The sequence below is a fragment of the Nonomuraea marmarensis genome, from assembly GCF_043197025.1.
Taxonomy (GTDB): Bacteria; Actinomycetota; Actinomycetes; order Streptosporangiales; family Streptosporangiaceae; genus Nonomuraea; species Nonomuraea marmarensis.
Genome location: NZ_JBICRM010000027.1, coordinates 56,435 through 109,744 on the forward strand (window position 1 = coordinate 56,435; position 53,310 = coordinate 109,744).

Consider the following 53,310-nt stretch of genomic DNA (forward strand, 5'->3'; position numbering starts at 1 on the left):
GATGTCGTGCTCGCTGACCAGCTCCTTGATCAGGGTCAGGACCTGGGCCTGCACCATCACGTCGAGCGCGGTCGTCGGCTCGTCGGCGATGATCAGCCGCGGTGAGCAGGCCAGCGCCATCGCGATCATCACCCGCTGCCGCTGCCCGCCGGACAGCTCGTGCGGGTAGCTGCGGGCCCGCCAGGTGGGCAGGCCGACCTGATCGAGCAGCTCGGCCACGCGCTTGCGGGCGGCCTCGGGTTTGGCCAGGCCGTGTACGAGCAGCGGCTCGGCGATCTGGTCCCCGATCCTGCGCACCGGGTTGAGCCCGTGCTGGGCCCCCTGGAACACGATCGAGGCCTCGGCCCACCGTACGGCCCGCATGCGACCCCACTTCATGGCGAGCACGTCCTCACCGTCGAGCAGGATCCGGCCGCCGACACGCGCGTCGCGGGGCAGGAGCCGCAACAGCGCCATGGCCAGCGTCGACTTGCCGGATCCCGACTCGCCGGCGACTCCGAGTGCCGCTCCGGAGTCCAACGTCAGCGACACACCGCGCACCGCGGGCACCTCGCCCGCGGCGATGCGGTACGTCACCGACAGGTCATCGAGTTCGAGAAGACTCATGCCGCCCTCCTGAGCCGTGGGTTGAGCACGGCTTCCAGTGCCCGCCCTACCAGGGTGAACGCCATGACGACGGTGAGGATGGCCAGGCCGGGGATGAGGATGTACCACCACGCGCCCTCAGTGGCCGCGCCGAAGTCGTACGAGCCGCGCAGCATGGTGCCCCACGAGGTCTTGTTGGCGCTGGCACCGAGGAAGGCCAGCGTGGACTCGGTCACGATCGCGCTGGCCACCTCCAGCGTGGTGCTGGCCAGCAGCAACGGCGCCACGTTGGGCAGCACGTGCCTGGTGGTGATGTGCCAGTGCCCGGCGCCCAGGGCCTTGGAGCGCTCGATGTACGGCCTGGCCTCGACGGCCAGCGTCTGAGCCCTGATCAGCCGGGCGGTCGACGGCCACGTGGTCACGCCGATCGCCATGATGATCGTGAACGTGGTCCCGCCCAGGATGGCCGCCAGCACCAGCGCCGTGACCAGCGAGGGCAACACCAGGAACCAGTCGGTGACCCGCATGAGCACGGCGCCGATCCAGCCGCGGAAGTGGCCGGCCGCGATGCCGACGACCATGCCGATGACGATGCTGAGCAGCGCGGCGAGGAAGCCGATGAGCAGCGACGTGCGCGAGCCCCACCAGATCATCAGCAGGAGCGAGCGGCCCGACTCGTCGGTGCCGAAGGGAAAGGCCAGGCTCGGCGAGTCCCATTTCTCCCCTGGCGCGTCGACGACGCTGGTCACGTTCTCGTCGATGAACAACGGCGCGATCAGTGCGAGCACCACAGCGGCGAGGAGGATGACCATTCCGGCGACTCCGGCCCGATGGGTGCGGAAGTCGGCCCAGAAGCGGCTCAACGCGAGCCGCCTGCGGGCTGTCGCGACACTCGTCATGCCGACCTCACCCTCGGGTCGAGCACGTGGTAGACCACGTCCGCCAGCGTGTTCATGACGATCACCGCCACGGTGATCAGCAGGAACGTGCCCTGCATGAGCGTGAAGTCGGGCACGGCGATCGCCTCGTAGAACAGTTGGCCGAGCCCCGGCCAGGTGTAGATCGTCTCGACCGTCACCGCGCCGCCGACCACGAAGCCGACGCGCATGAAGACCAGGGTCACCGTGGGCAGCAGGGCGTTGGGCACCGCGTGGCGGCGGCGTACCTCGTCGTCGCGCAGGCCCTTGGCGCGGGCCACCGTGACGTAGTCCTGGCTGACCTCCTCCAGCAGCGACGAGCGCATGACCAGGAGGTATTGCGCGTAGACCACGGCCACCAGCGTCAGACACGGCAGCACCATGTGCGAGGCCACGTCGAGCACGTAGGCGAAGCCGTCGGGCGCGTCCACGCTCTCGCTGCCCCTGAACGGGAAGATGCCGGGGATCGGGCCGATGCCGACGCCGAACACCATCATCAGCAGCAGTCCCAGCCAGAACGTCGGCACCGACCACAGCACCAGCGACGTGCCCGTGGAGAAGCGGTCGAACCGGCTGCCGCGCCGCCATCCGGCCCTGGTGCCCTGCCAGATCCCGAGACTGACCGCGATGACCAGGCCTGTCCCCACGAGCAGCAGCGTCGGGCCGATGCGCTCGCCGATCAGGTCCAGGACGGGCCTCTTGTACTCGTACGACGTGCCGAGGTCGAGCCGCAGCGTCCTGCCGACGAAGTCGAGGAACTGGTCGGGCAGCGGCATGTCCAGGCCGAGCCGGTGACGTTCGAGGTCGAGCTGGGCCGGGGTCATGTTGCGGCCCTGGGCCAGGTTGCGTACCGGGTCGCCGGGCAGCAGCCGGAACACGAAGAACGTGCCGACGATCACCATGGCGATGCTGAACAACGCCCCACCGGCCTTCGACAGCGCGTACTGCAGCGTGCCGCGGCTGGTGGGGCGCTCGTCACCAGGGCCCGCCGCCTGGACGGCGGGCTCTGCTGCTTCTAGCGGAGTGGTCATTCGCGCTCGTCTGCGACGCTCTTGCGCCGCCTGCTCAGGAGGAAGGCCGCCAGTCCGATGACCACCACGGCGCCGACGATGCCGGCGATGAGGCCGGTGTTGGAGCCGCCGTCGCCGCTCGCCCCGCTCGCCGCCGTGGCCTTGGCGTCCACGGTGTAGAACGGCCAGTAGCCGCTGCCGCCGTACAGGAGGCCCTTCTCCTCGGGGATCGGGGTGATGCTGGTGATCCGGTCCTTGCGGTAACCCTCGAGGTCGTTGGTGTAGTAGATCGCGATGATCGGGGCGTCGGTGTAGAGCCGCTCCTGCATCTGCTTGATGATCTCGGCGCGCTTGGGCCGGTCGAGTTCCTTGAGCTGCTCCTGGTAGAGCTTCTCGAAGGTCGGGTCGCAGTAGAACGACTCGGTGCCGCCGCCCTCGCCGCCCGGAGCCGGCCTGCGGCTGCACAGGTGCGTGGCCAGGACCTCTTCGGGGTCGGGGTTGACCGACCAGCCGCTGATCGCGATGTCGAACAGGCCCGTGACGCCCGTCTCCTCCGTGAACTTGCTGGAGTCGAGCTTCTTGGTGGTCAGCGTGATGCCGATCTCCTTGAAGAAGCCCGTCAGGTATTCGGCGAGCTTGTCCTCGATCGGGGTGTCGGTGTGGATGCTGAAGCGGAACTCCAGCTTGCGCTTGCCGTCCGGCATCGTACGGACGCCGTCGGCGCCCTTCTTGTAGCCGGCGTCATCGAGGATCTTGTTGGCCTTGGCCGGGTCGTAGGTGACCTTCTCGTCGCCGGTGGCCTCCCAGAAGAAGTCCTTGTACATCGGCGGCACGATCGAGCCGTCGGCGGGCTTGGCCAGGCCGTTCTGGACCTCGGCGACCAGCCGCTGCTTGTCGATGGCGTAGTGCAGCGCCTGGCGCACCTTGACGTCCTTCAGCGCCGGGTGGCCGTCGCCGAGGGGCTTGTCGTCGGTGGTGGTGGCGCCGTGGTTGATCTGCAGGTACGCCGAGCGCCGGCCCTGGGTGTTCCAGGAGACGATGTTCGGGTCGTTCTGGATGGCCTCGTACTCAGGCGGGTTCAGCCGGCCGATCAGGTCGATGTCACCCTTCTTCAGACCCGCGATGGCGGCCTGCGGGTTGTCGTAGAAGATGACCTGGAGCTCGTCGATCTTGGGCTTGCCCCGCCAGTAGTTGGGGTTGGCCTGCAGCTTGACGTACTGGTCCTTCTTGTGCTCGACCGCGATGTACGGGCCGCTGCTCACCGACGGGTACTTCTCGGCGTCGTAGTTGGCCATGTCGGTGACCGACTCCCAGACATGCTTGGGCATGATCGGGACCGGGTTCTCCAGCATGGACGCCTGCGGGGACTTGAGCTTGATCGTCAGGTCCTGGCCGCTGGCCGTGACGCTCTCGAAGTTCTCCACCGCCGGGCCGTTGGCCGTCTTGGCGGCCTCGTCCGTCATCATCTTGTTGAACGTCCACGCGGCGTCGTCGGCCGTGACGGGCTGGCCGTCCGACCACTTGGCCGCCCGGATCTTGAACGTCCACGTGAGCCCGTCCTCCGACGTGGTCCACGACTCGGCCAGGTCGGGGCTGGGCTGGAGCGTCTTGGAGTCGGGCACCGTGAGGTAGCCGTACATCCAGCGGTGGATCGACGTCGAGACCAGCCGGACCGCCAGGAACGGGTTCATCGAGTCCATCGACTGCGTCGCGCCGACGCGAACGATCTTCTTCCCCGCCGCCGGTTCCTGGGCAAGGGCCGCCGTAGCGCCCTGACCTGCTACTAATAGCACGACGCCCAGCGCAACCAGGCGTGCGAACCATTTCCTCATAAGTGCCTCACCTTCAGGCGGGGGTGTCCTGTGTAGAGAAAGGCACACCATACGGAGACCGCGTGTCAACGCGTGACGGAAAATTGTTTCATTCTCGTTTCCTTTTCCGGTGTAAATTTTCAGCGCCCTTGGCACTACCGTGAGCTGGTGCCCCGTCTGCCCGTCGCCCTCGCCGCCGCCCTCACCGTGCTTGTGGGGCTCGGCGTGCGGATCTTGTGGGACGGCCCGGTGTCGAAGTACACGGGCGACGCGCTTTACACCGTGCTCGTCTACACCCTCGTCCTGCTCGCCTGGCCGAGACTGCGGCCATGGGTGGTGGCGCTGCTGGCGGCGGGGCTGAGCGGGGCGATCGAGTTCGCCCAGCTGGGGGACATCCCGGCGGCCCTGCGACCGGTGCTAGGCAGCACGTTCAACCCGCCCGACCTGTTCTGGTACGCCGTGGGCGCCGCCGCCGCGTGGGCCGCGCACGCCCGGTGGCTCAGGCGGCCTCCACCGGCCGCGGAACCGGCCACGGCCGATGGAGGCCCGAACCACGCGCCTTAGTGACAACCGCCGGAGCCGCAGCACGACGACGCGCCGACCTGCGGGAGCAGCTCGATCCGACCGGCCAGCTCGTAGCCGGCCTCGACCACGGCCGCGTCGATCACCGAGATGTCCAGCGGCGCCTCGCTCGTCACGGTCACGGCCTTGGCTGCCAGGTCCACCTCCACCCCGCGCACCCCGGTCACCTTGCCCACCTCGGCGCTCACCGAGCTGACACAGTGGCCGCAGGTCATGCCCTCAACCTGGTACGTCGTGACAGTCATACCTCACTCCTCACTCTCGTACTTCCGGAGTGACTATACCCCCCTAGGGTAAACACGCATACATCGCCCCCCACCGGAAAGAGGGGAGGAAACATGCAGCCCAAGGGGGAGTTCACATGATGAACGGCAAGACCATCGCGTTCCTGGTCGCTCCGGAAGGAGTGGAGCAGGTGGAGCTCACCGAGCCGTGGAAGGCGGTCAAGCAGGCAGGCGGCACACCCAAGCTCGTCTCGACCCGCTCCGGCCAGATCCAGGCGTTCCACCATCTGGACAAGGCCGACAAGTTCGCCGTGGACGAAACGGTGGACGGCGCCGACGCAGCCTCCTTCGACGGTCTCGTGCTCCCCGGCGGTGTCGCGAACCCCGACTTCCTGCGTACGGTGCCGCAGGCCGTACGGTTCGCCCGCGCCTTCTTCGACCTGGGCAAGCCGGTGGCCACCATCTGCCACGCGCCCTGGACCCTGATCGAGGCGGACGTGGTGCGCGGACGCACGCTCACCTCCTGGCCCAGCCTGCAGACGGACCTGCGCAACGCCGGCGCGACCTGGGTGGACAGGGAGATCGTGGTGTGCACGAACGGGCCGAACATGCTCGTCAGCAGCCGCAAGCCGGACGACCTCAAGGCCTTCTGCCAGGCCGCGACGGACGCGTTCGCGGGGTAGCCGCGAACGCTCAGGTGAGGAGGGCCTGAGCGAGACCTCTGACGGAGGACTTGAGTCGCGCCACCCCGCCGTCCGACATGACGTGCCGGGCCAGGTCGGCGTCGAAGGAGCCCAGCAGCGCATGGGCGGCGAACTCCGCGTCCAGGCCCGGCTTGGCCTGGGCGATCAGCGCCGTGACGTGGGCGTGCCAGCGAAGATAGGTCGGATCGCGATACTTGTCCGCAGCGCAGGCCCGCTCGTGCGCGGCGAAGAGCGCCAGATTGCGCTCGGCGAGCTCGGCCAGCTCGTCCAGAAACGAGAGCAGCCGATCGTGCGGCGGCGCACCCGGCCCGAGCGCCGAGTCCGGAGACTCGATGGCGTGCGCCAGGGCGGCGGCCCGTCCGGCGAGCAGTTCCTGGAACAGCCCGGTCCGATTGCCGAAGCGCCGGAACAGCGTGCCCTTGCCGACTCCCGCCGCGGCGGCCACCCGGTCCAGAGAGATGTGCTCGGCACCGTGGGCGGCCAGGAGCTCCTCCGTGGCGCGCAGAATCGCCTCCCGGTTGCGAGTCGCGTCCGACCGCACACCACCCTCCCTTGCTTGCAAGCGGACTGTCGGTCCCCATACTATCCCTGACATCAATCGGACCGCCGGTCCGATTCGTTGCGAGGGAGTGTGATCATGCGCGCATTGGTCGTGGGAGCAGGAGCCGAGGGACGTTTCGCGGAGGTCCCCGAGCCGGTTCCCGGTCCTGGGCAGGCGCTCGTCGAGGTCCACCACGTGTCCGTCAACTTCAGCGAACTCCGGCACATGGGCCGCCTGCCGCAGGGCATGGTGCTCGGCTACGACGCCGCCGGGATCGTGATTCGCGCCGCCGAGGACGGCACGGGTCCCGCCGAGGGGGCCAGGGTGGCGGCGTTCGGGCCGGGGGCGTGGGCGGAGCGGGTGGCGTTCGGCACCGACGCGATGGCGGTCGTGCCCGATCGGGTGGAACTGGTGGAGGCGGCCGCCCTGCCGATGGCCGGCCTGACGGCACTGCGCTCGCTCCGGGCCGCCGGTCCGACGCCGGGCTCACGCGTACTGGTGACGGGCGCGTCGGGGTCGGTGGGGCGGCTGGCCGTACAACTGGCCAGGCGGGAAGGCGCGCACGTCATCGCCTCCGTCAGCAGCCCTGGACGCGCCGAACGCCTGGCGGCGGCGCTGGCCACCGACCGCGCGGTCGAGGTGGTGGTCGGGCTGGACCGGGTCGAACCCGTCGATGTCGTCATCGAGGTCGTCGGCGGCCCGGCCCTGGTGACGGCATGGGGATTGCTGAAGCCGGGCGGCAACCTTCAGAGCATCGGCTGGGCGGCCGGCCAACCGGCGGTCTTCCCCCCGAACTCCACGTTCGCCCTGGGTGAGGCCAGATCGCTGAGCTCGTTCGGCGATATGGCGGCCCCGGCCACCGACCTGGCCCACCTGCTCACCCTCCTGGCCACCGCCGAGCTCTCCATCGAACTGGGCTGGCACGCCTCATGGGATCGACTCGAGGAGGCCCGGGCGGCCCAGCTGGACGCCGCCACCACCGGCAAGATCACAATGCAAATCGCGACATAAGGCCACCAGCACCCCTGACGACATCGAAACTCATCTGTAACGCCTTGTCCCCTGGAAAGAAATGGTCTAGATGTAGACCAAATGGAGCGTCCTCCGCGCCCCCCAGGGAGACCTCAATGACGACCACTGAAGAGGATTCCAGGCGACTGGCCGAGCTCGGCTACAAGCAGGAGCTGGCCCGTACCTGGAGCGGTTTCTCGAACTTCGCCATCTCCTTCTCGATCATCTCCATCCTCGCCGGTTGCTTCACCACCTTCGGACAAGCCTGGAACAACGGCGGCCCCGTCGCCATCTCCTGGGGCTGGCCGCTGATCTCCCTGTTCATCCTGATCATCGGCTTCTGCATGTCGGAGCTGGTGTCGGCGTACCCGACGGCGGGCGGCATCTACTGGTGGGCCGCCAAGCTGGGCAAGCCGATCCACGGGTGGTTCACCGGCTGGCTCAACCTGATCGGCCTCATCGCCGTCACCGCGTCGGTCGACTACGGCTGCGCCACGTTCCTCAACATCACCCTCACGAGGCTGACCGACGGCGGGTGGGAAGGCACGCTTTCGCAGGCGTTCCTCCTGTTCGTGATCATCCTCGCGCTGCACGCACTGATCAACATCTACAGCCACAGGCTCATCTCGCTGCTGCAGAACATCTCGGTCTGGTGGCACGTCGCGGGCGCCGCGATCGTGGTCGCCATCCTGATCTTCGCGCCGGACAACCACCAGTCGCTCGGCTTCGTCTTCGGCGGCACGAACAACAACTCCGGCTTCGGCGACGGCTCCGACGGGCTGCCCTTCTGGCTGTACGTGCTGCCGCTCGGCTTCCTGCTCACCCAGTACACGATCACCGGCTTCGACGCCTGCGCGCACGTGTCGGAGGAGACCCAGGGCGCGGCGAAGAGCGCGGCGCGCGGACTCTGGCAGTCGATCTTCTACTCGGCGATCGGCGGCTGGATCCTGCTGCTGTCGTTCCTGTTCGCGGCGACGAACGTGGACGAGCTCAACAAACAAGCCGGTTTCGTCGGGGCAATCTTCGAGACCGCGCTCTCGTCCCCGCTGGCCACCGCGATCTTCGCGATCTCCACGATCGGCCAGTTCTTCTGCGGGATGAGCTGCGTGACGTCGATGTCGCGGATGACGTACGCGTTCTCGCGCGACGGCGCGGTCCCCGGCTGGCGGCTGTGGTCCAAGATCGACCGCAACCGGACCCCGGTCAACGCGATCATCGCAGGCTGCGTCGTGGCCGCCCTGATCACGCTGCCCGCCCTCTACGCCCCGGCGGGCCTGACCACCCCGGTCGCCTTCTACGCCGTCGTGTCGATCGCGGTCATCGGGCTCTACCTGGCGTTCCTCATCCCGATCTGGCTCCGGCTGCGCATGGGCGACGCCTTCCAGCCCGGCCCGTGGACGCTCGGCAGGAAGTACAAGGCCCTGTGCTGGATCGCCTGCGTCGAGATCGTGATCGTCTCGATCTACTTCATCATGCCGTTCTCACCGGCCGGCGTACCGGGCAACGCGGACTTCACCTGGACCTCGGTCAACTACGCGCCGATCGCGGTGGGCGTGGTGCTGATCGGCATCGCCCTGTGGTGGGCCCTGTCGGCCCGCCACTGGTTCACGGGCCCCCGCCGCACCGTCGACGAGGTCCCGGCGGCCTGAGGCTTTCTGGCATGTGGGTACGGCTCCCGGCGAGCCGTACCCATGTGCTTGCAGCCTGCTAGCATGCTGTCATGGCAACACTCTATATTCGCGATGTCCCCGAGTCCGTCGCCGAGTCGCTGAAGGAGCGTGCAGCCGAAGCAGGCCTATCCCTTTCGGCCTACGTCGCCAGGGAACTAGCCGATATCACCGCCAGGCCGACCAATGCTGAGATAGTCAAGCGGCTGAAGGCGCGGGATCGCTCCCAAGGACCCTCGACCGCGGACATCCTCGAGGCGGTCGCGGAGGGCAGGCGGTGATCGTCATTGACTCGTCGGCAATGGTCGAGGCACTGGCGGGCCGAGAGGCAGATGCAGAACTCGTCGATGCCCTCCAAGCAAGCGTCCATGCCCCGCACCTGCTCGACGTCGAGGTCCTCTCGACCCTGCGCGGGCTCGCGCTTGGCGGCAAGCTGACCGTGGCCGCAGCCGAGCAGGCACGGAACGACTATCTCGCGCTCAAGATCACCCGCTACGAGATCAAGGGCATCGCGGATCGGATTTGGGAGTTGCGTCACAACTACCCCGCCTACGACGCCAGCTATCTGACACTCGCCGAGGCGCTGGAAGCACCCTTGTACACATGCGACCGCAAGCTGGTCGGTAACGGGCACGACGCCGACGTACAGGTATTTCCTCGCAGCTAGCTCTGGCCCGCGAAAGAGGCCGTCAGGACGCCTCGAAGGCGGCGGCCACGGCCGTGCGGACCTCGTCCATGGAAGTGGATCCCAGCTCCCGCTTGAGCGAGGTCATGTCCACGTCGGGCATCCCGCAGGCGATCGCCCAGTTCCAGGGCTCCAGATCACCGTCCACGTTGAGCGCGAACCCGTGACTCGTGACCCCCCGGCTCTGCCGCATCCCGATCGAGATGACCTTGCGCCCGGTCTCGCTGGTCCACACGCCGGTGAGCAACTCGGAGCCGGGCGGCGTGTCGCGCCGCTCGGCAGGCAGCCCGAGCTTGCCCAACGCCTCCACCAGCCGCAACTCCACCTCACGCACGTAGTCGACGATCCCCTCACCCTCTGCCAGCTTGACGATGAGGTAGCCGACGAGCTGCCCGGGCCCGTGGTAGGTGAGCTGACCGCCACGCCCGGTCTCGAGCACGGGGATGCCGCGCGTGGGGTCGGGCAGGTGGGAGAGCGGGGTGCGGCGCCCGACCGTGTAGACGGACGGGTGGCTGAGCAGCCAGAGCGTGTCCGGCCGTTCGTCCCGCTGGCGCTGCCCGACGAGGTCGGTCATGCGCTCCATCGCCTTGTCGTAGTCGACGAGATCGTCCTGAACGAGTGTCAGCGGCCTTGCCCTCATCCTTCGAGGATAAGCCGCGTCCCGGATGGGATCGCACGCGGTATGAACGCGACGCGAGCCGGGTTCCCGGTTATGAGACGATCCCGAGAACCTCGAGGATCAGGTAGATGTCGGTGGACGGGTCGCGCAGGAGAATATCGCAGTTGCGGGCGTGACCAGACACGCCCGGCTCTGATGCCGGGGCACAGCGCCCGCTCGGGCAGTCGGCCACGAGACCTTGGGCCAGCTTGACTGCTTTCGCCTGCTGGCCGTCCCTAACCAGCTCCTCGAAGTGATGAGGCTCGACGAGCTTTTCGAAGTCTCCGAACTCCTTTGTTCTCCGGAGTTTCGCTGGGATCAGCGTGCGGTCTCCACCGAGCCGACCGGGCGCGCCGGCGGCGAAGTGGAGCCAGAGCCAGAGTTCGAAGTGCGGATGGGAGAAGGCAACGTTGATCCCGTTCTCACGGGCAAGGCGAAACGCCTGGTAAATGTCCTCGTGCTCATCACGGTCGAAGACCGCCCAGAACTCGGCGTTCTTGATCCCCTTCGTGACCTTCTTGAGCCGGATCGCCTCTCGGACCGCACGGGCGGGTTTGTAGCCGTTGAACTGCTGCCCCTCAGTGACCTTGCGCGGGGTGAGTTGGATCTGAAAGTTGTGCTCCGCGCCGTAACCATGGTTCAGATGATGAAAGTAGCTCCGCTCGGTCTGCCCCTCGCAGACGACGAACAGGACTTTGTTCTTCCTGGGGCCGCCCAGCCCTGGATGCGGAGCCGAGTCTCCACCGGGCACCCCGCGTTTGGCCATCAGGCGGACACCTCCGTCTCAGGCTCCGCGAGCGGCCCGGTAAGCGTCTCGGCTATCTCGCCGACCGTCAGCGTTGGCACACCACCGTACGCACCCGCCAGGTAGTTACGATCGAGAGCCTCGGTCTTGCGAGGACGGGCATCGGTCAGCGGATAGATCTCAGATATGCCGTCAGGGTTCTTGACGGTGATGCGCACCTGGTCGCGTTCCAGAGGCTGGAAGATGTGCGTACGGCCCAGCAGGCTCACGTCGTGGACCGTGCACACCAGTTGCGCGTTGTTCGGGTTGGCCGCCGGATCCTGGAAGAGCCGGATGACGTCGGCGGCGAACAGGGGATGCAGGCTGGTGTCGAGTTCGTCAACGAGGAGGGCCGCCCCTCGGTCGAGGGCAGTGAGGAGGGGGCCGATGAAGGCGAACCACGATCGGGTCCCCATGGATTCCTGCCGTTCATAGCTCAACGCAACAGGACCGTTGGGCCCTTGGTGCAGCAGCCGGAGTTCGCCGGTCAAACTGTCGATCTCGGTTCCGATGACACCTAGGTCCGCGACTTTGAGAAGCCCGATGATCCGATCCCGCTGCCGAGGGTCGTCGAGCATCTCGCGGGTGAAACTCTGCCGCTCCTCGAAGTCGCGGCCAGGGCTGATCCACCAGAGGTTGTGCTTGAACCAGTCATGGATGGGCTTGAGATAGGGCTGGTTGAAGGCCGCCGCGACCGTCAGGAAGAGTGCGTTGGGACGCGTCTGAGAGACAAGACTTTCCTTCGACCCCTTCAGCCCCTCGCCAGGAAAGGCGAACAGATCGTCAGAGTCGGCGTCGCGCTCGAACCAGACCTGCCTGCGGGCCTGCCCGCCCGGGTAGGCGTGCAGCCACTCGGTCTCGATCCGCTGGTCGGAGACCTCGAAGCCGTAGACGTATCGGTCACCGTCGAGAACGATGTCGACCTCGAAGAGCGAGGTGTCCGCACGGGCCACCGGGGCGAGTTCGTACGGCTCACGAGGAACACCGTCGAGGGTGGACCAGCCATGGACGGAGTTGAGAACGGCCTGCCGCATCCAGCGGATGGCGTGCAGGACGTTCGACTTGCCCGAAGCGTTCGAGCCGTAGATCGCGGTCGTTGGCAGGTAAGCCAGCTCAGGGTCCTCGGCGAGACCAGCAGGACGCCGTGCCGCCTGGTTGAACTTGCTGGCGGCCAGCCAGACCTCGAACTCGTCCCGAAATGATCTATGATTGGCGCCTCTGAAGCGAAGCAACATCACAGGCCCCCTTATCCAGGTTCTTGATCCACCTTAAGGCTAATCATGCAAGTTATCTACACAGAGCCTTGGGTGCGGGGCGTCAGGCGGCGTAGTTGCGGACGATGCGAAGCGCGTCGGCGGCGTGCGGCCCTTCGGTGGTGAGGCCGGTCTGCTCGGGCGTGAGGCGGCGGGCGCCGACCCGGCAGAACTCCGCGGCCAACCCGGTGATCCGGGCCGGGGCGGCCGGATCGCCGAAGGTCCAGCGGGTTCCGTCCGGTGCGATGAGATCGCAGAAGACCGGCACAGCCTCGAGCCCGGCGACGGCGAAGGCATAGGGCAGCGTACGGTGGGCCAGCCAGGCCACATGGCGGAGCCGGGCCGTGTCGGGGTAGGGAATGCCCAACGCGACGGTGATGTCCTGGGCATGCGCCCAATGCTCGGCGAGCCTGGTCGTGGCCAGCGTCCGCGGCGACAGCGGAGTCCTCACCCAAGAAAGCCGCGTACCCGCAGGATAGGCGCGAAGTGCGTCGGGAGTGGCGAAGGCGGCTTTACGCCATCGCGCCAGCAGATCGGCCGGCGACATCCCGCGCTCAGCGGCGACCATCTCCTCGGCCAGCCCGTCCACGGTGGTCTCGGCAGAGGAAAGCAGGGCCTTCCCCTCCTTGAGAGACCCACCGATGATCGTTTCTTCGGACTGGGTGAGATGTAGAACGACATCGGAGACGCTCCACCCGGCGGCCTCGGAGGGCCGGGACCACTGATCCGGGGTCAGCGACTCCAATACCGCATCCAGTTGGCGATATTCCGCGGCCAGATCATCGAAGATATCCGTCACCACACCACCGTACCGAACAATATTCGGACGGTGCGGATCGTGGTGGCTCACCAATGAGATGTGCCCTTGAGGGAGATCGCCAGGGGAACCGAGCCGGCCAGGACCAAGCTCGCCAACATCCACGTCAGAAGGCGCGAGAGGTGCGCCGGAGGCGCCTGGATGAGAGCGGCTGAGCTCCCATTCGCGAGGCGCCCCATGCGAAGTCCTCTTGTGCCCGGGGCCCTACGCCGCCGTACGGTAGCCCTTCGGCTCCTCCGGGATGAGGATCCACATGACGACGTAGACGACCCAGAGCGGTCCGGGAATGAGCGACAGGAGCAGCCAGAGGATCCGTACGAGCGTAGGCGGCAGGCCCATCTTGTCGGCGAGACCGCCGCAGACGCCGGCCAGGATCCTGTGCTCTCGTGAGCGGTACATGCTGTTCCTCCGTGTGGTTACGACCTACCTGTAGAACGGGCGGCCAGGCCGCATGACTCCCGTCAGGAACCCTGAGAAAACCCTGTAAGGGTCAGCCATTCATGTGCCATGCCCAGATGTCGGCTGGTCAGTCCCTGTCTCGGGTCCACGTGGATGAGCAGGAAGTCATCCAGACCCTGACGCACCCTGAGATACTCCTCGTCCTCCGCCCACACCTGGTCGTCGAACCACACGAACGGCCGCCGCCCCGCGTAGGCAGCCACGTGCGGGGTCTTGAACATCTCCCCGTACTCGCTCGGCACGTCCGGGCTCATGGGGATCACCGGCAACGACGGCAGCCCGATCCTGGGTGCGATCCACTCGTTGGCGTGCTGCTCCCACGTGGTCGCCCACACCAGCTCGGACCCCGTGACCAGCGCGAGGTCGAGGAGCCTGCGGCCGTGCCGGGGGTTGAGGTGCACGGTGTAGAGCTCGTCACCGATCGTGCAGCGGTAGGGCCTGAAGTCCGGGGTAGGTCGTCCCATCGGGTTGAGCACGCCGTCCACGTCGATCAGCAGCAGCGGTTTCATCCGGTCCGGTGTTCCTGCGGGCTGATGCCGCGTACGCGTTTGAAGGCCGTGCTGAGCGCGAACGGGCTGCCGTACCCGACCTTTCTGGCCACCGAGCCGATCGTGGCGTCCGGCTCGCGCAGCAGGTCGGCGGCCAGCGCCAGCCGCCAGTCGGTGAGGAAGGCCATCGGCGGCTCCCCGACCCGTTCGGTGAAGCGCCTGGCCAGCGACGCCCTGGAGACGCCCACCTCAAGAGCCAGGGTGGCGACCGTCCACGGGTGAGCCGGGTTGTGCTGCATGAGACGCATGGCCTTGCCCACCACCGGGTCGCTCATGGCGCGGTACCACGAAGGCGCCTCGTGCGTCGCGAACCACGACCGCAGGACCGCGATGAGCAGCAGGTCGAGCAGCCGGTCGAGGACCGCCTCCTGCCCCGGCTCGTCCTTGACGATCTCGGCCCCGAGCAGCGAGATGAGCGGGTCGCCGGGCCGCACGATCATCGTGGGCAGCGCTTCGAGCAGCCGCCTGCTGATCTCGCCCTCGAAGTTGTAGGTGCCGGTGAGCAGCACCGTGCCGCCGTCCGGGTTGTTACCCCAGGTACGCACCCCCAGGTCCATGGCCTGGTAGAGGGATGCACCGTCGAGCGTGGTGCAGTGCTGGCCGGGGTGAATCACGATCTGCGGCTTCGTGCCGGGGTCGGAGGCCACCGTGTACGGCTCCGGCCCCCGGTTGATCGAGACCTCCCCCGGCGAAAGGCGTACGGGATCACCTTCGTCGAGCACCACCCACGCTTCGCCGCGCACCAGAGCCGTGACCGACAGCGGGGCCTCGTCCTGGATGCGCAGTGACCAGGGCGGATCCAGGATCGAGCGGAGCAGGAAGGCACCGCGAGCGCGCGGGCCGTCGAGTAGCGCCGCGAGCTGGTCCATGGGTTAGACGATCGCATATGGGAATGCGCTTCTCAACCATGGAGAGTCTTATGGGTATGGCGACTTACTAGATACATGATGATTCTGGTGTTGGGCGGCACGGGAAAGACCGGCCGTCGTATCGCTGACCGACTCACTGCGCTCAACCTGCCCGTACGAGTGGGATCGCGCCCCGCCTTCGACTGGCACGACCGATCCACGTGGCCGGAAGCCCTCGACGGCGTCACGGCCGTCTACCTCTCCTACTACCCCGACCTGGCCCTGCCCGGCGCGTACGACGACATCAAGGCGTTCACCGAACTCGCCGTCCGCAGCGGCGTGCGGCGGCTGGTCCTGCTGTCCGGCAGGGGCGAGCCGGAGGCGCAGGCGAGCGAGCGCACGGTCGAGGAGTCGGGTCTGGAGTGGACGGTCGTCCGCTGCAGCTGGTTCATGCAGAACTTCAGCGAGGGCTTCCTCCTGGACCAGGTGCTCGGCGGCGTCATCGCGATCCCCGCTGCCGACGTGCCCGAGCCGTTCGTGGACGTGGACGACATCGCCGACGTGGCCGTCGCCGCGCTCAGCAAGGAGGGCCACGCGGGCAAGCTGTACGAGCTGACCGGGCCGAGGCTGCTGACGTTCGCCGAAGCGGCGGAAGAGCTGTCCAAGGCCACCGGCAGGCAGATCACGAGCCTCACGGTGACCCCCGACGAATACGTGGCCGCGGCCGTCGCGCAGGGCATGCCCCAGGAGGAGGCGGAGGGCCTGGCGGCGATGTTCACCGAGATCCTCGACGGCCGCAACACCCACCTGAGCGACGGGGTGCGGCAGGCGCTCGGCCGGCCCGCCCGCGACTTCGCCGGCTTCGCCAGGGCCAACGCCAAGGTCTGGACCTCCTGACCAACGACCTTGGCGCGATCCAAGACCAGCGCTCGACTCGCACTCCATCAACTCAACGCCCTACGCGAACAACTGCTCGGCCCTCGTTTTCCGCTAGCCTCACCCTCGTCACTCCCGCGTTCTCGGAAGGTGTAGTCGTGATCGGCTGGCTAGAAGCGGTGGTTCTGGGGTTGATCCAGGGGCTCACGGAGTTCCTGCCGATCTCCTCCAGCGCCCACATCCGGGTGGTCTCCGCTTTCGCCGGTTGGCAGGATCCGGGGGCGGCGTTCACGGCGGTCATCCAGCTCGGCACGGAGACCGCCGTGGTGATCTACTTCCGCAAGGAGCTCTGGGAGATCGTCTCCACCTGGACCCGCTCCCTGTTCATCAAGGAGCTGCGCGGCAACTGGGCCGCCCGCATGGGGTGGTACATCATCGCCGGCTCCCTGCCCATCGGCGTGCTCGGCCTGGTGCTGAAGGACCAGATCGAGACCGTCTTCCGCGACCTGCGGCTGGTCGGCACCACGTTGATCGTCTTCGCCTGCATCCTGTGGTTCGCCGACCGCACCGCCCGCAACAAGCTCTCGCTGGAAAAGCACCTGAGCTTCACCCACGCCATCGTGTACGGCTTCGCCCAGGCGCTCGCCCTGATCCCCGGCGTGTCCCGCTCCGGCGGCACCGTGACCGCGGGCCTGCTGCTCGACTACCGCCGGGAGGACGCCGCCAAATACTCGTTCCTGCTGGCGATTCCCGCCGTGCTGGCGTCGGGCCTGCTGGAGCTGCGCCAGATCGGCGAGGGCCCGGCCCCCGCGTGGGGGCCCACGATCCTGGCCACGATCATCTCGTTCATCGTCGGCTACCTGGCTGTGGCCTGGTTCCTGCGATACATCAGCACCCACCGCTTCACCAGCTTCGTGATCTACCGGATCATCCTCGGGTTCTTCGTCATCCTCGCGGTCACCGCGGGCTGGATCCCGGCCCTAGGCTGACACGGGCTCCCTGTCGCGAGCCGGGTAATACGCGGCCCACGCCTCGTCGCCCATGCGCAGGACCTTCAGCCCGGTCCAGCCCAGGGCGACGGCGGGGACGCCCCAGAAGAGCACGGTCGCGGGGCCGTACTCGATCGCGAAGGACCCGAGGTAGCCACCGGCGACGAGCAGCGGCACCCACCAGCCCACGAACCCCGCCCGCCAGACGGCGACCGTGAGCAGGGGCAGCCCGAGCCACCCGAGGAAGATCCACGGCATCTGGAAGCCGAACACGACTCCCGGCAGGTTCAGGATCTCGTCGAGGAGCTTCTGTGCCTGCTCGGGCGGGTTGTGCTGGCCCAGCCACCACTCCACGGGGTCGATGAGCAGCAGGCCGGACATGGAGATGTACCCGATCATGGACATGCCGCCCGCCACGTGGCCGAGCCTCGTGGCCCGGCGCCTGGTCAGGTGCACGAGGCCGAGCACGGCGATGGCCATGAGCAGCCAGCTCCAGTGGTAGAGCGCGGACTGGGCCTGGGCGAGCGCGGGATTGTCGCCGAAGCTGACCGCCTCCCTGTCGTCACCCCAGGTTCCGGGGTCCACGACGACGGCGACGGCTTGGAGCAGCGGGGCCACGATCAGCAGGACGCCTGCCGTGACGCGGCGAAATTTCACCTGGTTGTTCAACATGCCGCCGACCGTATGAGCCGCGGGTGCCGCCCGTCGTCCGCCTGCGGGCCGATCGGGGATCACCTGCCAGGTTGAGAAGATCGGCAGGCGCGGCGAGCCCGTGAGCCCGGCCGCGCCAAGGGGTCACACCGCTACCGGCACCCGCGGCGCAGCGGGAGCGGGCTGCGCTCGGCGGCCCGGCAGGGCGAGCAGCACGAGACCAAGCAGCCCCCACAAAGCCAGGATCCCCAGCGGCGTCCACAGGGCCGCGCCGTCGAAGAAGACCGTGTTCCGCACCGCCTCGGCGGCCGGTCCGATCGGGAGGAACTGCCCGACGACGGCGTACCACTCGGGGATGTACCGGGCGCCGAGCGGCCCGCCGCTGGCGGGCAGCCCGATCGGGATGAACAACAGCACCGCCAACCCCACCCCCGGCGTGCCCACGACCTTGACCAGCCCGGCCACCACCAGCCCGACGGCCAGCGAGATGCCCGCCGACACCAGCACCAGCCAGCCGAACCGGCCCGGCAGCGCCCCGAAGACGGTGTCGGCCAGCCAGGCGTTCCCCGTGCCCGCGACCAGCGCCCCCGCCACCAGCACGCCGAGCCGTCCGGCCAGCCCGAGCCCGGGTGCGACCTGGAACAGCAGCACGGCCATCGCGATGCCCGGCAGGACCACGCTGAGCACATAGAACATGCCGGAAATGCCGCCCGAGTCGCCGGGCGGCAGCGGCACCGCGTCCTCCACCTGGAGCGGACGCCCCTGTGCCTGGGCGGCCGCCTGGAAGGCGGCCGTGATGACGGTCGCCCCGGTACGCCCGCCCGCACTCGCCACGACGAGCTTGCCCTCCTGCGGAACGAGGACCGCGTCCACCTCCCTGTCGAGCAGCGCCGAGCGCGCCACGTCTAACGAGGTGTACTCGCTCAGCGAGAACGCCCCCGCCTTCCGCTGGTCGATGCCCGCCTGCAACTGCTTGACCTGCTCCCCGGGCGCGACGACGGCAATGGGTACGCCGTGCGGCTCCGGCTGGTGGAACGCGCCGAGGAACGACCCGGCGAAGAGCATCCCCAGCAGGGTGACCCCGACCACGAGGCCGATGATCTTGCCCATCTTTTTCACCACCTGATGACTTCATCGATGTTGAATTCAAAGGTAGATGAATTCCACGTGGTTGAATAGCCCCATGACCGAAGAACGTGGCAGGCGCCCGGGCACCCCGCAGACCAAGAGCCTCATCCTGCAGGCGGCGATCGCATCGTTCCTCACGCAGGGCTACGGGGGCACGACGATCAGGGGCGTGGCCCGCGAGGCGGGTGTCGATCCGGCGCTGGTGATGCACTTCTTCGGCAACAAGGACGGCCTGTTCGAGGCGGCGATCAAGGGCAGCATGCCGGTCGCGCTGATGGTCGAGGCGGTCGAAGGCGGCGAGGAGCACCTCGGGGAACGGCTCTCCAGGAGATATCTGGAGATCTGGGAGGACCCGGTGCACGGCCAGCGGATGGCGGCCGTGCTGCACGCGGCCGCCGCCACCCCGGCGGCGGCCGACCTGCTGAAGGAGCTGATGCGCAGGGAGCTGCTCGGCCCGATCGCCCGGCGCCTGTCAGGCGACCACGCCGAGACCCGCGCCCTGCTCGCGGCCTCGCAGCTGCTCGGCGTGGCCCTGCTGCGCTACGTGCTCAAGGTGGACCCGCTGGCCTCGATGCCGGCCCACCTGGTCGCGGCCGTGGTCGCGCCCAACCTCCAGCGCTACCTGACGGGCACGCTCTCCTTGGCGGAGATCGCCGCGCCGCGGTAGGTGGCCAGGGTGAACACCAGCGCCGCCAGCCCGAGCCCGGTGGACAACACGACCACGCCCGCCCTGCCATACGAGTCGAGCGCCAGGCCACCGGCGAGCCCGGCCACGAACAGGCCGACGTACTGCGCGGACGCCAGCAGGCCCAGGCCGACCGGCACATTGTCGGGCAACGCGGCGACGGTCCTGAACTGCTGGGCGGGCGCCACCAGCCAGCCGAGCCCGCCCCACAGGAACGCCCACACCAGCGCGATGGGCAACGACAGGTTCGCGACGGGGATGAGGGCCATGAACACGGTGGCCGCGGTCAAGCCGATCAGCACCATCCTGCGCGGCCCGTACAAGTCGGTGAAACGCCCGCCGAGCTGGTTGCCGACGATGCCGCCGATCCCCCAGGCCCACAGGACGGCAGGCAGTGGCAGGTCGAACAGCGACCCGATGTAGGTGTACGCGGTGAACCCGCCCCCGAACATCAGCAACTGCGTCACCAGCACCACCAGCACCCGCCGGTCACCCAGCGGCGCGAACCGCTCCCGCAGCCGCCCCGACATCGGCATCCGTACCTCCGGCACCACGGCCGCGACCCCGGCGAACCCAACCACACCCAGCCCCACGACCAGCCAGATCGTCGACCGCCACCCCGACACCGAGCCCAGCCAGGTGCCCAGCGGCACGCCGAGCGCCGACGACACGCTCAACCCGCCCATCACCAGCGCCAGCGCGCGCCCGCGGCGCTCGGGCGCGGTCAGCGCGTTCGCCACGCCCGAGGCGGTCGGCGTGAACATGGCCGCCCCCGCCGCCGCTATCACTCGGGTGGCCAACACCAGCGGGTACGTCGGAGCGAGCGCGGTTAACACGTTGCCCACGACGAACACGGCCAGAGCGAGCAACAACAGCGTCTTGCGCGACAGGCGCGCGGTCAGGGCGGCGAGCAGGGGCGACAACACGGCGTACGCCAGCGCGAACACGGTCATGAGCTGCCCGGCCGCGGACGTGGAGATCCCCAGATCCGTGGAAATAGGCGGCAACAGCCCAGCCGTCACGAACATGCCCGTACCGATCGCGAAATTTCCGACAGCCAGCGGATAGAGCCGCGCACTCATGGAACCTCCAGCGTCAAAAGTTGGATGCTCATCAAACTGTCTTATAGTTGGATCGTTGTCAAACAATAAGACGGAGGTAGGCTTTCACTCATGCGCCTGCTACCTCACCCGGCCACGGAGGACATCGAGCTCACGGAGGTGCTGCGGGCACTGGCCGATCCCGTACGCCTGGAGATCGTCGCCCGGCTGTCCGTGGCGGGCGAGATGACGTGCACCGACGCCGGCGACGACCTCGGCGTGCACAAGTCGACCGCGTCACACCACTACCGGACACTCCGGGAGGCTGGGGTGATCGTCTCCAAGCAGGCGGGCAGGCTCGTGTACATCAGGCTTCGCCGCGACGACCTCGACACCCGCTTCCCGGGCCTCCTCGACTCGGTCCTGTCGGCCGCGCACGCGGCTCCCGCAGCCGCCGCCCGCGCCTGACCCGCCGCCACATCCGACCCTGACGCGCCACCCACCCACGATGCCCAAGCCACCTGCCATGCCCAAGCCGGCCACCATGCCTGAGGACGCCCTGCCCATCCGGCACGTCCTGCCCGAGCTGCTCGCTGTGCTCGACCGGCACGGCACGGTGGTGCTGACCGCCCCGCCCGGCACGGGCAAGACGACGGTCGTGCCGCTGGCCCTGGCCGAGACGGGGATGCGGGTGCTGGTGGCCGAGCCGCGGCGGCTGGCCGTACGCGCGGCGGCCCGGCGTATGGGAGTGAGCTACACGATCCGCGGCGAGCGCCACAAGGGCGCGAATCCCATGGTCGAGGTGGTCACGACGGGCGTGCTCCTGCAACGTCTCCAGCGGGACCAGGAGCTGGCCGGGGTGGACGCGGTCATGCTCGACGAGTGCCACGAACGCCACCTGGACGCGGACACGGCACTCGCGTTCCTCCTGGACGTACGCGACACGCTCCGCCCCGACCTGCGCCTCCTCGCCACCTCCGCGACCGCCGACGCGGCGCAGTGGTCCCGCCTGCTCGGCGGCCCGATCGTGGCGGCGACGGGCGCGACGCATCCCGTCGAAACGGTCTGGGCCCCGCCCGCAGGCCCGATCACCCCGCCGCACGGCCTCCGCGTCGATCCCGCGCTGCTGTCCCACGTGGCCTCAGTGGTACGCCGGGCGCTGGCGGAACACGACGGCGACGTGTTGTGCTTCCTCCCAGGCGTGGGCGAGATCGCCAGGGTGGCGGGCCTGCTGAGCGGGGTGGAGATCCTCCAGGTCCACGGCCAGGCCCCGGCCCACGTCCAGGACGCCGTCCTGGCACCCGGCTCGACCCGTAGGGTGGTGCTGGCCACGTCGGTCGCCGAGTCCAGCCTGACCGTCCCCGGGGTCCGGGTGGTGGTCGACTCGGGCTTGGCGCGCGAGCCGCGTACCGACCATGCCCGCGGCCTCGGCTCCCTCACCACGGTCAGGGTCTCGAAGGCGTCGGCCGGCCAGCGCGCGGGCCGGGCGGGCCGGGAAGCCGAGGGCACGGTCTACCGCTGCTGGTCGGCGGCCGACCACGAACGCCTCGCCGACCACGCCCGGCCCGAGATCGTGCTCGCGGACCTGACGGGGTTCGCGTTGCAGGCGGCCTGCTGGGGCGTGCCCGACGCCGCGGGCCTGGCCCTCCTGGACCCGCCACCGGACGCCGCGATGTCCGCCGCCACCCGCACCTTGGAGGCACTCGGCGCGCTCGAGTCCCAGCGGGTGACGGGCCGCGGGCGGCGGATGGTGCTCGCGGGCGTGCATCCTCGCCTGGCCAGGACACTGCTCGACCTCGGCCCAAGAGCCGCCGAGGTGGTGGCTCTCCTGTCGGAGCAACTACCGCGCGACGCGACCGACGATCTGGTGGAGGTCTGGCGCACGGCCAGACGCGGCGGCACCGGCTTCGCCGCCCGCTGGCGCCAGGAAAGCAACCGCCTGCGAAAAGCCGCCACCCAGGCCCGCGAAGAAACCACGCCTGAGACGCCGCACCGAGCACCGGCCCAGGTGAGCGGGCGAGACGCACCGGACGACGCCCTGGCCGGGCTGGCCGTGGCGCTGGCGTTTCCCGAGCGGGTGGCGCGGCGGCGGGGTGGCGGCTTCCTGATGGCCTCCGGCACCCAGGCCCAACTCGCCGAGGGCTCCAAGCTGCAGACCGCGCAATGGCTGGCCATCGCGATCGCCGACCGGCAAGCAGGCTTGGCCTCGGCCCGCATCAGGCAGGCCGTCGTCATAGACGAGGACACCGCCAGACTGGCCCACCCCACCACAAGAGAGCACGAGATCACCTGGCGCGTCCCGCCGGGCGAGCGCCGCGGCGACGTGTCCGCCCGCACGGTCGAGCGCCTCGGCGCTATCGAGCTGTCCGCCACCCCGCTCAAGAACGCCGACGTCCGCGAGGCCATCCTGTACGGCCTGCGCACAGAGGAGGTCCTGACCTGGACGAAACAGGCCAAGGACCTCAGAGACCGCCTGGCCTTCTGCCACCGCGCCATCGGCGCCCCCTGGCCCCCGATGGACTCGCTCATCGACCTGGCCGACCAGTGGCTGGAGCCCGAGTTGTCCAGAGCCCGCCGCCGAGCCGACCTGGAACGCATCGACGTGGCCTCCGCACTCAAACGCCTGATCCCGTGGAGCGAACGCCTGGACCAGACCGCCCCCGAACGCATCGAGGTCCCGAGCGGCTCCCACATCCGCGTGGACTACGCAGGCGAGCAGCCAGTGCTGGCGGTGAAGCTGCAGGAGTTGTTCGGCTGGGAGGAGACGCCGGAGATCGCCGGCGTACCCGTACTGGTGCATCTGCTCTCCCCCGCGGGCCGCCCGGTGGCCGTGACCGCGGACCTGGCGTCGTTCTGGCGCGACGGCTACCGTTCCGTACGCGCGGAACTACGCGGCCGCTACCCCAAGCACCCCTGGCCGGAGGATCCCCTCACCGCGTCACCAACCCGCCGCGTGAAGCGGAGCCGAAAGTGACGATCAGGGAGGCGGCCCGCAACAACGCCGAGTGGTGCGACCTGGTGTGCCGCACGCATCAAGCACCGGGCACGTTCACCGGCCGAGCCTGGACCAACCCCACCAGAACCCCGCTCCTCTACCCGGACGCCGTCACCCTCTCCCCCGAGGCGACGGCCGCCGACGTGCTCGACCACATCGACCAGGGCTCAGGCGCCTCGGTCAAGGACAGCTTCGCCGCGCTCGACCTGCCGGGCTTCGACGTGCTGTTCGAGGCCGAGTGGATCTACCACCCCACCCCAGGGGGAACACCGGGGGCGGCGGCCACGGGCGACCCGATCGCGTGGGAGGTCGTGGACGACGCGGCCACGTTGCGGGACTGGGAGCAGGCGTGCTTCGCCGGAGGAGTGACGGACCTGTTCCTGCCGGGGCTGCTCGCCGAGGCGAAGTTGTTGTGCGGCCGGATCGAGGGCGACATCGTGTGCGGGTCGGCGCTCAACGCGAGCGGCCGGGTCGTCGGCGTCTCCAACGTCTACGCCTCGGGCTGCGACATCGACGCCGCCTGGTCCGGCACCCTGGCCTTGGCGGCGGACCTGTTCCCGGGCCGCCCGCTGGTCGGCTACGAGACAGACCCGGAAGACGCCATGAAGCACGGCTTCACCACGATCGGCCCGCTCCGCGTGTGGCTCAAGCCATGAGATCGTCCAGCGACGGTCCGTTCACACGTTCCAACCTATCCAGCGATCAATGCTCGCAACGAAGAGTGAAAAGCTGCACACTCTAGACATGTTGTGGGCAGGCAGGTCCGCTATCGAGATCGCGACGGCCGTCCGGCAGGGCGAGGTCACGGCCGCGGCCGTCGTCGAGGAGCACCTTCACGCCATCTCGGAGCGGGATTCCAAGATAGGGGCGTTCCGGCTGGTCAGAGAGCAGGCCGTGGACGAGGCGGAGGCCGTGCAGAAGCGGCGGGACCTGGCGGAGCTGCCGCTCGCCGGGGTGCCGGTGGCGGTGAAGGACAACCTGGAGGTCGCGGGCGAATCCACGCGCGGCGGCTCCGCTGTCACGGCGGACGTACCCGCGCCTAAAGACCACGAGACGGTGGCGCGCCTGCGGGCGGCGGGCGCGGTGGTCGTCGGCCTGACCAACCTGCCCGAGCTGGGGCTCGTCGCGTTCGGCGACAGCGCGTACGGTATCGTCCGCAACCCCTGGAACCCGTCGCGCACGCCCGGCGGCTCGTCGTCGGGCAGCGCCGCGGCCGTGGCGGCGGGCATGGTGCCGATCGCGCTCGGCAACGACGGTCTGGGCTCGTTGCGCATCCCGGCGGCCTGCTGCGGCGTGCTGGCCATCAAACCGGGCACCGGGCTGGTGCCCGCGCCGACCGACGACTGGGACACGCTCGCCGAGAACGGCCCGCTGGCCACGACCGCGTCCGACCTGTCGCTGGCGCTGTCCGTACTGGCCGCGGACCCGGCGCTGGCGCAGGCGTGGCGCGGCGGCAGGCGGGTCGAGCCGCGGTCGCCCATGTTGCGCTCGGTCTGGGCGGACGACGACGAGGTGTGGGAGGCGCAACCGCCTCCCGACAGCCCGGAGCCGTTCGACCTGCGGGTGGCCTACGCCCCCCAGCCGCTGCCCGCGGGACTGCCCATGGACCGGGAGTTCCAGGCTGCGGTGCGCGGGGCGGCGGAGACGTTGCGGGTGGCCGGGCACACGGTCGTCGAGCACGGCCGCATGCCCGTCTGGCTCGGCCCCGCCACGGTCGCCACCTGGCTCACCAGGGCGGCGGCCTCGGTGCACGGCCTGGACCGGCGCCGGCTCGAACGCCGCACCCGCGCGCTCGCCCGCGCGGGCAGGGTGCTCGGCGCGCTCAGGCTGGGCGGCGCCCGCGGCCGGGAACGCTGGCGCGCCTACGGCGCCGACCAGTGGTTCGGCGACGCCGATGTGCTGATCACGCCCGCCCTGGCCGCCATCCCGCCCAGAGCCGACCGCTGGGGCGAGCGCGGCTTCCTCCGCAACGCCCTGGCCAACATCAGGTACGCCCCCGCCGCCGGCCCCTGGAACCTGTGCGGCTGGCCCGCGATCACCGTCCCCATGGCCACGCACTCCAGCGCGATGCCCATCGGCGTCCAGCTCATCGCCCCGCCCGGCGGCGAACCCCACCTCCTCGGCCTGGCCGCCCAACTCCAGTCCGCCCACCCGCCGCTCCGGCCGCCCGGCTTCTCGTTCTGAGCCAGCAGAGCGCCGCGCCAAGGTGCCCGCCCCGTTCCGCGGTCGTACGGTGGCCCATGTCCGCATCGCCTTCACCGGCGAGACCGAGGAGGGCGAGCAGCTGTTGCGTCCCTTGCGCGCGATCGGCCCCCGACTGGTGGACACGGTGGGCGTGCTGCCCTACACCGCGTCGGACGCCATCCACAACGATCCGAAGCACCCGGCCGGGTACTTCGCGACGCACTCCCTGCTGCGCGAGCTGCCGCCGGAGTCGCTGGACGCGCTGCTCGACGCGGGCGACCACGTGGTCGAGGTCCGCCACCTCGGCGGCGCGTTGTCGAAGCCGCACGGGTCCCCCAACTCGGTCGGCAACAGGGACGCCCTCTACTTCGCGGGCGTGTTGTCCCCCGGCCTGGCCCCGGGCACGGACACGCGGGCCCTACGCGCGGCGCACGACCGGGTCAGGCAGGCGCTGACCCCCTGGTCCACCGGCGGCCGCGCGCTCAACTTCCTGTACGGCGAGAACGCCACCCCGGAGGAGGTGCGCAGGGCCTACGAGCCCGAGGACTACCAGCGCCTGGCCACCCTCAAGGCCCGATGGGACCCCGCGCACACCTTCCGCCTGAACCACAACATTCCGCCGGCCTGAGGACTCAGACGCCGACCGGATGCCAGACGGTCTTGGTCTCCAGGAACCGCGTCATCCGGCCGGTCCCCGGTTCGGCCGCCCAGTCCTCCGGGGAGGGGCGCAGGACGCGCTTGAGGTTCTCCGCCGCCTCCTGCTCGCACCGCACCGCCAGGTCGGCGTCCCCGACCCCGGTCAGGTCGATCCCGTTGACGTCCATGTGCGCCGCCAGCCAGGGAGCGAGCTCGGCCTGCCGCCCGGTGAGCACGTTGACCACGCCGCCGGGCAGGTCGGAGGTCGCCAGCACCTCGGCCAGCGTGATCGAGGCGAGCGGCGAGGGCTCGGAGGCGACCACGACACAGGTGTTGCCGGTCACGATCACCGGCGCGACCACGGACACCAGCCCGAGCAGCGGATCGGCGGGCGCCACCACGGCCACCACGCCGGTCGGCTCGGGCGACGACAGGTTGAAGTACGGCCCCGCCACCGGATTGGCCGTCCCGCGCACGGCAGCGATCTTGTCGGACCACCCCGCGTACCAGACCAGCCGATCGACCGTGGCGTCCACCTGCTCCAGCGCCGCCCGCTTGCCGCCGCCCAACTCCTCGGCGAACTGCCCGCGCCGCCCCTCCAGCATCTCGGCCACGCGGTAGACGACCTGCCCCCTGTTGTACGGGGTGGCGCCCGACCAGCCGGGGAACGCCTTGCGCGCGGCCACCACGGCGTCGCGGACGTCCTTGCGGGACGCCCACGAGGCGTTGGCCAGGAATTCGCCCTTGGGCGAGGTCACGGGGTAGGACCTCCCACTCTCAGAGCGCGGGAACGCCCCGCCGATGTACAGCTTGTAGGTCTTTCTGACGGACAACCTACTCATCGCCCCGCCCTCTCCACGTGGACTCCTCCGACAGCTCGACCGGCACGAAGACATGCCCGCACCGGCTCACGCCGCAGCGGTGGGCGTACCACCCGGTGCGTACGGGCCGTCCGGCCCGGGCGAAGGCGTGGCCGCGAGTGGCCTGCGCCCGCCGTTTCCCCCGGCGGGCCCGGCGATGCTCACACATCGAGGTACGCCTCCAACCCGTGCAATCCGCCTTCGCGGCCGTACCCGGATTCCTTGTAGCCGCCGAAGGGGCTGGCCGGGTCGAACTTGTTGAACGTGTTGGCCCACACCACTCCGGCCCTGAGCTTGTCGGCCATCCACAGGATGCGCGAGCCCTTCTCGGTCCAGATCCCTGCCGACAACCCGTACGGGGTGTTGTTGGCCTTCTCCACCGCCTCTGCCGGGGTGCGGAAGGTCAGCACCGACAACACCGGGCCGAAGATCTCGTCCCGGGCGATGCGGTGCGACTGCGCCACCCCGGTGAAGAGGGTCGGCGGGAACCAGAACCCCCTGGTCGGCAGCTCGCAGGCAGGGGACCACCGCTCGGCGCCCTCGCTCTCCCCGATGTCCGACATTTCGCGAATCTTGGCGAGCTGCTCGGCCGAGTTGATCGCCCCGATGTCGGTGTTCTTGTCCAGCGGATCACCCAGCCTGAGCGTGCCCAGCCGCCTGCGCAGCGCCTCCAGCAGCTCCTCCTGGATGGACTCCTGCACCAGGAGCCGCGATCCAGCGCAGCACACGTGGCCCTGGTTGAAGAAGATGCCGTTGACGATGCCCTCCACCGCCTGGTCGAGGGCGGCGTCGTCGAACACGATGTTGGCCGCCTTGCCGCCCAGCTCCAGGGTGAGCTTCTTGCCGGTGCCCGCCACCGTCCTGGCGATGATCCGGCCGACCTCGGTGGAGCCGGTGAAGGCCACCTTGTCCACGTCGGGATGCGCCACCACCGCCGCGCCGGTCTCCCCCGCGCCGGTGACGATGTTCACCACCCCGGGCGGCAGGTCGGCCTGGCGGCAGATGTCGGCGAACAGCAGCGCGGTCAACGGGGTCGTCTCGGCCGGCTTGAGCACCACCGTGTTCCCGCAGGCCAACGCCGGGGCGATCTTCCAGGCCAGCATCAGCAGCGGGAAGTTCCACGGGATCACCTGCCCGGCGACCCCCAGCGGCTTCGTCCCGAACCCGGCATGGGCCAGCTTGTCCGCCCAGCCCGCGTAGTAGAAGAAGTGTGCCGCCACCAGCGGCACGTCCACATCGCGCGACTCCCGGATCGGCTTGCCGTTGTCGAGAGACTCCAGAACGGCCAGCTCCCGGCCGCGTTCCTGGATGATCCGGGCGATCCGGAACAGATATTTGGCCCGCTCGCTGCCCGGCAGGCCGCTCCACACTCCGAACGCCTTACGCGCCGCCTGCACCGCGCGGTCCACGTCATCGGACGTGGCGGTGGCGATCTCGGCGAGGGTCTCCTCGGTCGCCGGATTTATCGTCTTAAATCCGGGCCCAGAGCCGTCCACGAATTCGCCGTTGATGAACAACCCATACGACGGAGCGAGGTCGACGATGTCGCGGGACTCGGGTGCGGGGGCGTACTCGAAGATCGCCATCATCAGTCCAGGGTGAAGTAGTCGGGACCGGCGTACCGGCCGGTGGCCAGCTTCTGCCGCTGCATCAGCAGATCGTTCAGCACCGAGGACGCGCCCAGCCGGAACCAGTCGGGCGTCAGCCAGTCGTCACCGGCCGTCTCGTTGACCAGGACGAGGTTCTTGATCGCGTCCTTCGTGGTGCGGATGCCGCCCGCGGGCTTCACGCCGACCTGCCGCCCGGTCCGGTCGCGGAAGTCGCGCACCGCCTCCAGCATCACCAGCGTCACCGGCAGCGTGGCCGCCGGGGACACCTTGCCGGTGGAGGTCTTGATGAAGTCGGCGCCCGCCAGCATCGCCAGCCAGGACGCCCGCCGCACGTTGTCGTAGGTGGCCAGCTCGCCCGTCTCCAGGATCACCTTCAGATGGGCCTGCCCGCAGGCGGCCTTCACCGCGACGATCTCCTCGAACACCTTCATGTAGTGCCCCGACAGGAACGCGCCCCGATCGATCACCATGTCGATCTCGTCGGCGCCGGCCGCCACCGCCAGGGCGGTGTCGCTCAGCTTGACTTCCACCGAGGTGCGGCCGCTCGGAAACGCGGTCGCCACCGAGGCGACCTTGACCCCGGACCCCCTCAGCGCCTCGACGGCCACCGCCACCAGGTCGGGATAGACGCACACGGCCGCCACCTTGGGCGCGCCGCCACCGGGATGCACGGCCTTGGTGCACATCGCGCGCACCTTACCGGTCGTGTCGGCCCCTTCCAGGGTCGTCAGGTCCACCATCGAGATGGCCAGGTCGATCGCCGCCGCCTTGGCCGTCGTCTTGATCGAACGGGTGCCGAGCACCGCCGCCCGCTGGTCCGCGCCCACCCGGTCGACTCCCGGCAGGCCATGCAGGAATGCTCGCAACGCCGCGTCGGACGAGGCGACGTCCGCGAGCGAGCTAGTCACAGTTGACACCAACACAGCATCGCCGACCAGGGCCTCGACCTCCAAACCGGGCGCCTTAGGAGGGTCTCGACCAGCGCCTAGGTATATGCCGTACGTCCCCGGGCGCGTAGATAAGGCATCCACCCGATGTGGCGGGCGGGGCCTTAGGCCGAGCATTAAAGGTGTCAGGAAGAAGCACGAAATTTCAGGAGACACCATGAACCCCGAGATCGAATACGAGCTCATGAAGAACCACGCCAGCGAGCTGCGCAAGGCCGCCGCCGAGCACCGCCGCGTACGGGAGGTGGAGCGGGCCAACAAGTCCGAGCGCCGCTCCCTGTTCGGCAAGCGCCGTTCCTCATGACCCCCCCACGAGTGCCCGGCCACATCGTTCCTTGTGGCCGGGCCTCTGTACCGCCATAAACGCGTCGAAATCAATCGATGAGGCATGACATGCTTGATGACATGCGGGGACGTTCTGTCAGTCCTGTCTTCGTCGGGCGGGAAGAGGAGCTGGCGGCTCTTTCGGAAAGCTTCGACCAGGCGAGAAAAGGTGTGGCGACGGCCGTCCTGCTCGGTGGCGAGGCCGGGGTCGGCAAGACCAGGCTCGTCCAACGCTTCGCCGAGCACTGCGCAGCCGGGGGCGCGCAGGTGCTCTACGGCGGATGCGTGGAGCTGTCCACGGAGGGCCTGGCGTACGCGCCTTTCACCGCCGCGCTCCGGCAGATCGTCAGGGAGCAGGGGCCGGCCGCCGTCGCCGCGCTGCTGCCGGAAGGCGCCGAACGCGACCTCGCGCGGCTGCTGCCGGAGTTCGGCGAGCCCAACGGCGACGGCGAGACCGACACCGGGCGTGCCCGGCTCTTCGAGCAGTTCCTCACGCTCCTCGAACGCCTGGCGGACAGCCGCCCCACCATCCTCGTCATCGAGGACCTCCACTGGGCCGACCGGTCCAGCCGCGACCTCATCGCCTTCCTCAGCCGCAACCTGCACGCCCCGCAGGTGCTGATCATCATGACCTACCGCTCCGACGACCTGCACCGGCAGCACCCGCTCAGACCGGTGCTGGCCGAGCTGGGCAGGGTCCACGGCGTGCACCGGCTCGATCTGCCCCGCCTGTCGAGGGACGAGGTCGCCCAGCAGATGACCGGGATCCTCGGCGAGGTCCCCGAATACGGCAAGGTCCAGAAGGTCTACGAACGCAGCGAGGGCATCCCGCTGTTCGTGGAGGCCATGCTGGAGGGCGGCGAGGACTGCACGTTCCCCGAGTCCATGCAGGACCTGATACTCAACTCCGTCGAGCGGCTGCCAGAGGAGACCCAGCGCGTGCTGCGCGTCTCGGCCGCCGGGGGGATCCGGGTCAGCCACGCGCTGCTGGCCGCCGTGAGCGGCCTGTCCGACGTCGAGCTGGAGACCGCGCTGCGCCCCGCCATCGCGGGCAACGTGCTGCAGATCGCCGACAACCGCGCCTACGTCTTCCGGCACGCCCTGATCCGCGAGGCCGTGCACGACGAGCTGCTGCCGGGCGAGCACCAGCGACTGCACGCCAGGTTCGCCGAGGAGATCTCCAAGAACCGCCGGCTCGTCCCGCCGGGCCGCGCCGCCGTCGAGCTGGCACACCACTGGTACGGCGCCCGCGACGACCACTGGGCACTGATCTCCGCGTGGGAGGCGGCCCAGAAGTCGTTCAAGGCGTTCGCGTACACCGAGGCCATCCCGCTGCTCGAACGCGTGCTCCTGCTCTGGGACCGGGTGCCCCACGCGGCGGAGCTCATCGGCGCGGACCACACCGCCGTGCTCGAACGCGCCTCGGAGGCCGCGAACGCCGTCGGCGACGTGGACAAGGGCGTGCGATTCGTCAGGGCCGCCTTGTCGGAGCTCGACGAGACCCAGGAACCTGAGCGCGTGGCCCAGCTCATCGTGCGCCGGGCATCGTTCAAGAAGTCCAAGGGCCAGCTCGGCGCCATGGACGACCTCAGGCACGCGTTGCGGCTCGTACCCGAGGACAGCCTCGACCGGGCCGAGGTCGTCACGCCGCTGAGCCGCGACCTCATGATGCGGGGCGAGATCGCCGAGGCGAGCGAGCTCATCGCCGAGGGCCTGCGCCTGGTCAGGGAGCACGGCGACCGGTGCCTGGAGTCCGACCTGCTGATGAACCTGGCGCTCGGCCACTCGCTCAACGGCGAGGGCGAGTCCACGATCGAGGTCAACCGGCAGGCGCTGGAGATCGGCCTGGAGGAGGACTCCGGCCGCCTGATCACCAGGGCGATCGGCAACAACATCGACGCGCTGATCGACATGGGCCGCGAAGAGGAGGCCCTGCGGGCGGCGGAGGACGGCTGGGAGATCGCCAAGAAGTACGGCAGACTCCGGGGCAGCGGCCTGTTCATCAAGAACAACTGGGCCGAGGCCCTGGAGGCGCTCGGCCGCTGGGACGAGGCCATCGAGATCGTCGAAGGCGCGCTCGGCCACGGGCCCGTCCTGCGCACCCGATACGCCCTGCTGCGGCTGCGCGCCGACATCGCCGTGGCAAGGGGCGAGGTGCAACTGGTCGAGGGCATCCTGTCGGAGATCGGCGTGTTCAAGGGGCGGCCAGAGGAGTTCGTCCAGGACATCACCAGCAACGCCCGCCTGCAGATCGGCTGGCACCTGCTCAGAGGCGAGCCCGGCGCCGCGCTGGGCGTGGCCGAGCGGGTGTTGTCGCAGCCCAGGCAGTCGAGCAAGGCCATGCTCGGCTGGCGACTGCTCGCCCTGCTCCGCGCCGTCTGCGACGCCGCCGAGGCCACCGAGCCGGAACGCGCCGCGGCGGTACGCCGGCACGCCGCGGAGGTGGCCGCCGAGTTGTCGGTGATCGGGCCGGTCGTGGAGGCGTACCGGCTGTCTTACTTGGGGGACTTCGACGCCGCGGCGGCGGGCTGGGAGCGGCTCAAGCGGCCCCACAACCAGGCCAGGGCCCTGCTGCGGGCGGCCGGCGTCGCCGCGCGCGGCGGTGACCGCGAGGGCGCGGCGGCCCGGCTGAAGGTGGCGCTCCCGCTGGCCAAGGCGTTGTGCGCCACCCCGCTGATCGAGGAGATCGAGGCTCTGTCCCGCCGGGTGGGGGGTGTCCAGCAGGAGCCGTCGGAGTTGCTGACGCCGCGCGAGCTGGAGGTGCTGCGCCTGGTGACCCAGGGCCGGACCAACCGGGACATCGCGGCCGAGCTGTTCATCTCGGCGAAGACGGTGAGCGTGCACGTGTCCAACATCCTCGCCAAGCTCAGCGTGCCCACCCGCGGCGAGGCCGCCGCCGCGGCCCACCGGCTGTCGCTGCTTTCCCAATAACGTTCGCTTAGAAGATCGCTTCTGCAAGGAGTACGACGCCGAAGACCGCGAACGCCGCGGCGGCGCCGTACCGGACGGCCTTCTCCGGCAGGTGCGCGCCCAGCAGCCGCCCCACCAGGATGGCCAGCGCGTCCGCCGCCACCATGCCCACGGTCGAGCCGATCCAGGTGCCGACCCACCCGTGCTGCGTGGCCAGCGTGATGGTGGCCAGCATGGTCTTGTCGCCCAGCTCGCTCAGAAAGAACGCCACAGTCACCGCGACCAGGACGTTCCTGGTGGCGCGCTGGGCCTTGCGCGACTCGTTCTCACTCAGCTCGTCCCCGCGCAACGTCCACCAGGCGAACCCGAGGAAGGCCAGCCCGGCCACCACCGAGATGGCCGTCGTCGGCAACGCGTCCCCGATCAGGCCACCCAGAGCGACACTGACCAGGTGGACGACGGTCGTGGCGATCGTGATGCCCAAGAGCACAGGCCAGGTCTTGAAACGGGTGGCGAACGTCATCGCCATCAACTGGCTCTTGTCACCGAGTTCGGCCACGAAAATGACGACAAGACTGATCCAGAACGCTTCCAACGGTCCTCTTCCGCGCGACCGAGCCGGAAGCTGGAACCCGGGGAGATATTCGGGCACGACTTCGGCCCGGCAGCGTCTTTGTCATGGCTGCCAGGCCGAAGGTCTCGTCCGCCCGTCTGAGGCCCGCGTGACCGGGCGCGATGAAGCGCCAGTATGTCGATCACACGATTGGGACTACTCCCCTTCGGTAATTCCAACACACCATAACAGGTCCAACCCGACGCCTTATTCCGGCAAGGAACAGCCGACCAGCGTCGGTTCGTTGACCAGCGTGACCCCGAACTTCTCCCGCACCCCGTCCCGGACCTCCCTGGCCAGTCCCAGCAGGTCGGCCGTGGTGGCGGTGCCGTTGGGATTGGTGAGGGCGAGCGTGTGCTTGGTGGAGATGCGTACGGGCCCGCGTTCGTACCCCTTCGGGAAGCCCGCCTGCTCGATCAACCAGGCGGCGGGCACCTTGACCGCCCCGTCAGGCATGTCCCAGCGCGGATGCCCGGGAGCCCGCACCGCCAGCTCCACGGCCTCCGCCGACGAGAGCACGGGATTGGTGAAGAACGACCCGGCACTACGGGTGTCGGGATCGTCCGGATCGAGCACCATTCCTTTGCCCCGCCGCAGCCCCAGAACCGCCTCACGCGCCCGTTCGAGTGGCACCCGCCCCCCGACCTCGGCGTGCAGCCTCCCGGCCAGCTCCTCGTACACCACCGGCCCGGACATTTCCGAAATATCCAGCGCGTACGTCACCGCCAGCACCACATACCGCGCCAGATCGCGCTTGAAGGCACTGTCCCGGTACGAGAACCCGCACTGCCGCGCCTCCACATCGACCACCTGCCTGGTGCGCCGGTCGTAGGCCCGCACGCAGTGGATGGTCTGGGACACCTCCTGCCCGTAGGCGCCGACGTTCTGGATGGGCGTCGAACCCACCTGCCCGGGAATGCCCGACATGCATTCGATGCCCGACCACCCTTCGGCCACCGCGCGGGCGACCAGCGGGTCCCAGTCCTCGCCCGCCTCGACCGTGATCTGCACCTGCTCGCCGTCACGCGAGACGGACACGCCCTCGGTGGCGACCTTGACGACCAGCCCGTCGAACCCCTCGTCGGACACCACCACGTTGCTGCCCCCGCCGAGCACCAGCGTGGGCACCGCGTTCATGTCGGCCTCGGCTATCAGCGAAACGAGCTGCTCCGCCGTGTTCGCTTCGGCGAAGTCGCGGGCGGGGCCGCCCAGACGCAACGTGGTATAAGGCGCGAGCATCTCCATGGGCAACTAGCTTATGAGGCTCGCAGGATCCGCAGTACCTCGTCGTAGTTGCGCTGGGACTCGCGTTCCCGGTACTCGGGGGACACGTCATGCACGCCCAGCCGTGCCACCGGCAACGATTCGTGCGGCACGACCAGCTCGCCGTGCAGGCCGAGCGAGAGCTCCAGATCGGCGTACTGGCCGTAGTCGGCGTCCGCTGGCACCGCAGCGAGCGCCGCTGACCTGCGTACCGCCATCAACTCCCCGGTCAACGCCGGGACCTTGCCAGGTCCCGCCTCCAGACACGCGCCGTCCAGCGGCTCCATGCCCCTCCACCCGGCCGCCACCGCCCCCTCCACGACGGCCGCGACCAGCGGCGTCAGCGCGTCGCCGCACAGCATGAGGCTCGTCTCCATCAGCACGTGCACCTCGGCCACATCGAGCTGCAGCAGCTTGGTACGGCTCTCGCCCCAGGTCGCCGTGCCCCCTCGCCAGTGCGGCGCCTCGGCGACATGCCATTCGGCGATCCGGTCCGGATATCTGGCCGCCAGGCCGCGCAGCACGTCGCCGGCGCCGTCGACGTTGCCCAGGTCGAGGGCCAGCACCCGGGCGTGCGTGTGGTCGATCACGGACTGCACGCACTTCTCCACGTCCTCGGGCCAGCCGTCGACGAGCAGCCCCACGGCGGCGGTCACGTCCTTGGTCTCCACGCGCTGGCGCTCGGTGGTGACGCCGAGCTCGTCGAGGCGGTTGGTGGCCAGCGTGCCGTCCCAGATCTGCTGGGCGTGCAACATGTCCTGCTCGATCCGCGCGGGCCGCAGGTGCGCGGGAGGCTTGGCGTCGGTCACGGCGGACACCGGAATCGACCGAACCGTGGGCCAGACTTGCCCCGCACCATCACTCATACGGACACGCTGTACCCGAGTCCCGCACGACATATCCTCTATTTTCCGGATATATCAGGACAATCTGGCCTCGGTGCGGATCAGGACAACTGCACCACCGCACGAGCCTTGGACAACACCCGCGCATCGCCCGTCTTGGCGGTGAGCCCGATGACCACCCGCTTGTCCCCGAGCTTCTCCTCCACCACCCCGCTGACCGAGATCGTGGCGCCCTGATCATCATCGGGAACGACCACCATCGACGAGAACCGCACCCCGAAGTCGATCACCGCACCAGGATCCCCGGCCCAGTCGGTGACGAACCGACCGGCCTGCGCCATCGTGAACATCCCATGCGCGATCACATCAGGCAGCCCGACCATCTTGGCGAACCGCTCGTTCCAGTGGATCTGGTTGAAGTCTCCGGAGGCTCCGGCGTACATCACCAGGTTGAGCCTGCGCACGTGGTAGTCCACGGCCGGGATCTCCTGCCCGACCTCGACCTGGTCGTACTTCACCGTGGCGGTCATCTCAGCGGGCCCCTCCACGCTCGACGATCGTGTTGTAGGTGACGCAGACCGGCTCGCCCTCGACGGTCGTCACATCGCTGCGCACCGTCAGCAGCTCGTTGCGCCCGGCGGTCCTGATGTCGGTGATCGTCGCCGTCGTGACCAGCTCGTCACCCGCGTAGACGGGCCGCACGTACTCGAAGCGCTGCTCGCCGTGGACCACCATGGCGAAGTTCAGCCCCAGCTCGGGATCGACCAGCGCCTCGCCCCCGCTCTGCAGGCTGAATACGATGGGGAACGTCGGCGGCGCGATCACATCGCGATACCCGGCGGCCAGGGCAGCCTCTTTGTCGCGATAAACCGGATTATTGTCACCGATCGCGGCCGCGAATTCCCTGATCTTCACCCGGCTGACCTCGTAAGGGGCGCTGGGCGGATAGGTCCTGCCCACGAAGTCACGATTCAAGGCCATCAGTGCTCCCTCGCATGTCTCCAGCCCGAAGCGCTGCTGAGCCCGACGCTAACAGAACAAGGTTCGGCTGTCCCCACCCATGACCGCCTTTTTGCCCGCCCGCCCCTGTCAAAACCTCCATCTTGTACGGCGGAGCCAAGCAGGCCGCCACCCGCCGACCATGGCTGAGGGCCTCGAGGAATACGCCCGCTGACCGGTGCGGGGTCCCCGCCGTTACGCGCGCCCGCTTGACCGCCTGGGTGGTAACCCCGGCACCCACGATCCCACCGGAACGCGCCACCGACGCACCCGCCACCTCCGGCAGATGCGTGCACCCACGACCTCAATGAAGACGGGCACCAACCGGCTGGCCCAAGGAGCGACGGCCGGTAGACACGACGAACCGGCGCCCTGCTAGGGGACGCCGGTTGCGCGATATGAGGATATGAGGGGGCAGTAGCCCCTACCCCGGAGACCGGGTTATCGGGTCTCGCGGTGCGCGCGGTGGCAGCGGCAGTTGGGGCAGTATTTCTTCAGCTCAAGCCGATCCGGGTCGTTGCGCCGGTTCTTCCGCGTGATGTAGTTGCGGTGCTTGCACTCCTGGCAGGCCAGCGTGATCTTCGGCCTAACGTCGGTGGCAGCCACTTGGGAGTGCCTTTCTACGTTCGGGACATGGACACGCCCGTGCCCAGGCCGATCGACCTGGGAATGGGCAGTAGCGGAGGCCGGACTTGAACCGGCGACACAACGATTATGAGCCGTTTGCTCTGCCTGACTGAGCTACTCCGCCTTTGAGCCGGTAACGACCCCGGCCCGTAGAGGATACCCGAAGCGGCGAGCACATTCGTAACTCACCTGATCGGGTTGGGTGCCCCCAGTATGCCCCAGGAACCCCCGACAACCGAAATCCAAAACCAAAAGCCCCACCTGTCGGTGAGGCCCATCGATGGTGCGAGCCCCCAAACGGAATCGAACCGTTGACCTTCTCCTTACCATGGAGACGCTCTGCCGACTGAGCTATAGGGGCCTGTCCGGCGCTGCGGACAGGTGTAACCATACACGGCACTCAGCGATGACGCGAACTCGTTCCGGCCCTCGCGGGGGGCTCCGACCTCCTCCGCACGGGCAGTTCGATCACCTCGCACAGATCGGCCAGATCGAGGTGTCCGGCCACCTCCGCGACGGTCGTGCAGTCGGCGACGAGCCACCCGTGCCGACGCACCCGCAGCACCTGCCGCCCGGCACGCACGACCCCCACGACCTCGTAGCCGTCGAGGCCGACCCATCGCCTGTCCATAGCGGCACAGAGTAGCCGCAGGGTCTCTCATTTTCCGCCACGCCACACGCGTTACAGCCATACCAAGTCGGCACCAAGAAGGGCCCAAGAGCCCGGGCGCACGCTGGTGCCATCCCAAGAGAAGGAGCGCCACATGGCCCCCAACCTGCTCGCAATGCGCATCAACCACCGCGCCATGCGCGCCGACACCCGCAAACTCGCCACCGTCGTGAACGAGATCGCCGCCGGCGAACAGCAAGCCGGCTCGGCGAGGCACGCCGCCATCCACGCCTTCGCCCGCGACCTGTGCGAGGGCATCCACCACCATCACACGGCGGAGGACGAGGTCCTCTGGCCGATCATCGTCCGGTCGGCCGGCGCCGAAGTGGACCTGAGCGACCTCACCGACGACCACGCCGCACTCGACCCGCTGCTGCAGGAGATCATCCAGACCGCGGCCATCCTCGGCACGGACGCGGCGGCCCCGAAGCGGCTGGCCAAGTCCCTCGGCACCCTCGCCGACCTGCTCGACGAGCACATCGAGGAGGAGGAACGGCTGGTGTTCCCGGTCATCCTCAAGTACGTCTCGGAGGCGGACTGGCACAAGGTCGAGGAGGCCGCACGCAAGGGCAGCAAGCTGTCCTTCGACGTGCCCAGGATCGCCCAGTACGCCCACCCGGACGAGATGGACGAACTCCGCAGAACAGCAGGCCTGGCGCTCCGGATCCTCCTCAGACTCCTCAACCCCGGCCACCAGCGTCGCCAGCGGCTGATCTTCGGCTAGAGCCGGGGCCAAGCCGATCACCGCCACCCGCCGCCGCCCTTGCCCAGTGCGGCGACCCGACCAGCCCGGCCACCTCGACAGCCCTGGCGTAGTGTCCGGCACCGTCCAACCCCAGCACCCCCGCCAGATCCCCCAGCACCAGCGCCACCGGCCCCAGGGCGACCGATCCGCTCTGCATCCCCGCCACCTCCCCGTCCCACGGCGCCAGGTTCCGGTAACAGCGCTCGGCCACCTCACGATCCCCCAGCGCCACGGCGGTCATCGCCCGCTGCGTCTCCCAGAGCAACCAGTAGTAGTCCCGAGGATGCGGCTCGTCAGGCCGCCAGATCCGTCTGGCGGCCGCCGGCTCGCCACTGGCGGCCAGCACCCCGGCATACAACTCGGCCATCCCGGATCGAGGCACCTGCTCGTAGTGCGCCGCGATCTCGTCCACCGACCGGTGCGCGTCCCCGCGAGCGCAACGCACCACGTACCGTCCCAGCAGCCCGATCGCCTCCGCGTTGGCGCCCCCGCGCTCGGCCATCTGCTCGGCCAGCCACGTGTAAGCGGCCTCGGCCGCGTCGAACTCGCCCGCCACGAGCTGCCGCATCGCCCCGAACAACGTCAGCACCGTCAACGCCAGCCCCAACTGCCCGCTGGTCGAGACCCGTACCCCTTCGTCGGCGTGATGCGTGGCGGCGGCCAGGTCGTTGCGCCCGAGCGCGTTCATCATCAGTGACAGGTGTCCCAAGGTCAGGTAGCCGACCAGCCGATGCGTCCGGCCCAGTTCGAGCAACTCGGATCCGACAGCTGCCAGCTCGTCCCGCCGTTCGGGTGAGAGCACGGCGAAGTAGCGCGCGTTGAGCGCGAGGCAGAGCAGATCCGGCCGCCCCAGCCGCCGCGCCAGCGACACCGCCTCAGCCCCAGCCGCGTCGACCCGGGCGTCGTCGTGGCTCTCCACGGCGAAGACGAGTGCGGCAAGCAGGCGGCAACGCGTCGCGTCATCGGGATCCGCACCCAGCTCGGCCTCAACGGCCGCCACGAACCCCTCGTCGAGCCGCACGTCCTGCTGGATCGACCACGTCACAGGCGCATCGAACGAGGTCAACGCCCGAGCCACAGCACCGGCCCGCGGCCCACTGTCCTTGCCCTCGCCCCCGAGCCGCAGCCCGAGCTCCACGGCCTCGCTCCTGGCCGCGACCGCGCCCACCACGTCACCGGCGTGCCCCAGCGCCGACACCAGCCCGCACAACAGCTCGAGCCGGGTCTCATCGTCCCCCGCCAGCTCCAGCGCCGCCCGCCACAACGCCGCCGCCTCCCGGTGCGCATGCAACCCGGACGCCTGGACGGCCGCCGCCCGCGCATACCGGATCGCACTGGGCGAAGCCGCTTCAAGCGCGTGATGGGCCAGTGCGGCCACGTCCGCCGGACGTACCCGCTCAAGAGCCGTCACCACCCGCCCATGCAGCCGAGTGCGGCGAATCCGCGCCGTGTCCTCATAAAGCGCCTGCCGCACCAGAACGTGCGCGAACCGCACCCGCCCAGGCCCCGGCTCGGCCAGCAGCCCGGTCATGACCCCGGCTTCGACCCCGTCGGACACCGTCTCCTCGTCCCCGTCGTGCAGCGCGATCAGCACGTCCACGTCCGCGTCCCGGCCGACGATGGCGGCGTTGCGCAACACGGTCTGCGCGGTCGCGGGCAGCCGGGCGATCCTGCGCCGGATCAGGTCGCGAACGCCGGGCGGCAACGCCGAGGCGGCGGCGGGCCCTTCGGCGGCGAGCAGCCGGGCGATCTCGCAGACGAACAGCGGGTTGCCGAGCGTGCGTTCCGTGATGGTACGGACGGTCGCCGCGTCCAGCTCGCGTTCGCAATGCACGGCGATCAGGGTCGCGACGTCGGCCTCGTCGAGCCCGGCCAGCTCCAGGTGCCGGCTGCCGGCGGCGAGCGCGGCCAGCGTGGCGGCCAGGTCGTCGTTGATCTCCGCAGGCCGATAGGTGGCGATCACCAGCAACCGGGCGGACGGCTCGAGATGCCGCAGCAGATGCAACGTCTCGCCGTCGGCACGATGCACATCCTCCAGCACCACGACCAGCGGCGCATGCGCCGCCAGATACCCCGCCACTGCCCTGGCCAGCTGGAACTGGCTCTGAATCGCGACACCGTCGTGCAACAGCGGCGCCAGCCTGGCGGGCTCGTCAGGCGCCCCGGCGGCGGCCAGTTGCCGTACGATCTCGCTCCACGCCCAGGCCGGCGGCGCGTCACCGTCGATCTCCGGGCAGCGCCCGACCGCCACCCGCCACCCACGTCCGGCCAGCTCCGCCGCGAACGCCTCGGCCAGCGCGCTCTTCCCCGCGCCCGGCTCGCCTCCCAGCCACACCGTCCGGTGCACGGGCTGCTCGGCCTCTGTACGCAGGATCGCGAGCTCGCGTGCCCGGCCGACGAGCGCGGGCTGCGGCCGGAGCGCGGGCCTGGCCTGCACCTGTTCGACGAGTTCGGGCGCGTGCAGCGAATCGGACTGGCGCAAGATGTCCTGTTCGAGGGCGCGTAAGACCGGGCCGGGGTCGACGCCGAGTTCGTCGGCCAGGTGCTCGCGGGCCTGGCGTAACACGGCCAGCGCGTCGGCCTGGCTGCCCGAGCGGTAGTGGGCCAGGGCGAGCAGGCGTACCGCGTTCTCCCGAAGCGGGTTCTGCGCGGCGTGCCGGCGCAGCTCGGGCACCACCTCGGCGTGCCGGCCCAGCAGGAGCGCGGCCTCGGCGCGATACTCCACGGCGATCAACCGGAGCTCGCCCAACCGGCTCGCCTCGACCTCCGCCCAGTCATCGGCGAACTCCCCGTAGGCGGGCCCGGTCCACCACCCCAGCGCATGTTCGAGCAGGTCGTAGGCGACCGCACCCTCGCCCCGCTTCAGCGCGGCGCCGGCCGTGTCGATCAGCCCCGGCAACCGCCACGCGTCCACCGCGTCCTCCTGCAGGCACAGCCGGTAACCGGGCGGCGCACTCACGATCACGGTGGCCGGAGCCCGCGGCGGACGATCCGGCTCCAGCACGCGGCGCAGGTTCGAGACGTAGACCTGGAGGGCGGCCAGCGCCTTGGGCGGCGGTTGCCCCTGCCACAGGTCGTCGATGAACCGGTCGGTCGACACCACCTGGCCGCCGGCCGCCACCAGCCGCGCGATCACCGCTCGTTGCCTGGCGGACCCGAGGTCAAGGGGGCGCCCGTGCAGCGTGGCCTGGAGCGGTCCAAGGATGTGGAGGTCGAGCATGGGCACCCTTTGGTCAGTAGCGGTAGAAGCCCGCGAAATCCTTCTTCCGCGCGATGTCGTCGATGCGCACGACGGCCCCGGTCTCGGGTGCGTTCATCATCTTCCCATGGCCCAGATAGATGCCTACATGGTGAGTTTTGACGGATTTTTTCGTGATTTTTCCGAAGAAAACCAGGTCTCCTGGTACGGCCGACGCGACCCGCCGCATCTTCCGTACCTGATCGTTGGTGGTCCCCGGCCCCAGCACGTCAGCCCCGTGCGCCTGCGCGTAGACCCACCTGGCGAAGCCCGAGCAGTCGAGCCCCCTCGTCCTGGCGGCCGGGCAGGGCCTGACCGCTCCCCGGTACCCCTCGCACGTGCCCTTCGACGGCCCGGGCTCCGCGTCGTGGCCGCCGCCCCACGAGTACGCGATGTCGCGGTGCCCGATCTCGTAGGCGAGCCGGACGATCGTGTGCGGCACGTACAGGTCGAGCGGCACGGAGGCGGTGGCGGTCAGCAGAACCAACGCCGCCACCACGGCCGACCGCCGCCTCAAGGCGGCACCGGCTGAGTCCCGCCCCATCCCGCCCCCTTCGGTGCCAAGCCGGGGGATTTATCCCCCTTTAAGGGTAAGTTTCACTGATCCAACGGTGAAGTTCATGCCAACTGTTCCCTTTGCCTTGGGTTTGGTGGTGAACGTGAACGTCACCTTCTTCCCGCGAGGCAGTTCCTTGACCGAGCACGACACCGCCGTACCGCTGAACTTGCACCCCGGCGCCTTCACCACCCGCTGCCCGCCGAACGCCCGCCCCGAGACCTTGACGTCCTTCACCGGATGCGGCCCCGTGTTGGAAACGGTGACCGTGTAGGTCTTCCTGCTCTTGGCCGCGCCCGAGACCGTCACCTCGGCCGGCGGGTTGGCCAGCTCGTCGAGCTGGGACTCCGTGCCGTTGAACGAGTTCCCGCCGCCGGCCAGCGGGCCCTTGTCCGCCGACTGCCAGAACGTGTGCTTCGTCCAGCTCTTGGGCAGCTCACCGGGGTCGGTGCCCCAGCGGGCGAGCCAGAGCGGGTTGGACTTGAACGCGTCGGAGTTCCCGGTGCAGGTCTGCCACCAGCTCGTGGTGGTGTAGATGATCGCGTGCCGCCCGGTGGCCGCGCGGTACTTCTTCGTGAAGTCCTTGATCCAGGTGACCATGTCCTTGGCGGACAGGTCGTAACAGTTGTTCTTGCCGTTCCGGTCCTTGTACGGGTTGTCCTCGATATCGAGCACTCCGGGCAGGGTTTGGCCGTCGCTGATCCAGTTGCCGCCGTTCTGCAGGAAATAGTCGGCCTGCGTTGCCCCATCGGATTCGTGCGGTTGCGCAAAGTGATATGCGCCTCGAACGAGCCCCGCCGTCGCGGCGCCGCCGTACTGGGCGTCGAAACTTGGGTTGAGGTAGTTGTTCCCCTCGGTGGCCTGCACGAACGCGAACTTCCCGCCACCCGAGGCCACGCTTTCCCAGTCAATCTCGCCGGTCCAGTTACTGACGTCGACCCCGGGAACACCATCGGCCGCCTGAGCGACTCCGCCCATCCCAACCGCCGCAATTACCGCTAATAACCACAGACTTTTCACGCGGGAGATCATCGCGGAGGGCCACACAATTCCGCAAGTCCCGAAATATCCACTGATTTCGACGTATCAAGCCAATACACCACCCCCAACCCCAACGGCCGCGCCCCCGCCACCCACTCGCTCCACCGCTCGTCATCGACCTCGGCATCGAGGTGGATCGCATGCCGTACGCGCCGCTCGTACCGCTGCCTGGCCAGCTCAGGCGCCACCTCACACCAGACCTCGCGCACCCCCGCGCCCGCGCGACCGTGGTCTTCCCGGCCCCCTGCAGTCCGTTCACGAGCACGACCTGTTCGCACATGCTCAGCCATGCTGCCAAAGCCCCCGCCGAAAACTTTCCAGCACCCGGAAAACCGCACCTCAGACCCGCAAAACTCACCGTCACCGAGCCACTGCCCGGTACGTCGTTTCCGCAGGTGGGGGGCGTATATGAACGTGACATTCGCGTTTGCCAAACCGGCCTTCCCCTGCACAAACTAGACCCGATCCTCAAATCGAGCCCCCGACCTGGGGTTCCTTCGCCATGCCCGGAGGCGACCGACCATGATCCATGCCCGGGGACTGACCCGAGTGTTCAAAGTCAAGAAGGAGACCGTCGAAGCCGTCCGCGCCATCGACCTCGACGTGGCAGCCGGCCAGCTCGTCGCGTTCCTGGGCCCGAACGGCGCAGGCAAGTCAACCACCCTGCGCATGCTCACGACGCTCCTGCCGCCCACCTCCGGCACCGCCATGGTGGCGGGCCGCGACGTGGCCAGGGACCCGGCCGGCGTACGCGCCCGCATCGGCTACGTGGGCCAGCAGCACAGCGCGGGCGAGAACTTCCTCGTCCGAGACGAGCTCGTCACCCAGGGCCGCTGCTACGGCCTCACCACCAGGCGGGCAGCCGCCAGAGCCGACGAACTGCTGGACCTCCTGGACCTGAAACCCCTGGCCAAGCGGAAGCCCGGCACGCTCTCCGGCGGCCAGCGCCGCCGCCTGGACATCGCCCTCGGCCTCATCCACCGCCCCGACCTGCTCTTCCTCGACGAACCCTCGACGGGCCTCGATCCGAAGAGCCGGGCGGAGATCTGGCAGCACATCCTCCGGCTGCGGGAGACGTACGGGACGACGTTGTTTCTGACCACCCACTACCTGGAGGAAGCCGACAACATGGCCGAACGCGTAGTGATCATCGACAACGGCCGGATCATCGCCGACGGCACCGCCGAGCAGCTCAAGAACGACCTGGCGGGCGACCACATCACCATCACGACCGCCACGGAACAAGAAGCGACAAAGGCCGCCCATTTCGCAGGCACCACCGCAGAAGGCACGACCGTCCGCATCAGGGTCCCCAACGCGGCCGCCGCACTCCCCGATTACCTCAGAGCCCTGGACAGCTCCGGCATCAAGGTCATCACCGCTGAGACCACCCGCCCCACCCTCGACGACGTGTTCCTCACTCTTACCGGGAGAAGCCTCACCGATGACGACATTCCTGCGTGACACCGCCACCGTTTTCTCCCGCGAGTTCGCGCCGGTCCGACGCGAGCCCGCCGGTCTGCTCTTCGAGATGGGGCAGCCGCTGCTGTTCCTGTTCCTGTTCGGATCGTTGCTGGACGGGGCGGTCGGCTCGTCGTGGCAGTGGTTCGTGCCGGGGATCCTGGTCATGATGTGCCTGACTGGCCCCATGGGCTCCGGCTACACGTTGCTGGTGGAGCTGATCGGCGGCTCGATGGAACGCCTCATGGTCACGCCGCTGAACCGCACGGCGATGCTGGTGGGCCGCACCATGAAAGAGATGATCATCCTGCTGGCCCAGGCCGTACTGATCATCCTGCTGTCCCTCCCCCTGGGCTTCGAGCTGCACCCCGCGGGAGTCCTGGCGGGCCTGATCCAGCTGGTCGTGTTCGGCGTCGGCCTGGGCTCGCTGTCGTTCGTCCTGGCCATCAAGTCGGCCCCCGGCGGGACCCTGTTCTACATCGTCAGCCAGTCGGTCCTGTTCCCGGTGCTGCTCCTCTCCGGCGTCCTGCTCCCCATGGACACCGCCCCCACCTGGCTCCGCGTGATCGGGCACGCCAACCCGGTCACCTACATCGTCGACGCCCAACGAGCCCTTTTCTCGGGGGACCTGCTGAACCCATCAATCCTGTACGGCACCGCCGCCGCCTGTGCCATAGCCGCGATCGGCCTCTATCTGGGCAACCGAGCCATGCGCCGAGGCGTCTGACCCCCGCGTTCTCGGCGAGGATTGGCCTATGACGCATGTGATCGCGACCACCACGGTGCCCTGGATCCCCGTGGCGCACCGCCTGGACCTGATCCTCTCCCGAACCCTCCCACCCACGGATCAAACCACCTCCGCGTTCGCATTCGTCTCGGACGACACCGGCAGAACCCTCATGACCTGCGTGGATCGCGAAGGCCGCGGCTGGGACATCCCAGGCGGCCACCTCGAACCCGGCGAAACCGCCGCCGAAGCCGCCGCCCGGGAGCTGTACGAAGAAACCGGCCTCCACCTACCGCCGTCCGCCCTGTCCGCGTTCGCCTGGGAACGTATCGAACTCCTCGAACCGCCTCCCGCCGGCTACCGCTACCCGTCGCTGGCGTACCTGACGATGTTCCAAGCCCGCCTCCCGCACCCAGGCCCGCCGACCCACCCGCCCACCGGCTCGGAGAGCACCCTCGCGGAGTGGCTCCCGCCCGCCGAGATCAGGCGCCTTTGCCCGGATCGGACCTGGCTGGCCCTGCTAGACGGTACGGGCCCGGTCTAGGTCAGCGCTTCGATAAAGGCGCTCAGGAATTCGCGCCAGCGTGGAGGGATGCACCTGCGGCCCCAGCCCGTACAACTTCTGAAAGCTCATGATCAGCGGCCGCCAGGCGTCGGGATCGATGCGATCACTCGTCCCCGCCATCCGGATCTCCTCATGCACCCAAACCCGCTGCACCCGCACCTCGAACGCCAGCGTCCCGCCATCGTCACCCACCGGATGCGCCGCCTCGACGACCGCCTCCATGCTGACCGGACACTCGGCCACCCGAGGCGGCGCCACCGTCTCGGACGCAGTGGCGGTCAACCCCGCCCGCCGGAACTTGTCCGGCACGAACCGATACCCCCGCGCCTGCTTCCGCTCAGGAACGGGATCGGACCCGGTCGTGAGCGCAAGCCGATCGACGGCCGCGGCGATGGCGTCGGACGGAAGATTCAGTACGCATTCACGCGTCCTGAGCAGATTCTGGGCCGTCTTGGCCCTGGTCCCCAACCCCAGCATCCCCCGCCACCCGAGCCAGAAGGCGGACGACATGGGAGCCAGGTTGGCCGTCCCGTCCTCGTTCATGGAGGAGATCAGGACCACGGGCGTGCCGAAGTACAGGATGTTCGGCTCGATCTGGACATGTGTATCGACAACGGTGCTCATGTCCCCACCCTTGCCGCACGCCAGGGGCGGACGCTGGCGACCTTCGGACGTCGCTGCTACAGCCCTGCGCGCCCTGCACCCTTGACTCCAGCATTTATATCAGCGAAAATTGAGTCAATTATGACTGATATAATTAGGCGTGCCGCGATACACGCGGCGCTGGGCGATCCCGTCCGGCTGGCGATGGTCGATGCGTTGCTGCTGGGCGATCGCTCCCCCGGCGAGCTCGGCGAAACCTTCGGGCTGTCGTCCAACCTGCTGGCCCACCACCTGAAGGTGCTGGAGGAGGCCGGGCTGGTGGTGCGGGCGCGTTCGGAGGCCGACCGGCGGCGCAGCTACGTAAGGCTCGTGCCTGACGTGCTGGCCGGGCTCACCCCCGCGGCGTCCGCGCCGATGGCGGCCGGGCGGGTGGTGTTCGTGTGCACCCGCAACTCCGCCCGTTCCCAACTGGCCGCCGCCCTGTGGCAGAGCCGCAGCCGCCTGCCCGCGACCTCGGCCGGCACCCACCCCGCCACACGTGTACACGCGCGGGCGCTCGCCACCGCCCGCCACCACCACCTGAGCCTGGACCCGCACGCCACCGCCCACATCAGCGACACCATCCGCACCGGCGATCTGGTGGTGGCGGTCTGCGACAACGCCTACGAACACCTCACCGCCCGCCCGCCGCTGCACTGGTCGGTGCCCGACCCGGTCACCGCCGACACCGACGACGCCTTCGAGCGCGCCTTCACCGACCTGGCCGGCCGCGTCGACCGGCTCGCCACCGCCCTCACCGATGACCGCTCCCCGACGAAGGGCACACCATGACCCAGCCCACATACCGGCGCGACCTGCTGACCTCCGGCACACCGATCGTGCTGTTCCTGTGCGTGCACAACGCGGGGCGCTCGCAGATGGCGCTCGGCTGGTTCACTTACCTGGCCGGAGACCGGGCGATCGGCTGGTCGGGCGGCTCGGAGCCGGGCGAGCAGATCAACCCGTCCGCGATCGAGGCGATGCGCGAGCGCGGCATCGACATCACCGGCGAGTTCCCCAAGCCGTGGACCACCGAGATCGCCCAGGCCGCCGACGTCATCGTCACCATGGGCTGCGGCGACGCCTGCCCGGTCTTCCCCGGCAAACGCTATGAGGACTGGGACCTGCCCGACCCCGCAGGCCAGTCGGTGGAGTCGGTACGGCCGATCCGGGACGAGATCGAACGCCGCGTACGCGCCCTGCTGGCCGAGCTCGACGTCCCGGCGGCTGCGGGTCAAGCGTGACCGATCTGGCCCGGCGGGCACTCGCGGAAGCCGTCGGCACCGGCCTGCTGGTGACGGCGGTGATCGGCTCGGGCATCATGGCGCAGCGCCTGTCGCCCGGCGACGTCGGCCTGCAACTGCTGGAAAACTCCACTGCCACCGCCTTCGCCCTGACGGTGCTCATCCTCATCATGGGCCCGGTCTCCGGCGCGCACTTCAACCCCGTCGTCTCGCTGGCCGACTGGCTGCTGAGCCGCCGCGACGGGCTGAAGGGACTGGTCTACCTGCCCGCCCAGGTCGCGGGCGCGATCGGCGGCGCGGTCCTGGCCAACCTCATGTTCGAGCTGCCCGCCATCACCACCTCCACCCACCTGCGCACCGGCCCCGCCCTGTGGCTGGGCGAGATCGTCGCCACCGCCGGCCTGGTCACGCTCATCTTCGCCCTGACCCGCACCGGCCGCGCCGCGCTGGCCCCGCCCGCGGTCGGCGCCTACATCGGCGCCGCCTACTGGTTCACCAGCAGTACGAGCTTCGCCAACCCCGCCGTCACCCTCGGCCGCACCCTCACCGACACCTTCGCCGGCATCGCCCCGGCCTCCGCCCCCGGCTTCATCGCCGCCCAACTCATCGGTGCCGGGCTCGGCCTGGCCCTCGTCCGGCTGCTGTACCCAGCCGACCCGCTCCCTCACCTTGATCGCCCGGAAGATGACCGGGAATCCCACCGAAGCGGGCAGCAGCCACAGCGCCCAGGTCGGTAAGCGATCCCACAGCGGCAGGTGCGGGCCGTTGTCGACGTAGAAGGCGGTCAGCAGCGCCACGTACGAACACCACCACCAACCCCCAGACGTAGGCCCGGCCGAAACGCCGGTGCGCGGCGCCGCCCTTGCGCGTCAGCACCGGCGAGCCTGATCCGCATCCTGGCCGTCGTGCGCGCACTTCCCGCGGTGCTGGCGGTCTAGGTAGCCGGGCTGCGGCGTTCGATGAAGACCACGTCGCGCCAGACGCCGTGGTGGCGGCCGATGCGCTCGCGCACGCCCACCGTACGGAAGCCGAGGGCCTGGTGCAGCGCGAGGCTGGCGGTGTTCTCGGGGAAGACTCCGGACTGGATGGTCCACACGCCCGCGGCCTCGGCGGCTGCGACGAACGCCGCCAGCAGGGCGCGCCCGATACCTTGCGCCTGGCAGCCGGGGTGGACGTAAATGCTGTGCTCGACCACGCCGGAGTACACGGGCCTGGCCGAGACCTGGGAGGCCGCCACCCAGCCGACCACCTGGCCGGTCTGGGTGTCGACGGCCACATGACGCAGGTGCGCCGGCCTGGCGGCGGTGAAGCCTTCCCAGCTCGGCGCCGTCGTTTCGAAGCTGGCCTGCCCGGTGTCCAGGCCGGCCTGGTAGACGGCCAACACCTGCTCGGCGTCAGCCGTACGCATCGGCCGTATCTCCAGCCCAGGCCCGGCCGCGGGCTTGACGGCCTGGACGATCGCCGAATGCACGCCGTCGCCGTGATCAGCGGTCAGCGTGATGCGTACGCCGACGAACCCGGCCGCCCCCAGCAGCTCGCGATACTCACGCACCGGCAGCGCCCCGGCCACGCACCCGATCCGCTGCTCGGCCGCCTGCCGCTGCCCCGGGCCGGCCTCGCCGTCGACCACGACATCGCTGACCCCGAACCTGCCGCCCGGCCGCAACACTCGGAACGCCTCCGCGAGCACGGCGCCCTTGTCGTCGGACAGGTTGATCACGCAGTTGGAGATGACCACGTCCACCGACCGGTCCGGCAGCGGAACGCGTTCGATGCCGCCGTGCAGGAACTCGGCGTTGGTCACGCCCGCCTGCTCGGCGTTGCGACGGGCCAGCGCCAGCATGTCAGGACTGGCATCCAGCCCGTACGCCTTCCCGCGCGGGCCGACCCGGCGCGCCGACAACAGCACGTCGATCCCGCCGCCCGACCCCAGATCCAGTACGGTCTCCCCCTCGTGCAGCTCGGCCACCGCCACCGGGTTGCCGCAACCCAGGCTGGCCCGCACCGCACCCTCAGGCAGGGCGCTGGTGTCGTCGTAACCGGCGGCGCCGAAACGCCCCTGCTCGAAGGCGTCCGCCCCGCAGTCGGCGACAACCCGGCCGGCGGCCGCGGCCCGGGCCAGCTGCGAGTAGTGATCGACGATCTCGTCATGCGCCATGGCGATGCTCCTTCACTCGCAAGTAGGCGCGGCCGGAACAGGCCTGCCCATGACCACGTCGGCGGCGGTCGGAAAACAACTTACGCAGGCCTCGTTGATCCGGTACAGGCCGGCGGTCCCCTGCTTCTCGACCAGCACGAACCGCACGTCGGCCAGGATCTTCAGATGGTGCGAGACAGTGGACTGCCTCTCGGCTGACGGCTTCGGTCTACCCGTCCTCGTTCTGCCACCAGCACGTCACGCCACAACGGGGCAAACGTAACCTGACGCGGCATAGACTTGGACCATTCGTTGTCTTGGACGGTTCGTGTTTATGAAGATAGGTTTGGCGCATGACCGCACCCAGGACGCCGACCACCGCCGAGGAGCTGCGGGGGGCAGGTCTGCGGGTAACGGCCGCCCGCGTCGCACTGCTCGATGCCGTCCGGGACGGCGACCACCTCGGCGTCGAGGCACTCGCCTCCGGGGTGCGCGATCGCGTAGGCCATGTCTCCCTTCAAGCCGTGTACGAGGCCCTCAACGCGCTCACCGCGGCGGGACTCGTACGCCGCATCGAACCGGCCGGCAGCCCGGCCCGGTTCGAGGGACGCGTCGGTGACAACCACCACCACATCGTGTGCCGGTCGTGCGGTGTCGTCGCTGACGTCGACTGCGCGGTCGGCCATGCGCCCTGCCTGAGCGCGGCCGACGACCAGGGCTTCTCGATCGACGAGGCCGAGGTCATCTACTGGGGCCTGTGCCCCGGCTGTTCCACCAGCCGCAGTTCCTGAGCACCGTGATCCCCCTAGTCCGGAAGGATTTCCATGTCTGAGAACCACGAAGCGATCGTCACAGACGCGAAGACGGAGGGCGGAGGTGGCTGCCCGGTCGCGCACGAGCGCGCCCCGCACCCGACTCAGGGCGGCGGAAACCGCCAGTGGTGGCCGGAGCGGCTCAACCTGAAGATCCTCGCCAAGAACCCCGCCGTGGCCAACCCCTTCGGCGAGGAGTTCAACTACGCCGAGGCGTTCAAGACCCTCGACCTCGCGGCCGTGAAGCAGGACATCGCAGAGGTGCTGACGACCTCGCAGGACTGGTGGCCGGCCGACTTCGGCCACTACGGCCCGTTCATGATCCGGATGGCGTGGCACAGCGCGGGCACCTACCGGATCAGCGACGGCCGCGGCGGCGCCGGGGCCGGCCAGCAGCGCTTCGCCCCCCTCAACAGCTGGCCGGACAACGGGAACCTCGACAAGGCTCGCCGCCTGCTGTGGCCGGTCAAGAAGAAGTACGGCAAGAAGCTCTCGTGGGCCGACCTCATGATCCTCACCGGCAACGTCGCCCTGGAGTCGATGGGCTTCAAGACCTTCGGCTTCGCCGGCGGTCGTGCGGACGTCTGGGAGCCCGACGAGGACGTCTACTGGGGTCCCGAGTCCACCTGGCTCGGTGACGAGCGCTACACCGGCGACCGGGAGCTGGAGAACCCCCTCGGCGCGGTCCAGATGGGCCTCATCTACGTCAACCCGGAGGGCCCGAACGGCAACCCGGACCCGCTCGCCGCGGCCCGCGACATCCGTGAGACGTTCCGCCGGATGGCGATGAACGACGAGGAGACGGTCGCCCTGATCGCGGGCGGACACACCTTCGGCAAAACCCACGGTGCGGGCCCGGCGGACCACGTCGGCCCCGATCCCGAGGCCGCCTCGCTCGAGGACCAGGGCCTCGGCTGGAAGAGCACGTACGGCACCGGCAAGGGCGGCGACGCGATCACCAGCGGTCTCGAGGGTGTGTGGACGAACACCCCGGTGACGTGGGACAACAGCTTCCTCGAGATCCTGTACGGCTACGAGTGGGAGCTGTTCAAGAGCCCCGCCGGCGCGAACCAGTGGAGGCCGAAGGACGGCGCAGGGGCCGGTACCGTCCCCGACGCCCACGACCCCTCGAAGACCCTCGCCCCGACGATGCTGACGACCGACCTCGCCCTCCGCGTCGACCCGGTCTACGAGCAGATCACGCGACGCTGGCTCGAGAACCCCGACGAGCTCGCGGACGCCTTCGCCCGGGCGTGGTACAAGCTGACCCACCGCGACATGGGCCCGATCGTGCGCTACCTCGGCCCGGAGGTCCCGGCCGAGACGCTGCTGTGGCAGGACCCCCTCCCCGCGGTGACCCACGAACTCATCGACGCCGAGGACGTTATCTCCCTCAAGGGCCAGGTGCTCGCCTCGGGCCTGTCGGTGTCCCAGCTCGTGTCCGCCGCGTGGGCGTCGGCCTCGTCCTTCCGCGGCAGCGACAAGCGCGGCGGCGCCAACGGCGCGCGCATCCGCCTCGAGCCGCAGAGCGGGTGGGAGGTCAACGACCCCGACCAGCTGGCGACGGTGCTGCGCACCCTGGAGGGGATCCAGGAGGGCTTCAACGCCGCCCAGACCGGCGGCAAGCAGATCTCGCTCGCCGACCTGATCGTGCTCGCTGGCGCTGCGGCCGTCGAGCAGGCCGCCAAGGACGCCGGCTTCGACGTCGAGGTCCCCTTCACGCCGGGCCGCGCGGACGCGTCGCAGGAGCAGACCGACGTGGAGTCGTTCGCCGCGCTCGAGCCGACCGCCGACGGGTTCCGCAACTACCTCGGGAAGGGCAACCGGCTGCCGGCCGAATACCTGCTGATCGACCGGGCGAACCTGCTGACCCTGAGCGCCCCCGAGATGACGGTCCTCGTCGGTGGCCTCCGCGTCCTGGGCGCGAACCACCAGCAGTCGCCGCTCGACGTCTTCACCACGACCCCCGGGTCTTTGACCAACGACTTCTTCGTCAACCTGCTCGACCTGGGCACGACGTGGAAGGCGACGTCCGAGGACGCGAACACGTTCGAGGGTCGCGACGCCGCCACGGGCGAGGTCAAGTGGACGGGCAGCCGTGTCGACCTCGTCTTCGGGTCGAACTCCGAGCTGCGCGCGCTCGCGGAGGTCTACGCGAGCGATGACGCGAAGGAGAAGTTCGTGAA

At 69.2% G+C, this 53,310-nt stretch carries 58 protein-coding genes and 2 tRNA genes (2 of these 60 only partly in view); 25 read left to right on the forward strand and 35 right to left on the reverse strand.

The window, feature by feature from the left end; all coding sequences use genetic code 11:
* The 4 genes in view from ACFLIM_RS34510 to ACFLIM_RS34525 are tightly spaced (each overlapping or abutting the next) and all read right to left on the reverse strand, a layout consistent with a single transcriptional unit that may run on beyond the window.
* On the reverse strand, nucleotides 1-606 hold the 5' portion of the coding sequence (locus ACFLIM_RS34510) for an ABC transporter ATP-binding protein (RefSeq protein WP_393172563.1). Its footprint begins 369 nt before the window's first position; 606 of the gene's 975 nt are visible here — the first part of the coding sequence; it begins with the start codon at nucleotides 604-606; its stop codon lies beyond the left edge, outside the window.
* Complete coding sequence (locus ACFLIM_RS34515; RefSeq protein ID WP_393172564.1) at nucleotides 603-1,484, reverse strand: ABC transporter permease; 882 nt, start codon at nucleotides 1,482-1,484, stop codon at nucleotides 603-605. The genes ACFLIM_RS34510 and ACFLIM_RS34515 overlap by 4 nt, the downstream gene beginning before the upstream one ends.
* Nucleotides 1,481-2,533 carry an ABC transporter permease gene (locus tag ACFLIM_RS34520; RefSeq protein ID WP_393172565.1) on the reverse strand — a complete coding sequence of 351 codons (1,053 nt, stop codon included), beginning with the start codon at nucleotides 2,531-2,533 and terminating at the stop codon, nucleotides 1,481-1,483. Before ACFLIM_RS34520 ends, ACFLIM_RS34515 begins: the two co-directional genes overlap by 4 nt.
* Nucleotides 2,530-4,344: an ABC transporter substrate-binding protein gene (locus ACFLIM_RS34525; RefSeq protein WP_393172566.1), complete on the reverse strand. Its 1,815-nt coding sequence runs from the start codon at nucleotides 4,342-4,344 to the stop codon at nucleotides 2,530-2,532. The genes ACFLIM_RS34520 and ACFLIM_RS34525 overlap by 4 nt, the downstream gene beginning before the upstream one ends.
* Nucleotides 4,345-4,491: 147 nt before the next feature.
* Between ACFLIM_RS34525 and ACFLIM_RS34530 the strand changes: the two genes are divergently transcribed.
* Nucleotides 4,492-4,887 carry a ribosomal maturation YjgA family protein gene (locus ACFLIM_RS34530; protein WP_393172567.1) on the forward strand — a complete coding sequence of 132 codons (396 nt, stop codon included), beginning with the start codon at nucleotides 4,492-4,494 and terminating at the stop codon, nucleotides 4,885-4,887.
* Here ACFLIM_RS34530 and ACFLIM_RS34535 read toward each other — a convergent pair.
* On the reverse strand, nucleotides 4,884-5,150 hold the full coding sequence (locus ACFLIM_RS34535) for a heavy-metal-associated domain-containing protein (protein WP_393172568.1): 267 nt from the start codon (nucleotides 5,148-5,150) through the stop codon (nucleotides 4,884-4,886). The genes ACFLIM_RS34530 and ACFLIM_RS34535 overlap by 4 nt on opposite strands.
* A gap of 116 nt (nucleotides 5,151-5,266) precedes the next feature.
* On the opposite strand from ACFLIM_RS34535, the gene ACFLIM_RS34540 reads away from it, so the two are divergent.
* Nucleotides 5,267-5,812: a type 1 glutamine amidotransferase domain-containing protein gene (locus tag ACFLIM_RS34540; protein WP_393172569.1), complete on the forward strand. Its 546-nt coding sequence runs from the start codon at nucleotides 5,267-5,269 to the stop codon at nucleotides 5,810-5,812.
* 10 nt (nucleotides 5,813-5,822) lie between these two features.
* Here ACFLIM_RS34540 and ACFLIM_RS34545 read toward each other — a convergent pair whose 3' ends face one another.
* A complete protein-coding gene (locus ACFLIM_RS34545) occupies nucleotides 5,823-6,374 on the reverse strand; it encodes a TetR/AcrR family transcriptional regulator (RefSeq protein ID WP_393172570.1) in 552 nt (183 codons plus the stop codon).
* A 96-nt stretch (nucleotides 6,375-6,470) separates the two neighbouring features.
* Between ACFLIM_RS34545 and ACFLIM_RS34550 the strand changes: the two genes are divergently transcribed.
* The 4 genes from ACFLIM_RS34550 (at nucleotide 6,471) to ACFLIM_RS34565 (ending at nucleotide 9,719) form a co-directional block, all read left to right on the forward strand.
* Complete coding sequence (locus tag ACFLIM_RS34550; protein WP_393172571.1) at nucleotides 6,471-7,385, forward strand: zinc-binding dehydrogenase; 915 nt, start codon at nucleotides 6,471-6,473, stop codon at nucleotides 7,383-7,385.
* 116 nt (nucleotides 7,386-7,501) lie between these two features.
* The gene (locus ACFLIM_RS34555) at nucleotides 7,502-9,034 is read left to right on the forward strand and encodes an amino acid permease (protein WP_393172572.1); all 1,533 of its coding nucleotides are present in this window, start codon (nucleotides 7,502-7,504) and stop codon (nucleotides 9,032-9,034) included.
* A gap of 71 nt (nucleotides 9,035-9,105) precedes the next feature.
* Nucleotides 9,106-9,333 carry a FitA-like ribbon-helix-helix domain-containing protein gene (locus tag ACFLIM_RS34560; RefSeq protein ID WP_393172573.1) on the forward strand — a complete coding sequence of 76 codons (228 nt, stop codon included), beginning with the start codon at nucleotides 9,106-9,108 and terminating at the stop codon, nucleotides 9,331-9,333.
* Nucleotides 9,330-9,719, forward strand: a complete 390-nt coding sequence (locus ACFLIM_RS34565) for a type II toxin-antitoxin system VapC family toxin (protein WP_393172574.1) — start codon at nucleotides 9,330-9,332, stop codon at nucleotides 9,717-9,719. Before ACFLIM_RS34560 ends, ACFLIM_RS34565 begins: the two co-directional genes overlap by 4 nt.
* Nucleotides 9,720-9,741: 22 nt before the next feature.
* Here ACFLIM_RS34565 and lipB read toward each other — a convergent pair whose 3' ends face one another.
* The 7 genes from lipB to ACFLIM_RS34600 all read right to left on the reverse strand — a co-directional run bounded on the left by lipB (nucleotide 9,742) and on the right by ACFLIM_RS34600 (nucleotide 15,125).
* A complete protein-coding gene (lipB, locus tag ACFLIM_RS34570; RefSeq protein WP_393172575.1) occupies nucleotides 9,742-10,377 on the reverse strand; it encodes a lipoyl(octanoyl) transferase LipB in 636 nt (211 codons plus the stop codon).
* 70 nt (nucleotides 10,378-10,447) lie between these two features.
* Nucleotides 10,448-11,161 carry an RloB family protein gene (locus ACFLIM_RS34575; RefSeq protein WP_393172576.1) on the reverse strand — a complete coding sequence of 238 codons (714 nt, stop codon included), beginning with the start codon at nucleotides 11,159-11,161 and terminating at the stop codon, nucleotides 10,448-10,450.
* Nucleotides 11,161-12,414 carry an AAA family ATPase gene (locus ACFLIM_RS34580; protein WP_393172577.1) on the reverse strand — a complete coding sequence of 418 codons (1,254 nt, stop codon included), beginning with the start codon at nucleotides 12,412-12,414 and terminating at the stop codon, nucleotides 11,161-11,163. Before ACFLIM_RS34580 ends, ACFLIM_RS34575 begins: the two co-directional genes overlap by 1 nt.
* Nucleotides 12,415-12,496: 82 nt before the next feature.
* Entirely contained in the window at nucleotides 12,497-13,231 is a 735-nt protein-coding gene (locus ACFLIM_RS34585) for a maleylpyruvate isomerase family mycothiol-dependent enzyme (protein ID WP_393172578.1), read from the reverse strand.
* A gap of 222 nt (nucleotides 13,232-13,453) precedes the next feature.
* Entirely contained in the window at nucleotides 13,454-13,648 is a 195-nt protein-coding gene (locus ACFLIM_RS34590) for a PspC domain-containing protein (RefSeq protein ID WP_375114816.1), read from the reverse strand.
* A 62-nt stretch (nucleotides 13,649-13,710) separates the two neighbouring features.
* On the reverse strand, nucleotides 13,711-14,217 hold the full coding sequence (locus tag ACFLIM_RS34595) for an HAD domain-containing protein (protein WP_393172579.1): 507 nt from the start codon (nucleotides 14,215-14,217) through the stop codon (nucleotides 13,711-13,713).
* Entirely contained in the window at nucleotides 14,214-15,125 is a 912-nt protein-coding gene (locus tag ACFLIM_RS34600; RefSeq protein ID WP_393172580.1) for an AraC family transcriptional regulator, read from the reverse strand. The genes ACFLIM_RS34595 and ACFLIM_RS34600 overlap by 4 nt, the downstream gene beginning before the upstream one ends.
* Nucleotides 15,126-15,200: 75 nt before the next feature.
* Here ACFLIM_RS34600 and ACFLIM_RS34605 point away from each other — a divergent pair, with 75 nt between their 5' ends.
* Together ACFLIM_RS34605 and ACFLIM_RS34610 are read left to right on the forward strand one after the other, a co-directional pair.
* Nucleotides 15,201-16,001 (forward strand): NmrA family NAD(P)-binding protein, encoded by an 801-nt coding sequence (locus ACFLIM_RS34605; RefSeq protein ID WP_393172581.1) that lies wholly within the window; start codon nucleotides 15,201-15,203, stop codon nucleotides 15,999-16,001.
* Between the two features lie 137 nt (nucleotides 16,002-16,138).
* Entirely contained in the window at nucleotides 16,139-16,969 is an 831-nt protein-coding gene (locus ACFLIM_RS34610; protein WP_393172582.1) for an undecaprenyl-diphosphate phosphatase, read from the forward strand.
* Here the strand turns inward: ACFLIM_RS34610 and ACFLIM_RS34615 are convergent.
* Complete coding sequence (locus ACFLIM_RS34615; RefSeq protein ID WP_393172583.1) at nucleotides 16,961-17,641, reverse strand: hypothetical protein; 681 nt, start codon at nucleotides 17,639-17,641, stop codon at nucleotides 16,961-16,963. The two genes, ACFLIM_RS34610 and ACFLIM_RS34615, sit on opposite strands and share 9 nt — an antisense overlap.
* Nucleotides 17,642-17,764: 123 nt before the next feature.
* A complete protein-coding gene (locus ACFLIM_RS34620; RefSeq protein WP_393172584.1) occupies nucleotides 17,765-18,730 on the reverse strand; it encodes a hypothetical protein in 966 nt (321 codons plus the stop codon).
* Between the two features lie 73 nt (nucleotides 18,731-18,803).
* On the opposite strand from ACFLIM_RS34620, the gene ACFLIM_RS34625 reads away from it, so the two are divergent.
* A complete protein-coding gene (locus ACFLIM_RS34625; protein WP_393172585.1) occupies nucleotides 18,804-19,415 on the forward strand; it encodes a TetR/AcrR family transcriptional regulator in 612 nt (203 codons plus the stop codon).
* On the opposite strand, the gene ACFLIM_RS34630 is transcribed toward ACFLIM_RS34625, so the two are convergent.
* Nucleotides 19,367-20,515, reverse strand: coding sequence for an MFS transporter (locus ACFLIM_RS34630; protein WP_393172586.1), 1,149 nt, complete (start codon nucleotides 20,513-20,515; stop codon nucleotides 19,367-19,369). The two genes, ACFLIM_RS34625 and ACFLIM_RS34630, sit on opposite strands and share 49 nt — an antisense overlap.
* Before the next feature lie 90 nt (nucleotides 20,516-20,605).
* Between ACFLIM_RS34630 and ACFLIM_RS34635 the strand changes: the two genes are divergently transcribed.
* The 5 genes from ACFLIM_RS34635 (at nucleotide 20,606) to ACFLIM_RS34655 (ending at nucleotide 26,280) form a co-directional block, all read left to right on the forward strand.
* A complete protein-coding gene (locus tag ACFLIM_RS34635) occupies nucleotides 20,606-20,941 on the forward strand; it encodes an ArsR/SmtB family transcription factor (protein WP_393172587.1) in 336 nt (111 codons plus the stop codon).
* Between the two features lie 40 nt (nucleotides 20,942-20,981).
* On the forward strand, nucleotides 20,982-23,447 hold the full coding sequence (gene hrpB / locus ACFLIM_RS34640) for an ATP-dependent helicase HrpB (RefSeq protein ID WP_393172588.1): 2,466 nt from the start codon (nucleotides 20,982-20,984) through the stop codon (nucleotides 23,445-23,447).
* The gene (locus ACFLIM_RS34645) at nucleotides 23,444-24,124 is read left to right on the forward strand and encodes a hypothetical protein (RefSeq protein ID WP_393172589.1); all 681 of its coding nucleotides are present in this window, start codon (nucleotides 23,444-23,446) and stop codon (nucleotides 24,122-24,124) included. Before hrpB ends, ACFLIM_RS34645 begins: the two co-directional genes overlap by 4 nt.
* A gap of 88 nt (nucleotides 24,125-24,212) precedes the next feature.
* A complete protein-coding gene (locus ACFLIM_RS34650; RefSeq protein ID WP_393172590.1) occupies nucleotides 24,213-25,652 on the forward strand; it encodes an amidase in 1,440 nt (479 codons plus the stop codon).
* A 49-nt stretch (nucleotides 25,653-25,701) separates the two neighbouring features.
* Entirely contained in the window at nucleotides 25,702-26,280 is a 579-nt protein-coding gene (locus tag ACFLIM_RS34655) for a BBE domain-containing protein (protein WP_393172591.1), read from the forward strand.
* Nucleotides 26,281-26,284: 4 nt separating this feature from the next.
* Here the strand turns inward: ACFLIM_RS34655 and ACFLIM_RS34660 are convergent, their stop codons facing one another.
* The 4 genes from ACFLIM_RS34660 to deoC are packed head-to-tail and all read right to left on the reverse strand — an operon-like array spanning nucleotide 26,285 to nucleotide 29,666.
* Nucleotides 26,285-27,184: an aldehyde dehydrogenase family protein gene (locus ACFLIM_RS34660; protein ID WP_393172592.1), complete on the reverse strand. Its 900-nt coding sequence runs from the start codon at nucleotides 27,182-27,184 to the stop codon at nucleotides 26,285-26,287.
* A complete protein-coding gene (locus tag ACFLIM_RS34665) occupies nucleotides 27,123-27,317 on the reverse strand; it encodes a hypothetical protein (protein WP_393172640.1) in 195 nt (64 codons plus the stop codon). Before ACFLIM_RS34665 ends, ACFLIM_RS34660 begins: the two co-directional genes overlap by 62 nt.
* Nucleotides 27,310-28,737 (reverse strand): aldehyde dehydrogenase family protein, encoded by a 1,428-nt coding sequence (locus tag ACFLIM_RS34670; protein ID WP_393172593.1) that lies wholly within the window; start codon nucleotides 28,735-28,737, stop codon nucleotides 27,310-27,312. The genes ACFLIM_RS34665 and ACFLIM_RS34670 overlap by 8 nt, the downstream gene beginning before the upstream one ends.
* Entirely contained in the window at nucleotides 28,737-29,666 is a 930-nt protein-coding gene (gene deoC, locus ACFLIM_RS34675) for a deoxyribose-phosphate aldolase (RefSeq protein ID WP_393172594.1), read from the reverse strand. Before deoC ends, ACFLIM_RS34670 begins: the two co-directional genes overlap by 1 nt.
* A 196-nt stretch (nucleotides 29,667-29,862) precedes the next feature.
* On the opposite strand from deoC, the gene ACFLIM_RS34680 reads away from it, so the two are divergent.
* Nucleotides 29,863-30,009: a hypothetical protein gene (locus tag ACFLIM_RS34680; RefSeq protein ID WP_393172595.1), complete on the forward strand. Its 147-nt coding sequence runs from the start codon at nucleotides 29,863-29,865 to the stop codon at nucleotides 30,007-30,009.
* A 101-nt stretch (nucleotides 30,010-30,110) separates the two neighbouring features.
* Nucleotides 30,111-32,960 carry an ATP-binding protein gene (locus ACFLIM_RS34685; RefSeq protein WP_393172596.1) on the forward strand — a complete coding sequence of 950 codons (2,850 nt, stop codon included), beginning with the start codon at nucleotides 30,111-30,113 and terminating at the stop codon, nucleotides 32,958-32,960.
* 7 nt (nucleotides 32,961-32,967) lie between these two features.
* Here the strand turns inward: ACFLIM_RS34685 and ACFLIM_RS34690 are convergent, their stop codons facing one another.
* The 9 genes from ACFLIM_RS34690 to ACFLIM_RS34730 all read right to left on the reverse strand — a co-directional run bounded on the left by ACFLIM_RS34690 (nucleotide 32,968) and on the right by ACFLIM_RS34730 (nucleotide 37,917).
* Entirely contained in the window at nucleotides 32,968-33,534 is a 567-nt protein-coding gene (locus ACFLIM_RS34690) for a TMEM165/GDT1 family protein (protein WP_393172597.1), read from the reverse strand.
* A gap of 225 nt (nucleotides 33,535-33,759) precedes the next feature.
* A complete protein-coding gene (locus ACFLIM_RS34695) occupies nucleotides 33,760-34,797 on the reverse strand; it encodes a UDP-N-acetylmuramate dehydrogenase (protein ID WP_393172598.1) in 1,038 nt (345 codons plus the stop codon).
* An 11-nt stretch (nucleotides 34,798-34,808) separates the two neighbouring features.
* Nucleotides 34,809-35,624, reverse strand: a complete 816-nt coding sequence (locus ACFLIM_RS34700; protein WP_393172599.1) for a hypothetical protein — start codon at nucleotides 35,622-35,624, stop codon at nucleotides 34,809-34,811.
* 137 nt (nucleotides 35,625-35,761) lie between these two features.
* Nucleotides 35,762-36,190: a MaoC family dehydratase gene (locus tag ACFLIM_RS34705; protein ID WP_393172600.1), complete on the reverse strand. Its 429-nt coding sequence runs from the start codon at nucleotides 36,188-36,190 to the stop codon at nucleotides 35,762-35,764.
* A 1-nt stretch (nucleotide 36,191) separates the two neighbouring features.
* A complete protein-coding gene (locus tag ACFLIM_RS34710) occupies nucleotides 36,192-36,641 on the reverse strand; it encodes a MaoC family dehydratase N-terminal domain-containing protein (protein ID WP_393172601.1) in 450 nt (149 codons plus the stop codon).
* A 459-nt stretch (nucleotides 36,642-37,100) separates the two neighbouring features.
* A complete protein-coding gene (gene rpmG / locus ACFLIM_RS34715) occupies nucleotides 37,101-37,265 on the reverse strand; it encodes a 50S ribosomal protein L33 (protein WP_019632658.1) in 165 nt (54 codons plus the stop codon).
* A gap of 71 nt (nucleotides 37,266-37,336) precedes the next feature.
* A tRNA-Met gene (locus ACFLIM_RS34720) sits at nucleotides 37,337-37,410 on the reverse strand.
* A 164-nt stretch (nucleotides 37,411-37,574) separates the two neighbouring features.
* Nucleotides 37,575-37,647 (reverse strand) — tRNA-Thr (locus tag ACFLIM_RS34725).
* 39 nt (nucleotides 37,648-37,686) lie between these two features.
* Entirely contained in the window at nucleotides 37,687-37,917 is a 231-nt protein-coding gene (locus ACFLIM_RS34730; protein ID WP_393172602.1) for a transposase, read from the reverse strand.
* A 133-nt stretch (nucleotides 37,918-38,050) separates the two neighbouring features.
* On the opposite strand from ACFLIM_RS34730, the gene ACFLIM_RS34735 reads away from it, so the two are divergent.
* Nucleotides 38,051-38,680 (forward strand): hemerythrin domain-containing protein, encoded by a 630-nt coding sequence (locus ACFLIM_RS34735; RefSeq protein WP_393172603.1) that lies wholly within the window; start codon nucleotides 38,051-38,053, stop codon nucleotides 38,678-38,680.
* Here ACFLIM_RS34735 and ACFLIM_RS34740 read toward each other — a convergent pair.
* Genes ACFLIM_RS34740 through ACFLIM_RS34750 form a run of 3 tightly spaced genes read right to left on the reverse strand, consistent with a single transcriptional unit; the run spans nucleotide 38,637 to nucleotide 43,473 of the window.
* Nucleotides 38,637-41,921 carry a BTAD domain-containing putative transcriptional regulator gene (locus ACFLIM_RS34740; RefSeq protein ID WP_393172604.1) on the reverse strand — a complete coding sequence of 1,095 codons (3,285 nt, stop codon included), beginning with the start codon at nucleotides 41,919-41,921 and terminating at the stop codon, nucleotides 38,637-38,639. The genes ACFLIM_RS34735 and ACFLIM_RS34740 overlap by 44 nt on opposite strands.
* A 13-nt stretch (nucleotides 41,922-41,934) precedes the next feature.
* Nucleotides 41,935-42,483, reverse strand: coding sequence for a C40 family peptidase (locus ACFLIM_RS34745; RefSeq protein ID WP_393172605.1), 549 nt, complete (start codon nucleotides 42,481-42,483; stop codon nucleotides 41,935-41,937).
* A 30-nt stretch (nucleotides 42,484-42,513) separates the two neighbouring features.
* Nucleotides 42,514-43,473, reverse strand: coding sequence for a GH25 family lysozyme (locus ACFLIM_RS34750; RefSeq protein WP_393172606.1), 960 nt, complete (start codon nucleotides 43,471-43,473; stop codon nucleotides 42,514-42,516).
* 585 nt (nucleotides 43,474-44,058) lie between these two features.
* On the opposite strand from ACFLIM_RS34750, the gene ACFLIM_RS34755 reads away from it, so the two are divergent.
* Genes ACFLIM_RS34755 through ACFLIM_RS34765 form a run of 3 tightly spaced genes read left to right on the forward strand, consistent with a single transcriptional unit; the run spans nucleotide 44,059 to nucleotide 46,268 of the window.
* Nucleotides 44,059-45,000 (forward strand): ATP-binding cassette domain-containing protein, encoded by a 942-nt coding sequence (locus ACFLIM_RS34755; protein WP_393172607.1) that lies wholly within the window; start codon nucleotides 44,059-44,061, stop codon nucleotides 44,998-45,000.
* Nucleotides 44,981-45,724 carry an ABC transporter permease gene (locus ACFLIM_RS34760; RefSeq protein ID WP_393172608.1) on the forward strand — a complete coding sequence of 248 codons (744 nt, stop codon included), beginning with the start codon at nucleotides 44,981-44,983 and terminating at the stop codon, nucleotides 45,722-45,724. Before ACFLIM_RS34755 ends, ACFLIM_RS34760 begins: the two co-directional genes overlap by 20 nt.
* 28 nt (nucleotides 45,725-45,752) lie before the next feature.
* Nucleotides 45,753-46,268, forward strand: coding sequence for an NUDIX domain-containing protein (locus tag ACFLIM_RS34765; protein ID WP_393172609.1), 516 nt, complete (start codon nucleotides 45,753-45,755; stop codon nucleotides 46,266-46,268).
* Here the strand turns inward: ACFLIM_RS34765 and ACFLIM_RS34770 are convergent.
* Nucleotides 46,245-46,913, reverse strand: coding sequence for a flavin reductase family protein (locus tag ACFLIM_RS34770; RefSeq protein WP_393172610.1), 669 nt, complete (start codon nucleotides 46,911-46,913; stop codon nucleotides 46,245-46,247). The genes ACFLIM_RS34765 and ACFLIM_RS34770 overlap by 24 nt on opposite strands.
* A gap of 120 nt (nucleotides 46,914-47,033) precedes the next feature.
* Here ACFLIM_RS34770 and ACFLIM_RS34775 point away from each other — a divergent pair, with 120 nt between their 5' ends.
* From ACFLIM_RS34775 to ACFLIM_RS34785, 3 genes are read left to right on the forward strand one after another with little or no spacing between them, the layout of a single operon-like run.
* Nucleotides 47,034-47,723 carry an arsenate reductase/protein-tyrosine-phosphatase family protein gene (locus tag ACFLIM_RS34775; RefSeq protein ID WP_393172611.1) on the forward strand — a complete coding sequence of 230 codons (690 nt, stop codon included), beginning with the start codon at nucleotides 47,034-47,036 and terminating at the stop codon, nucleotides 47,721-47,723.
* Nucleotides 47,720-48,175 (forward strand): arsenate reductase ArsC, encoded by a 456-nt coding sequence (locus ACFLIM_RS34780; protein WP_393172612.1) that lies wholly within the window; start codon nucleotides 47,720-47,722, stop codon nucleotides 48,173-48,175. Before ACFLIM_RS34775 ends, ACFLIM_RS34780 begins: the two co-directional genes overlap by 4 nt.
* Nucleotides 48,172-48,912 (forward strand): MIP/aquaporin family protein, encoded by a 741-nt coding sequence (locus ACFLIM_RS34785; RefSeq protein WP_393172613.1) that lies wholly within the window; start codon nucleotides 48,172-48,174, stop codon nucleotides 48,910-48,912. Before ACFLIM_RS34780 ends, ACFLIM_RS34785 begins: the two co-directional genes overlap by 4 nt.
* Before the next feature lie 197 nt (nucleotides 48,913-49,109).
* Here ACFLIM_RS34785 and arsM read toward each other — a convergent pair whose 3' ends face one another.
* Together arsM and ACFLIM_RS34795 are read right to left on the reverse strand one after the other, a co-directional pair.
* Nucleotides 49,110-50,333: an arsenite methyltransferase gene (gene arsM, locus ACFLIM_RS34790; protein ID WP_393172614.1), complete on the reverse strand. Its 1,224-nt coding sequence runs from the start codon at nucleotides 50,331-50,333 to the stop codon at nucleotides 49,110-49,112.
* Nucleotides 50,334-50,345: 12 nt separating this feature from the next.
* The gene (locus ACFLIM_RS34795; RefSeq protein ID WP_393172615.1) at nucleotides 50,346-50,480 is read right to left on the reverse strand and encodes a hypothetical protein; all 135 of its coding nucleotides are present in this window, start codon (nucleotides 50,478-50,480) and stop codon (nucleotides 50,346-50,348) included.
* Nucleotides 50,481-50,665: 185 nt separating this feature from the next.
* Between ACFLIM_RS34795 and ACFLIM_RS34800 the strand changes: the two genes are divergently transcribed.
* Both ACFLIM_RS34800 and katG read left to right on the forward strand, forming a co-directional pair.
* Nucleotides 50,666-51,103, forward strand: coding sequence for a Fur family transcriptional regulator (locus ACFLIM_RS34800; RefSeq protein WP_393172616.1), 438 nt, complete (start codon nucleotides 50,666-50,668; stop codon nucleotides 51,101-51,103).
* A gap of 33 nt (nucleotides 51,104-51,136) precedes the next feature.
* Nucleotides 51,137-53,310, forward strand: the 5' portion of a protein-coding gene (gene katG / locus ACFLIM_RS34805) for a catalase/peroxidase HPI (protein WP_393172617.1). It continues 58 nt past the right edge of the window; the window shows 2,174 of its 2,232 coding nt (coding positions 1-2,174); its start codon is at nucleotides 51,137-51,139; its stop codon lies beyond the right edge, outside the window.

Bases quoted from the DNA above. Each gene is read 5' to 3' on its own strand.
- ACFLIM_RS34515 (WP_393172564.1), bottom strand. From the start codon at position 1,484: ATGACGAGTGTCGCGACAGCCCGCAGGCGGCTCGCGTTGAGCCGCTTC.
- ACFLIM_RS34520 (WP_393172565.1), bottom strand. From the start codon at position 2,533: ATGACCACTCCGCTAGAAGCAGCAGAGCCCGCCGTCCAGGCGGCGGGC.
- ACFLIM_RS34525 (WP_393172566.1), bottom strand. From the start codon at position 4,344: ATGAGGAAATGGTTCGCACGCCTGGTTGCGCTGGGCGTCGTGCTATTA.
- ACFLIM_RS34535 (WP_393172568.1), bottom strand. From the start codon at position 5,150: ATGACTGTCACGACGTACCAGGTTGAGGGCATGACCTGCGGCCACTGT.
- ACFLIM_RS34540 (WP_393172569.1), top strand. From the start codon at position 5,267: ATGATGAACGGCAAGACCATCGCGTTCCTGGTCGCTCCGGAAGGAGTG.
- ACFLIM_RS34550 (WP_393172571.1), top strand. From the start codon at position 6,471: ATGCGCGCATTGGTCGTGGGAGCAGGAGCCGAGGGACGTTTCGCGGAG.
- ACFLIM_RS34555 (WP_393172572.1), top strand. From the start codon at position 7,502: ATGACGACCACTGAAGAGGATTCCAGGCGACTGGCCGAGCTCGGCTAC.
- ACFLIM_RS34560 (WP_393172573.1), top strand. From the start codon at position 9,106: ATGGCAACACTCTATATTCGCGATGTCCCCGAGTCCGTCGCCGAGTCG.
- lipB (WP_393172575.1), bottom strand. From the start codon at position 10,377: ATGAGGGCAAGGCCGCTGACACTCGTTCAGGACGATCTCGTCGACTAC.
- ACFLIM_RS34575 (WP_393172576.1), bottom strand. From the start codon at position 11,161: ATGGCCAAACGCGGGGTGCCCGGTGGAGACTCGGCTCCGCATCCAGGG.
- ACFLIM_RS34580 (WP_393172577.1), bottom strand. From the start codon at position 12,414: ATGTTGCTTCGCTTCAGAGGCGCCAATCATAGATCATTTCGGGACGAG.
- ACFLIM_RS34590 (WP_375114816.1), bottom strand. From the start codon at position 13,648: ATGTACCGCTCACGAGAGCACAGGATCCTGGCCGGCGTCTGCGGCGGT.
- ACFLIM_RS34595 (WP_393172579.1), bottom strand. From the start codon at position 14,217: ATGAAACCGCTGCTGCTGATCGACGTGGACGGCGTGCTCAACCCGATG.
- ACFLIM_RS34600 (WP_393172580.1), bottom strand. From the start codon at position 15,125: ATGGACCAGCTCGCGGCGCTACTCGACGGCCCGCGCGCTCGCGGTGCC.
- ACFLIM_RS34605 (WP_393172581.1), top strand. From the start codon at position 15,201: ATGATGATTCTGGTGTTGGGCGGCACGGGAAAGACCGGCCGTCGTATC.
- ACFLIM_RS34615 (WP_393172583.1), bottom strand. From the start codon at position 17,641: ATGTTGAACAACCAGGTGAAATTTCGCCGCGTCACGGCAGGCGTCCTG.
- ACFLIM_RS34620 (WP_393172584.1), bottom strand. From the start codon at position 18,730: ATGGGCAAGATCATCGGCCTCGTGGTCGGGGTCACCCTGCTGGGGATG.
- ACFLIM_RS34625 (WP_393172585.1), top strand. From the start codon at position 18,804: ATGACCGAAGAACGTGGCAGGCGCCCGGGCACCCCGCAGACCAAGAGC.
- ACFLIM_RS34630 (WP_393172586.1), bottom strand. From the start codon at position 20,515: ATGAGTGCGCGGCTCTATCCGCTGGCTGTCGGAAATTTCGCGATCGGT.
- ACFLIM_RS34635 (WP_393172587.1), top strand. From the start codon at position 20,606: ATGCGCCTGCTACCTCACCCGGCCACGGAGGACATCGAGCTCACGGAG.
- hrpB (WP_393172588.1), top strand. From the start codon at position 20,982: ATGCCCAAGCCACCTGCCATGCCCAAGCCGGCCACCATGCCTGAGGAC.
- ACFLIM_RS34650 (WP_393172590.1), top strand. From the start codon at position 24,213: ATGTTGTGGGCAGGCAGGTCCGCTATCGAGATCGCGACGGCCGTCCGG.
- ACFLIM_RS34660 (WP_393172592.1), bottom strand. From the start codon at position 27,184: ATGTCTTCGTGCCGGTCGAGCTGTCGGAGGAGTCCACGTGGAGAGGGC.
- ACFLIM_RS34665 (WP_393172640.1), bottom strand. From the start codon at position 27,317: ATGTGTGAGCATCGCCGGGCCCGCCGGGGGAAACGGCGGGCGCAGGCC.
- ACFLIM_RS34670 (WP_393172593.1), bottom strand. From the start codon at position 28,737: ATGATGGCGATCTTCGAGTACGCCCCCGCACCCGAGTCCCGCGACATC.
- ACFLIM_RS34680 (WP_393172595.1), top strand. From the start codon at position 29,863: ATGAACCCCGAGATCGAATACGAGCTCATGAAGAACCACGCCAGCGAG.
- ACFLIM_RS34685 (WP_393172596.1), top strand. From the start codon at position 30,111: ATGCGGGGACGTTCTGTCAGTCCTGTCTTCGTCGGGCGGGAAGAGGAG.
- ACFLIM_RS34695 (WP_393172598.1), bottom strand. From the start codon at position 34,797: ATGGAGATGCTCGCGCCTTATACCACGTTGCGTCTGGGCGGCCCCGCC.
- ACFLIM_RS34705 (WP_393172600.1), bottom strand. From the start codon at position 36,190: ATGACCGCCACGGTGAAGTACGACCAGGTCGAGGTCGGGCAGGAGATC.
- ACFLIM_RS34710 (WP_393172601.1), bottom strand. From the start codon at position 36,641: ATGGCCTTGAATCGTGACTTCGTGGGCAGGACCTATCCGCCCAGCGCC.
- ACFLIM_RS34730 (WP_393172602.1), bottom strand. From the start codon at position 37,917: ATGGACAGGCGATGGGTCGGCCTCGACGGCTACGAGGTCGTGGGGGTC.
- ACFLIM_RS34735 (WP_393172603.1), top strand. From the start codon at position 38,051: ATGGCCCCCAACCTGCTCGCAATGCGCATCAACCACCGCGCCATGCGC.
- ACFLIM_RS34740 (WP_393172604.1), bottom strand. From the start codon at position 41,921: ATGCTCGACCTCCACATCCTTGGACCGCTCCAGGCCACGCTGCACGGG.
- ACFLIM_RS34745 (WP_393172605.1), bottom strand. From the start codon at position 42,483: ATGGGGCGGGACTCAGCCGGTGCCGCCTTGAGGCGGCGGTCGGCCGTG.
- ACFLIM_RS34750 (WP_393172606.1), bottom strand. From the start codon at position 43,473: ATGGGCGGAGTCGCTCAGGCGGCCGATGGTGTTCCCGGGGTCGACGTC.
- ACFLIM_RS34755 (WP_393172607.1), top strand. From the start codon at position 44,059: ATGATCCATGCCCGGGGACTGACCCGAGTGTTCAAAGTCAAGAAGGAG.
- ACFLIM_RS34760 (WP_393172608.1), top strand. From the start codon at position 44,981: ATGACGACATTCCTGCGTGACACCGCCACCGTTTTCTCCCGCGAGTTC.
- ACFLIM_RS34765 (WP_393172609.1), top strand. From the start codon at position 45,753: ATGACGCATGTGATCGCGACCACCACGGTGCCCTGGATCCCCGTGGCG.
- ACFLIM_RS34770 (WP_393172610.1), bottom strand. From the start codon at position 46,913: ATGAGCACCGTTGTCGATACACATGTCCAGATCGAGCCGAACATCCTG.
- ACFLIM_RS34775 (WP_393172611.1), top strand. From the start codon at position 47,034: ATGACTGATATAATTAGGCGTGCCGCGATACACGCGGCGCTGGGCGAT.
- ACFLIM_RS34780 (WP_393172612.1), top strand. From the start codon at position 47,720: ATGACCCAGCCCACATACCGGCGCGACCTGCTGACCTCCGGCACACCG.
- arsM (WP_393172614.1), bottom strand. From the start codon at position 50,333: ATGGCGCATGACGAGATCGTCGATCACTACTCGCAGCTGGCCCGGGCC.
- ACFLIM_RS34800 (WP_393172616.1), top strand. From the start codon at position 50,666: ATGACCGCACCCAGGACGCCGACCACCGCCGAGGAGCTGCGGGGGGCA.